Source organism: Pseudomonas sp. D1-1 (assembly GCF_051132225.1).
In the GTDB taxonomy this organism is placed as follows: domain Bacteria; phylum Pseudomonadota; class Gammaproteobacteria; order Pseudomonadales; family Pseudomonadaceae; genus Aquipseudomonas.
This window is the reverse complement of the sequence record NZ_CP071676.1, coordinates 1,812,895-1,867,816: the sequence shown is the minus strand read 5'-3', so window position 1 is coordinate 1,867,816 and position 54,922 is coordinate 1,812,895. Positions and strand designations below refer to the sequence as shown.

General features: G+C 60.1%; 57 protein-coding genes, 1 tRNA gene and 3 pseudogenes (2 of these 61 running past the window's edge). 29 read left to right on the top strand and 32 right to left on the bottom strand.

Features of this window, described 5'->3' with window-relative positions:
* The 4 genes from J3P86_RS08555 to J3P86_RS08540 form a co-directional block, all read right to left on the bottom strand.
* A protein-coding gene (locus J3P86_RS08555) for an aminotransferase class V-fold PLP-dependent enzyme (protein ID WP_434699932.1) crosses the window boundary here: on the bottom strand, positions 1-646 show its 5' portion. 521 nt of this gene lie to the left of the window's left edge; only the first 646 of its 1,167 coding nucleotides appear in the window; it begins with the start codon at positions 644-646; its stop codon lies beyond the left edge, outside the window.
* 162 nt (positions 647-808) lie between these two features.
* Positions 809-1,423 carry a LysE family translocator gene (locus tag J3P86_RS08550; protein ID WP_434569284.1) on the bottom strand — a complete coding sequence of 205 codons (615 nt, stop codon included), beginning with the start codon at positions 1,421-1,423 and terminating at the stop codon, positions 809-811.
* A gap of 96 nt (positions 1,424-1,519) precedes the next feature.
* On the bottom strand, positions 1,520-1,786 hold the full coding sequence (locus J3P86_RS08545) for a hypothetical protein (protein ID WP_434603355.1): 267 nt from the start codon (positions 1,784-1,786) through the stop codon (positions 1,520-1,522).
* A gap of 65 nt (positions 1,787-1,851) precedes the next feature.
* Positions 1,852-2,265, bottom strand: a complete 414-nt coding sequence (locus tag J3P86_RS08540; protein ID WP_434625051.1) for an antibiotic biosynthesis monooxygenase — start codon at positions 2,263-2,265, stop codon at positions 1,852-1,854.
* Positions 2,266-2,357: 92 nt separating this feature from the next.
* On the opposite strand from J3P86_RS08540, the gene soxR reads away from it, so the two are divergent.
* From soxR to J3P86_RS08495, 9 genes are all read left to right on the top strand, one after another.
* Positions 2,358-2,810, top strand: coding sequence for a redox-sensitive transcriptional activator SoxR (soxR, locus tag J3P86_RS08535; RefSeq protein ID WP_434700614.1), 453 nt, complete (start codon positions 2,358-2,360; stop codon positions 2,808-2,810).
* A 281-nt stretch (positions 2,811-3,091) separates the two neighbouring features.
* A complete protein-coding gene (locus J3P86_RS08530) occupies positions 3,092-4,306 on the top strand; it encodes a PepSY-associated TM helix domain-containing protein (RefSeq protein ID WP_434673896.1) in 1,215 nt (404 codons plus the stop codon).
* Positions 4,303-4,845, top strand: a complete 543-nt coding sequence (locus tag J3P86_RS08525) for a thiamine pyrophosphate-binding protein (RefSeq protein WP_434699930.1) — start codon at positions 4,303-4,305, stop codon at positions 4,843-4,845. The genes J3P86_RS08530 and J3P86_RS08525 overlap by 4 nt, the downstream gene beginning before the upstream one ends.
* A complete protein-coding gene (locus J3P86_RS08520) occupies positions 4,842-5,168 on the top strand; it encodes a hypothetical protein (protein ID WP_434569290.1) in 327 nt (108 codons plus the stop codon). Before J3P86_RS08525 ends, J3P86_RS08520 begins: the two co-directional genes overlap by 4 nt.
* Complete coding sequence (locus tag J3P86_RS08515) at positions 5,165-5,740, top strand: DUF6162 family protein (protein ID WP_434699928.1); 576 nt, start codon at positions 5,165-5,167, stop codon at positions 5,738-5,740. The genes J3P86_RS08520 and J3P86_RS08515 overlap by 4 nt, the downstream gene beginning before the upstream one ends.
* Before the next feature lie 35 nt (positions 5,741-5,775).
* A complete protein-coding gene (locus J3P86_RS08510; RefSeq protein WP_434699926.1) occupies positions 5,776-6,705 on the top strand; it encodes a metal ABC transporter solute-binding protein, Zn/Mn family in 930 nt (309 codons plus the stop codon).
* Positions 6,702-7,454: a metal ABC transporter ATP-binding protein gene (locus J3P86_RS08505; protein WP_434699924.1), complete on the top strand. Its 753-nt coding sequence runs from the start codon at positions 6,702-6,704 to the stop codon at positions 7,452-7,454. The genes J3P86_RS08510 and J3P86_RS08505 overlap by 4 nt, the downstream gene beginning before the upstream one ends.
* A complete protein-coding gene (locus J3P86_RS08500; protein WP_434569294.1) occupies positions 7,454-8,353 on the top strand; it encodes a metal ABC transporter permease in 900 nt (299 codons plus the stop codon). Before J3P86_RS08505 ends, J3P86_RS08500 begins: the two co-directional genes overlap by 1 nt.
* Positions 8,354-9,247: a metal ABC transporter solute-binding protein, Zn/Mn family gene (locus J3P86_RS08495; RefSeq protein ID WP_434699923.1), complete on the top strand. Its 894-nt coding sequence runs from the start codon at positions 8,354-8,356 to the stop codon at positions 9,245-9,247.
* 266 nt (positions 9,248-9,513) lie between these two features.
* Here the strand turns inward: J3P86_RS08495 and prpF are convergent, their stop codons facing one another.
* From prpF to J3P86_RS08470, 5 genes are all read right to left on the bottom strand, one after another.
* The gene (gene prpF / locus J3P86_RS08490; RefSeq protein WP_434699922.1) at positions 9,514-10,704 is read right to left on the bottom strand and encodes a 2-methylaconitate cis-trans isomerase PrpF; all 1,191 of its coding nucleotides are present in this window, start codon (positions 10,702-10,704) and stop codon (positions 9,514-9,516) included.
* Between the two features lie 53 nt (positions 10,705-10,757).
* On the bottom strand, positions 10,758-13,349 hold the full coding sequence (gene acnD / locus J3P86_RS08485; RefSeq protein ID WP_434699921.1) for a Fe/S-dependent 2-methylisocitrate dehydratase AcnD: 2,592 nt from the start codon (positions 13,347-13,349) through the stop codon (positions 10,758-10,760).
* A 194-nt stretch (positions 13,350-13,543) separates the two neighbouring features.
* The gene (prpC, locus tag J3P86_RS08480) at positions 13,544-14,671 is read right to left on the bottom strand and encodes a bifunctional 2-methylcitrate synthase/citrate synthase (RefSeq protein ID WP_305495984.1); all 1,128 of its coding nucleotides are present in this window, start codon (positions 14,669-14,671) and stop codon (positions 13,544-13,546) included.
* 41 nt (positions 14,672-14,712) lie between these two features.
* Positions 14,713-15,603, bottom strand: a complete 891-nt coding sequence (gene prpB, locus J3P86_RS08475) for a methylisocitrate lyase (protein ID WP_305495985.1) — start codon at positions 15,601-15,603, stop codon at positions 14,713-14,715.
* Positions 15,600-16,313, bottom strand: a complete 714-nt coding sequence (locus tag J3P86_RS08470) for a GntR family transcriptional regulator (protein WP_434569299.1) — start codon at positions 16,311-16,313, stop codon at positions 15,600-15,602. Before J3P86_RS08470 ends, prpB begins: the two co-directional genes overlap by 4 nt.
* Positions 16,314-16,594: 281 nt before the next feature.
* Between J3P86_RS08470 and J3P86_RS08465 the strand changes: the two genes are divergently transcribed.
* The 4 genes from J3P86_RS08465 to pabB all read left to right on the top strand — a co-directional run bounded on the left by J3P86_RS08465 (position 16,595) and on the right by pabB (position 21,285).
* Positions 16,595-17,131, top strand: a complete 537-nt coding sequence (locus tag J3P86_RS08465) for an ATP-dependent zinc protease family protein (RefSeq protein WP_305495987.1) — start codon at positions 16,595-16,597, stop codon at positions 17,129-17,131.
* Between the two features lie 5 nt (positions 17,132-17,136).
* Positions 17,137-18,669 (top strand): inactive transglutaminase family protein, encoded by a 1,533-nt coding sequence (locus tag J3P86_RS08460; RefSeq protein ID WP_039593717.1) that lies wholly within the window; start codon positions 17,137-17,139, stop codon positions 18,667-18,669.
* Complete coding sequence (locus J3P86_RS08455) at positions 18,669-19,655, top strand: alpha-L-glutamate ligase-like protein (RefSeq protein WP_305495988.1); 987 nt, start codon at positions 18,669-18,671, stop codon at positions 19,653-19,655. The genes J3P86_RS08460 and J3P86_RS08455 overlap by 1 nt, the downstream gene beginning before the upstream one ends.
* Before the next feature lie 286 nt (positions 19,656-19,941).
* Positions 19,942-21,285, top strand: coding sequence for an aminodeoxychorismate synthase component I (gene pabB / locus J3P86_RS08450; RefSeq protein WP_434699918.1), 1,344 nt, complete (start codon positions 19,942-19,944; stop codon positions 21,283-21,285).
* A gap of 128 nt (positions 21,286-21,413) precedes the next feature.
* Here the strand turns inward: pabB and thrH are convergent, their stop codons facing one another.
* Entirely contained in the window at positions 21,414-22,031 is a 618-nt protein-coding gene (gene thrH, locus J3P86_RS08445; RefSeq protein WP_434569301.1) for a bifunctional phosphoserine phosphatase/homoserine phosphotransferase ThrH, read from the bottom strand.
* 172 nt (positions 22,032-22,203) lie between these two features.
* Here thrH and J3P86_RS08440 point away from each other — a divergent pair, with 172 nt between their 5' ends.
* The 3 genes from J3P86_RS08440 (at position 22,204) to J3P86_RS08430 (ending at position 25,715) form a co-directional block, all read left to right on the top strand.
* Positions 22,204-22,947: a phosphoadenylyl-sulfate reductase gene (locus tag J3P86_RS08440; RefSeq protein ID WP_434569302.1), complete on the top strand. Its 744-nt coding sequence runs from the start codon at positions 22,204-22,206 to the stop codon at positions 22,945-22,947.
* A 450-nt stretch (positions 22,948-23,397) separates the two neighbouring features.
* A complete protein-coding gene (locus tag J3P86_RS08435) occupies positions 23,398-24,927 on the top strand; it encodes an NCS1 family nucleobase:cation symporter-1 (protein ID WP_434569303.1) in 1,530 nt (509 codons plus the stop codon).
* 59 nt (positions 24,928-24,986) lie between these two features.
* Complete coding sequence (locus tag J3P86_RS08430) at positions 24,987-25,715, top strand: aspartate/glutamate racemase family protein (protein ID WP_434699917.1); 729 nt, start codon at positions 24,987-24,989, stop codon at positions 25,713-25,715.
* A gap of 155 nt (positions 25,716-25,870) precedes the next feature.
* Here J3P86_RS08430 and J3P86_RS08425 read toward each other — a convergent pair whose 3' ends face one another.
* Positions 25,871-26,794 carry a LysR family transcriptional regulator gene (locus J3P86_RS08425; RefSeq protein WP_434699916.1) on the bottom strand — a complete coding sequence of 308 codons (924 nt, stop codon included), beginning with the start codon at positions 26,792-26,794 and terminating at the stop codon, positions 25,871-25,873.
* A 128-nt stretch (positions 26,795-26,922) separates the two neighbouring features.
* Between J3P86_RS08425 and J3P86_RS08420 the strand changes: the two genes are divergently transcribed.
* The gene (locus J3P86_RS08420) at positions 26,923-27,669 is read left to right on the top strand and encodes a 3-oxoacyl-ACP reductase family protein (RefSeq protein WP_434699915.1); all 747 of its coding nucleotides are present in this window, start codon (positions 26,923-26,925) and stop codon (positions 27,667-27,669) included.
* 66 nt (positions 27,670-27,735) lie between these two features.
* Here the strand turns inward: J3P86_RS08420 and J3P86_RS08415 are convergent, their stop codons facing one another.
* From J3P86_RS08415 to J3P86_RS08370, 10 genes are all read right to left on the bottom strand, one after another.
* Positions 27,736-28,431 carry an HAD-IA family hydrolase gene (locus tag J3P86_RS08415; RefSeq protein ID WP_434699914.1) on the bottom strand — a complete coding sequence of 232 codons (696 nt, stop codon included), beginning with the start codon at positions 28,429-28,431 and terminating at the stop codon, positions 27,736-27,738.
* A gap of 254 nt (positions 28,432-28,685) precedes the next feature.
* Complete coding sequence (locus J3P86_RS08410) at positions 28,686-29,054, bottom strand: hypothetical protein (RefSeq protein ID WP_434699913.1); 369 nt, start codon at positions 29,052-29,054, stop codon at positions 28,686-28,688.
* 87 nt (positions 29,055-29,141) lie between these two features.
* The gene (locus J3P86_RS08405) at positions 29,142-29,345 is read right to left on the bottom strand and encodes a hypothetical protein (protein ID WP_305495998.1); all 204 of its coding nucleotides are present in this window, start codon (positions 29,343-29,345) and stop codon (positions 29,142-29,144) included.
* 36 nt (positions 29,346-29,381) lie between these two features.
* Complete coding sequence (locus tag J3P86_RS08400) at positions 29,382-29,555, bottom strand: hypothetical protein (RefSeq protein ID WP_305495999.1); 174 nt, start codon at positions 29,553-29,555, stop codon at positions 29,382-29,384.
* A gap of 120 nt (positions 29,556-29,675) precedes the next feature.
* Positions 29,676-30,086 carry a glycine zipper domain-containing protein gene (locus tag J3P86_RS08395; protein ID WP_434603324.1) on the bottom strand — a complete coding sequence of 137 codons (411 nt, stop codon included), beginning with the start codon at positions 30,084-30,086 and terminating at the stop codon, positions 29,676-29,678.
* Positions 30,087-30,777: 691 nt separating this feature from the next.
* Positions 30,778-32,967: a response regulator gene (locus tag J3P86_RS08390; RefSeq protein WP_434699911.1), complete on the bottom strand. Its 2,190-nt coding sequence runs from the start codon at positions 32,965-32,967 to the stop codon at positions 30,778-30,780.
* A 156-nt stretch (positions 32,968-33,123) separates the two neighbouring features.
* Entirely contained in the window at positions 33,124-33,465 is a 342-nt protein-coding gene (locus J3P86_RS08385; protein WP_434625090.1) for an antibiotic biosynthesis monooxygenase family protein, read from the bottom strand.
* A gap of 39 nt (positions 33,466-33,504) precedes the next feature.
* Positions 33,505-34,479, bottom strand: a complete 975-nt coding sequence (locus J3P86_RS08380; RefSeq protein WP_434699909.1) for a zinc-dependent alcohol dehydrogenase family protein — start codon at positions 34,477-34,479, stop codon at positions 33,505-33,507.
* A gap of 63 nt (positions 34,480-34,542) precedes the next feature.
* The gene (locus J3P86_RS08375) at positions 34,543-34,845 is read right to left on the bottom strand and encodes an ArsR/SmtB family transcription factor (protein ID WP_305501316.1); all 303 of its coding nucleotides are present in this window, start codon (positions 34,843-34,845) and stop codon (positions 34,543-34,545) included.
* A gap of 72 nt (positions 34,846-34,917) precedes the next feature.
* Positions 34,918-35,733 (bottom strand): suppressor of fused domain protein, encoded by an 816-nt coding sequence (locus tag J3P86_RS08370; RefSeq protein ID WP_434699907.1) that lies wholly within the window; start codon positions 35,731-35,733, stop codon positions 34,918-34,920.
* A gap of 75 nt (positions 35,734-35,808) precedes the next feature.
* On the opposite strand from J3P86_RS08370, the pseudogene J3P86_RS08365 reads away from it, so the two are divergent.
* A pseudogene (locus J3P86_RS08365) lies at positions 35,809-35,955 on the top strand (nucleotidyltransferase family protein); the annotation flags it as partial.
* A gap of 326 nt (positions 35,956-36,281) precedes the next feature.
* On the opposite strand, the gene dapF reads toward J3P86_RS08365, so the two are convergent.
* Positions 36,282-37,097: a diaminopimelate epimerase gene (gene dapF / locus J3P86_RS08360; protein WP_434699906.1), complete on the bottom strand. Its 816-nt coding sequence runs from the start codon at positions 37,095-37,097 to the stop codon at positions 36,282-36,284.
* 19 nt (positions 37,098-37,116) lie between these two features.
* Complete coding sequence (locus J3P86_RS08355; RefSeq protein ID WP_434658270.1) at positions 37,117-37,923, bottom strand: helix-turn-helix domain-containing protein; 807 nt, start codon at positions 37,921-37,923, stop codon at positions 37,117-37,119.
* A 116-nt stretch (positions 37,924-38,039) separates the two neighbouring features.
* Between J3P86_RS08355 and J3P86_RS08350 the strand changes: the two genes are divergently transcribed.
* Together J3P86_RS08350 and J3P86_RS08345 are read left to right on the top strand one after the other, a co-directional pair.
* Positions 38,040-38,381 carry a DUF2834 domain-containing protein gene (locus J3P86_RS08350; protein ID WP_434625098.1) on the top strand — a complete coding sequence of 114 codons (342 nt, stop codon included), beginning with the start codon at positions 38,040-38,042 and terminating at the stop codon, positions 38,379-38,381.
* Positions 38,382-38,586: 205 nt separating this feature from the next.
* Complete coding sequence (locus J3P86_RS08345) at positions 38,587-39,552, top strand: EamA family transporter (RefSeq protein ID WP_434699905.1); 966 nt, start codon at positions 38,587-38,589, stop codon at positions 39,550-39,552.
* 12 nt (positions 39,553-39,564) lie between these two features.
* Here the strand turns inward: J3P86_RS08345 and J3P86_RS08340 are convergent, their stop codons facing one another.
* The 3 genes and pseudogenes from J3P86_RS08340 to J3P86_RS08330 all read right to left on the bottom strand — a co-directional run.
* On the bottom strand, positions 39,565-40,050 hold the full coding sequence (locus J3P86_RS08340; protein ID WP_434699904.1) for a helix-turn-helix domain-containing protein: 486 nt from the start codon (positions 40,048-40,050) through the stop codon (positions 39,565-39,567).
* Positions 40,047-40,379, bottom strand: coding sequence for a type II toxin-antitoxin system HigB family toxin (locus tag J3P86_RS08335; protein WP_434699903.1), 333 nt, complete (start codon positions 40,377-40,379; stop codon positions 40,047-40,049). Before J3P86_RS08335 ends, J3P86_RS08340 begins: the two co-directional genes overlap by 4 nt.
* Before the next feature lie 178 nt (positions 40,380-40,557).
* Positions 40,558-40,893, bottom strand: a pseudogene (locus tag J3P86_RS08330) (NAD(P)-dependent oxidoreductase); the annotation flags it as partial.
* Between J3P86_RS08330 and J3P86_RS08325 the strand changes: the two are divergent.
* From J3P86_RS08325 to J3P86_RS08315, 3 genes and pseudogenes are all read left to right on the top strand, one after another.
* Positions 40,894-41,088: pseudogene (locus J3P86_RS08325) on the top strand (helix-turn-helix transcriptional regulator); the annotation flags it as partial. It abuts the pseudogene before it with no gap.
* A gap of 696 nt (positions 41,089-41,784) precedes the next feature.
* Entirely contained in the window at positions 41,785-42,627 is an 843-nt protein-coding gene (locus J3P86_RS08320) for a hypothetical protein (protein ID WP_434699901.1), read from the top strand.
* A gap of 187 nt (positions 42,628-42,814) precedes the next feature.
* Entirely contained in the window at positions 42,815-43,630 is an 816-nt protein-coding gene (locus J3P86_RS08315; protein ID WP_434625106.1) for a DUF1206 domain-containing protein, read from the top strand.
* A gap of 33 nt (positions 43,631-43,663) precedes the next feature.
* On the opposite strand, the gene J3P86_RS08310 is transcribed toward J3P86_RS08315, so the two are convergent.
* Complete coding sequence (locus J3P86_RS08310) at positions 43,664-44,161, bottom strand: nuclear transport factor 2 family protein (protein ID WP_434625108.1); 498 nt, start codon at positions 44,159-44,161, stop codon at positions 43,664-43,666.
* Between the two features lie 124 nt (positions 44,162-44,285).
* Positions 44,286-45,326 carry a UV DNA damage repair endonuclease UvsE gene (gene uvsE / locus J3P86_RS08305; RefSeq protein WP_434699899.1) on the bottom strand — a complete coding sequence of 347 codons (1,041 nt, stop codon included), beginning with the start codon at positions 45,324-45,326 and terminating at the stop codon, positions 44,286-44,288.
* Positions 45,327-45,643: 317 nt separating this feature from the next.
* On the opposite strand from uvsE, the gene J3P86_RS08300 reads away from it, so the two are divergent.
* Together J3P86_RS08300 and J3P86_RS08295 are read left to right on the top strand one after the other, a co-directional pair.
* Complete coding sequence (locus tag J3P86_RS08300) at positions 45,644-45,826, top strand: hypothetical protein (protein WP_407684018.1); 183 nt, start codon at positions 45,644-45,646, stop codon at positions 45,824-45,826.
* Positions 45,827-45,871: 45 nt separating this feature from the next.
* Positions 45,872-46,021, top strand: a complete 150-nt coding sequence (locus tag J3P86_RS08295; RefSeq protein WP_434699898.1) for a hypothetical protein — start codon at positions 45,872-45,874, stop codon at positions 46,019-46,021.
* 123 nt (positions 46,022-46,144) lie between these two features.
* Here J3P86_RS08295 and J3P86_RS08290 read toward each other — a convergent pair.
* Positions 46,145-46,234: transfer RNA gene (locus tag J3P86_RS08290), tRNA-Ser, on the bottom strand.
* A gap of 308 nt (positions 46,235-46,542) precedes the next feature.
* On the opposite strand from J3P86_RS08290, the gene J3P86_RS08285 reads away from it, so the two are divergent.
* The 3 genes from J3P86_RS08285 (at position 46,543) to J3P86_RS08275 (ending at position 49,380) form a co-directional block, all read left to right on the top strand.
* Entirely contained in the window at positions 46,543-47,232 is a 690-nt protein-coding gene (locus J3P86_RS08285) for a crotonase/enoyl-CoA hydratase family protein (RefSeq protein WP_434699897.1), read from the top strand.
* Positions 47,233-47,550: 318 nt separating this feature from the next.
* Positions 47,551-48,273, top strand: a complete 723-nt coding sequence (locus tag J3P86_RS08280; RefSeq protein WP_434699896.1) for a 1-acylglycerol-3-phosphate O-acyltransferase — start codon at positions 47,551-47,553, stop codon at positions 48,271-48,273.
* Between the two features lie 135 nt (positions 48,274-48,408).
* On the top strand, positions 48,409-49,380 hold the full coding sequence (locus J3P86_RS08275) for a magnesium and cobalt transport protein CorA (protein ID WP_434699894.1): 972 nt from the start codon (positions 48,409-48,411) through the stop codon (positions 49,378-49,380).
* Positions 49,381-49,469: 89 nt separating this feature from the next.
* On the opposite strand, the gene J3P86_RS08270 is transcribed toward J3P86_RS08275, so the two are convergent.
* The 3 genes from J3P86_RS08270 to J3P86_RS08260 form a co-directional block, all read right to left on the bottom strand.
* Positions 49,470-50,204 carry an amidotransferase gene (locus tag J3P86_RS08270; protein WP_434699893.1) on the bottom strand — a complete coding sequence of 245 codons (735 nt, stop codon included), beginning with the start codon at positions 50,202-50,204 and terminating at the stop codon, positions 49,470-49,472.
* Positions 50,205-50,288: 84 nt separating this feature from the next.
* A complete protein-coding gene (locus tag J3P86_RS08265) occupies positions 50,289-52,433 on the bottom strand; it encodes a 3-hydroxyacyl-CoA dehydrogenase NAD-binding domain-containing protein (protein ID WP_434699891.1) in 2,145 nt (714 codons plus the stop codon).
* 26 nt (positions 52,434-52,459) lie between these two features.
* On the bottom strand, positions 52,460-53,665 hold the full coding sequence (locus J3P86_RS08260; protein WP_434699889.1) for an acetyl-CoA C-acetyltransferase: 1,206 nt from the start codon (positions 53,663-53,665) through the stop codon (positions 52,460-52,462).
* A gap of 587 nt (positions 53,666-54,252) precedes the next feature.
* On the opposite strand from J3P86_RS08260, the gene J3P86_RS08255 reads away from it, so the two are divergent.
* On the top strand, positions 54,253-54,922 hold the 5' portion of the coding sequence (locus J3P86_RS08255) for a c-type cytochrome (protein WP_434674519.1). 149 nt of this gene lie beyond the right edge of the window; 670 of the gene's 819 nt are visible here — the first part of the coding sequence; its start codon is at positions 54,253-54,255; its stop codon lies off the right edge, out of view.

Here is a 54,922-nt window from a genome sequence, read left to right as displayed (position 1 = left end):
CGCCGATCCCCTTGGGGCCGTAGATCTTGTGTGCGGAAAACGACATCAAGTCCACCGGCCACCGGGCCAGGTCGATGCTCACTTTTCCCGCACCCTGGGCCGCGTCCATATGAAACAACGCGCCATGCGCTCGAACGATCTCGCCAATGGCGATGGCGTCATTGACCGTGCCCAACTCGTTATTGACCAGCATCAGCGACACCAGGAAAGTGTCTTCGCGGAGCGCCTCGCGAACCGCTTGCGGGTCGATCAGGCCATCAGCGCACGGCGCCAGCCAGGTTACCGCGACGCCACTTTCCTCGAGCTGCCTGACCGTATCGAGAACGGCCTTATGTTCGATCAGGCTGGTAATGACGTGGCCGCCACGCGCTTCACGCGCCTGGGCCACGCCCTTGAGGGCCAGGTTATTGGATTCGGTGGCGCCGGAAGTCCAGACGATTTGTCCGGCCTGAGCACCCACCAACCGAGCCACCTGCTGGCGCGCCAGTTCCACCGAGCGCCGGGCCTCCTGGCCGAAGGCATGAGAGCTGGAGGCCGGGTTACCGAAGTTACCGTCGAAACCCAGGCATTGGACCATGACCTGGATCACCCGCTCGTCCACCGGGGTGGTGGCGGCGTAATCAAAATACAAAGGACGCTTATTCATAAGGAAGCTCGCAGAATCTGTTCCAAGACCAGATGCCCTCGTTGGGTTCGAGACATAGCTTTAACTGATCAAGACCTTAAAAGAAGTCGGACTTCATTTAAAAGTGCGTAGGAACGCTCCTGAAACAGCGAGCTTAGCAGGCATCGCGTTGAAGCTCAGCCCTTAACTCACGCTTTCGAGCAACAACGGATACAGCGACGCGACCAACAGCAGCGCCATGCCCCAGTTGAAGACACGCAGCCACCGGCGATCCTGCAACAAGTTGCGCAGCAGGCTGCCGCAGACTACCCACAGGCTGACGCTAGGCAGGTTGATCAACGCAAACACCGCCGCGATCACCACCACATTGAAAAAGTAACCTTGCAGAGGCGTATAGGTGCTGATGGCGCCGATGGCCATGATCCAGGCCTTTGGGTTGACCCATTGGAACGCTGCTGCGCCCCAGTAGCTGATCGGCTTGTTCTCACCCGCGCCGCCGTCCGAGACAGGACCGGAGTGGGCGATTTTCCAGGCCAGGTATATCAGATATGCCGCACCGACGTAGCGCAGCACGGTGTAGAGCAGCGGATATGTCTGGAACACCGCGCCCAGCCCAAGGCCCACCGCCAGGACCAGGGAAAAGAAGCCGCAAGTGATGCCGAGCATGTGCGGGATGGTCCGGTTGAAGCCGAAATTCACACCCGAGGCCAGCAACATGGTGTTGTTGGGGCCGGGCGTTATCGAGGTCACCAGGGCAAACAGGGCGAAGCCCAGCAGCAGGTCAAGCGAGAGGGTCATGGCAGGTCAATCCGTCGGGGCAGTCAGGAGTTGACCCTACCCCACGTCCCGGCGCAAACCCATGGACAGTTAGGCAAAACTTCTGGCGGTACAGTCTCAGCTCGACCGGCCCGGTGCCTGGACTGTCTGCTCGGCGCTCATCTCGCCGCGCTCGTCGAAGCCGACGTTTTTCTGCGAAGGACCGAGCAATTCGGCTTTCTTCGCATGGTATTCATCAAACGAAAGCCCCCGCCGATTCAAGGCTTCGAGGGCCAGCTCACGGGATTCCTCGGCGGTGTAAGGACGCAGCTCCGGGGACGACGAAGCGCAACCGCTCAATACGGTGACAGTCAACAGCAACAAGACAGCAAGGATACGATTCATGGCGGGTGTCCGATGTTCAGTTGGGCGATGAACAAAGGCTACCCGCCGGCACTTGGCGGCAGAAATCAACGCTTTTGATAATGGGTATCGCCCTCTCGGATCTCCCGTTGCGCTTGGTTGACCAACGGGCAATGCAACGCATCGTCCAGGCTGCGCTCGATGTTGCGCAGCACCTGGAACGAGCCAAACGTCACCGCTTTGGCCCGATGCGCCTGGATGAACTGCCAGAAACTTTCCTCACCATTCTCAACGCTGCGGAACGCCGCTTCACCCGCCTCGCGGGTTTGCCATTGCAGGTAATTAAGCACCCGACGTCCGTCCTCGCTGACCTGGATACTGGCATTGAGGAAACCCGAATGATCACGAGCCAGGCGCTCGGTCTGCGCTGACAGGGCGTTGACCAGCGTCTGCTGCCACTGAGGCTCGATGTCGAACTCGATCAACTGCGTGAAGCTGCGATGACCACTTGGCGATTGCATGAAAAGTCCCCCGTTCAGGTAAGGCGGATCTTGCGATCCAAAGGCCTGCAGGGTAAAACCTCCAGTTAAGTCAAGGTCAAGCGGTGATTCAGGTGACGACGTCGATCAACATTCACAAGGAACTGACCGTCGGCCAGGTGGCCGCCCGCAGCGGCGTGGCGGTCACCGCGCTGCACTTCTATGAAACCAAGGGCCTGATCAAAAGCACGCGCAACCCGGGCAACCAACGTCGTTACCCCCGGGCCGTCCTGCGGCGCGTGGCGCTGATCAAAGTCGCCCAGCGCCTGGGCATACCCCTGGCGGAAATTGGCGAGGCGCTGAAAAACCTGCCGGACAACCGTGCGCCCACGGCGGCCGACTGGAAGACCCTGTCAGCGCAGTGGAGCCGGAACCTGGATGACCGGATCAATCAACTGATCGCATTGCGAGACCGGCTCAACGGTTGTATCGGCTGCGGCTGCCTGTCGATGGAAAATTGCCCGCTGCGCAACCAGGCTGATGTGCTCGGCAAACGCGGGCCAGGGGCGCATTTGCTGGAACCCTGAGACGTTCGTCGGCCTATGAGTCCTGCCGTGGTTGCGTGGAAGGTGCTTGGGGCCGCTGCGCAACCCAGCGGGAGCGAGCTCCCTCGCCACCAGAAGACCGAGCGCCTGTTCGAGAACGCGAAACATTTTCTTTCATCTTCCCTTTCAGGATTCCGGCTGCTCGTTCGTCTTAATTAGATACAGCAGGCCGCGTCGGCAAAAGCCACGGCCGGCTTTTCCAGGTTTCATGGTGTTGCGAAGCCCGCGACACGGAACCTTTCATCGAATCAAGACGCTCAATCATGTCGAAGAAGTCCCGCTCCAAACTCTGGTTCCTGGTTCACAGCTGGCTGGCGTTGCCCATCTGGTTTTTCGTTCTGATCGTTTGCGTCACCGGTACGCTGGCGGTGGTCAGCCAGGAGATCGTCTGGCTGGTCAATCCGGAAATGCGCGCCAGCAAGCCCGCCGATGATGCGCCGTTGCTCAGCTACGACCAGGTCGTTGCCGCCATCAAGCAAGCCCAGCCCCTGACTCAGGTGCAAAACATTGTGCGTCCGGACGAGTCGCACTTCGCCCTGGAGGTCAAGGTCACCTACCCCGACGGTCGCCCCGACACTGTTTACGTCAACCCCTACAGCGGCGTCATCCAGGGCTCGGCACCGGCCTTCAACTTCAGGGGGTTCACCCGTGCATTGCATGGCTGGTGGCTGGTGCCGTTCACCAACGGCTACAGTTGGGGCTGGTACCTGGTGTCCTTCCTCGGCCTGCCGATGCTCGCGTCGCTGGTGACCGGGCTGGTTGTATATAAACGTTTCTGGAAAGGTTTTTTCAGCCCGACCCTGCGTATTCGCCACGGGGCCCGCATTTTCTGGGGCGATTTCCATCGGCTCAGCGGCATCTGGTCGATTTGGTTCATTGCCGTCATTTCCATCACCGGCACCTGGTTCCTGATCGAGGCCACGCTGGCCGATAACGGCATTTCCATCTCCAGTGCTCCGGTCGTCCCCGTGGTGGCCCGGGAAAACGTTCCGCTGTCGACGGGTGGTACGCCTCCGCCGCAACTGAACCTGGACCGCGCCATTGAAATTGCCCAGCAGCGGATCCCGGGCCTGGAAGCGAGTTTCGTCAGCCTGCCCGGCAATGCCTACAGCCATCTGGAAGTCGGCGGACGCGGCTGGTATCCGCTGATGTACCAGACGGCGACCATCAATCCCTACAACGGTGATGTCGACGCTTCCCGATTGTTGTCGGACCGCACGGCGCTGGAGTTCGTGACCGAATCCATGCGCCCGCTGCACACCGGGGATTTCGGTGGCCTCTGGATCAAGCTCATCTGGTGTTTCTTCGGCCTGGTGCTAAGCATGATGGTCCTCAGCGGCCTGCTGATCTGGACCAAACGCACGGCGCTGGCGACCGCCAACGCCCTCAAGCGCAACCAGAAACCTGTGCGGCCAGCCCAAACCACGCCGCAACTGCAGCCTTCCATGCACCGTGACTCACCGGAGGGCAGCCTGTGAACCCGTCCACTACGACAACATCACCGTCACGCCTGGGCCAGTTCTGGCATAAATGGCGCTTCCATATCAACGTCCTGTTGCTGCTGATTCCCCTGGGTTTCATGCCCAAGTACTTGTCGGAGGCCGCGTTGTTCCGAGGCGACGGCGGGCTTGGCGAGCGGGAAGTCGGCGAAGTCCAGGTGGGCCCCTGGAGCTTGCGCCTGGCGGAGTTTCGCGACGAAGCGCCACGCACCCAGGGCCCCGCCGGGCCGATGAAACACTTCAACGCCGCCCTGTGCCAGCGCTGCATCAGCGAGGTTAAAGCCACCTATCTGCGCATCGGCAAGCCCCGCAGCCTGCGGGCCGCCGGGGTGATTTTCTTCGGCTCGCCCTATCGCATGGGTGCCTTGTTGCCGGTGCCGAAAAAGACCCAGCCAGACGCCGAACTGTGGATCACCCTCGAAGGCTGGGACGGCTCGATGCATCAAGCTTCCATCCCCCTGAGCCAGGCCTCCCCGGCCACCGTCGCCTGGTTGCAATCCCAAGGAGCCCGACCATGAACCTCCGCGCCTCTTTCAACAGCCTGGCGCTGCTGCTCTGCGCAGGCTTGAGCACCAGCGCCCTGGCCCACAATCCGATGTGCGAATGCAAGGCTATCGACGCTGAACAGATTCAGTGTACTGGCGGTTTTTCCGATGGCAGCGGCGCCCCCGGAGTGACGCTGGACGTGATCGGCTACGACGAAACCATCCTGGTCCCCGGCAAGCTCGGCGCCGACTCGACGTTGACCTTCAAGAAACCCAACGCCGAGTTCTACGTACTTTTTGACGCCGGCCCCGGCCACGTCGTGGAAATCGACCAAGCCGACATCGAGGCCCCATGAGCGCACCCACCACCCAGGTCATCCGCCCCGCCGGTGCCGGCCACGAAACCCTGTATGTATTGTTGCTGTGCCTGATTATCCTGCTGGGCGCCGGTTCGGTCGTGGCCTGGCATGGGGAAACCCGGGATGTTGCCCACCTGGACGCCCATCAATTGGACGCACGCCGCGACCTCAGCGCCGCCGAGCAAGGCATTTATGCCGACCTGCGGGTGACACTGGATGAGATCCGGATCCTGCGCGAGAGCGAGCAAGCCCTCCCCGGTCCGCAAGTCCTGGCCGATGAAGGCTTCGCCCCGTTCGCCCAAGACGCCAGTTCCGTCAGCCGCGGCGGCCACGCCTGGCAATTGCTGGCAGACCGAGCCTACTTCGGCGCGAGCGCCAATTCGTCCGTCGCAGGCTCCTTTCTGATGCGCATCAGCGAAGTGCCCGATGCGTCCCCGGACATCTGGCTCAACCGCGGCAATCCTCCAACCACCCCTACCACGTTGGACGACGCCGCTTTGTCCGCCGCCGGCTGGCAACAGATCGTCGCGCAATTCGACGCTGGCGTAACCCGCCAGCATCGGCATTGACCCCACGCCTTCACTCCAGAGAAGACCGCTTGCCCATGTCTATTGCACCTTCACGCCGCCCCTTGCTGCGCCTGCTGCTGATTGGCCTGCTCGCCTGCCTGTTCACTCCCATGGCCAGCGCCGAAACGGCCAAGCGCCTGCGCATCGGCATCACCCTGCACCCTTATTACAGCTACGTGGCCAACATCGTCGGCGACAAGGCCGAGGTGGTGCCGTTGATCCCAGCCGGCTTCAACCCTCACGCCTATGAACCCCGCGCCGAGGACATCAAGCGCATCGGCGGGCTCGATGTGATCGTGCTCAACGGTGTGGGTCACGACGATTTCGCCGACCGCATGATCGCCGCCAGCGAAACCCCGGACGTGAAGGTGATCGAGGCCAACGAGAACGTCCCCTTGCTCGCCGCCACCGGCACCGCGGCGCGGGGCGCGGGCAAAGTCGTCAATCCGCATACGTTCCTGTCCATCAGCGCCTCCATTGCCCAGGTCAACAACATCGCCCGGGAACTGGGCAAGCTCGACCCGGACAACGCCAAGACCTACACGCAGAACGCCCGGGCCTACGGCAAGCGCCTGCGGCAGATGCGCGCCGCCGCCCTGGCCAAGCTGACACAGGCGCCGAACGCCGAGCTGCGGGTCGCCACGGTACATGCCGCCTACGATTACCTGCTGCGCGAATTCGGCCTGGAAGTGACTGCCGTGGTCGAACCGGCCCATGGCATCGAGCCAAGCCCCAGCCAGTTGAAAAAGACTATCGACCAGCTGCGTGAGCTGGACGTGAAGGTGATCTTCTCGGAGATGGATTTTCCATCCACCTACGTCGACACCATCCAGCGTGAATCGGGAGTGAAGCTGTACCCGCTGTCGCACATTTCCTACGGCGACTACAGCGCCGAGAAATACGAAAAGGAAATGACCGGCAACCTCGACACCGTGGTCCGGGCGATCGAGGAGTCCGGCGCATGACGGCTCAGGAACCCCTCATCCAGCAACATGTCGGCCCGATGATCGAGTTCGCCGACATCAGCCTGAATCTTGGGCGCACCGCGATTCTCGACAATGTGGCCTTTCAGGTACAAGCCGGCAGCATCCATGCACTGGTCGGCCCCAACGGCGGCGGCAAGAGTTCGCTGATCAAGACCTTGCTTGGACAGATGCCGCACCAGGGGCGCTTGAGCCTGCAATGGCCGGGCGAACCCGGCGTCATCGGCTACGTGCCCCAGGCGCTGGAATTCGACCGGGGCCTGCCCATGACGGTGGACGACTTCATGGCGGCCATGTGTCAGCGGCGCCCGGCCTTCCTCGGTTTGAGCAAGCATTATGCTGGCGCCATCGGTCAGGCCCTCGAGCGGGTCGGCCTGCAGGACAAGCGCAAGCGACGCATGGGCGCGCTGTCCGGTGGCGAGCGTCAGCGGGTATTGCTGGCCCAGGGATTGATCCCGCCGCCGCAACTGCTGGTACTGGATGAACCCATGTCGGCTTTGGACGAGGCCGGCATCCAGGTATTTGAACGCTTGCTGCAGGACTGGCGCCAGGCCGGCATTACCGTGCTCTGGATCGAGCACGACCTGGAAGCCGTCGGACGCCTGGCCGATCACGTCACCGGGCTGAATCGACGGGTGTTGTTCGACGGCCCGCCGCGCCAGACCCTGACCCCGGAACGGCTGCTGACGCTGTTTTCGACCCATCCACGTGCCAACGGGAGCGCCGCCTGATGAGTTATGAAGCCTTCCGCCTGATGGTCCAGGGTTGGGCCTCCTCCGGTTACCTGCCCGAGGCGCTGGCCTATGGTTTTGTGGTCAACGCCTTGCTGGCCGGGCTGTTGATCGGCCCGGTGCTGGGCGGCCTCGGCACGCTGGTGGTGGTCAAGCGCTTTGCGTTTTTCTCCGAAGCGGTGGGCCATGCGGCGCTGACCGGCGTGGCCGTCGGCATCCTGCTCGGCGAACCCTACACCGGGCCCTACGGCAGCCTGTTCGGCTACTGCCTGCTGTTCGGCATCCTGCTCAATTACCTGCGCAACCGCACCGGCCTGGCCCCGGATACGTTGATCGGCGTCTTCCTCTCGGTGTCCCTGGCCCTGGGCGCGAGCCTGCTGCTGATCCTGGCGGGCAAGATCAATGTGCACATCCTGGAAAACGTGCTGTTCGGCTCAGTGCTGACGGTCAACGGCAATGATCTCGCGGTGCTGGCGGTGGTCGGTTCGCTGGTGATGGCGCTGGCGCTGCCGCTGTACAACCGGATCATGCTCGCCAGCTTCAACCCGCAGCTGGCGGCGGTACGCGGGGTGGCGGTCAAGACGCTGGACTATCTGTTCGTGGTCCTGGTGACGCTGATCACTGTGGCGGCGGTGAAAGTCATCGGCGCGATCCTGGTGGGTGCGTTGCTGGTGATTCCGGCCGCGGCCGCGCGTTTGCTCAGCCAATCGTTGAAAGGTTTTTTCTGGTGTTCGGTGCTTATCGCAACCGTCAGTACTTTATGCGGGATCCTGGCGCCGATCGTTTTCGACCTGCCGATCCCGTCCGGTGCCGCGATTATTCTTGTGGCCGGCATCGCCTTCGCCCTGAGCGCCATCGCCCGTGGCGTCGTCCCCCATCTGAAAGGGAATCTTGGATAAATGGTTTTTTCATTACGACAATTGGTCTGGGCTCTAGCCCTCGGCGGCGCAGTGATCACCTCGTCGATGGCCGCCGAAAAGACCCAACTGCTGGCCTCGCTGCCCGTCACCTACGGGTTGGGCGAGGCCTTGCTCAAGGGCACCGACGTCAGCCTGGCCCGGGCCGCTCCGGACAATCTTCCCGGCACCCGGCAAAGCGCCTATTTCAGTGGCCGTGGCGCCCCGGCCCTGAGCAAGCTGGCCGGCGAGGCCGACGCGGTGATCGGGCTGCGTTCGCTCTGGCCGGACGATCCGCTGTACCCCATGGCCCGCCGCAGCAATATCCGTATCGTTGAAATCGACGCTGCTCGTCCGGTGGACGGCGCCCTGCCCGGCATCGCCATACAGCCGGGCATGACCGACGGCCTGGCGAGCCAGCCGTGGATGGCCAGCCACAATCTGGGGCGGATGGCCGACGTGATCGCTGCTGATCTGGTGCGCCTCGTCCCGGCGGACAAACCGAAAATCGATGCCAACCTGGCGGCACTCAAGCAGCGCCTGCTCAAGCTCAGCGCCGACAGTGAAAAGCGCCTCGCCAGCGCTGACAACCTGAGCGTGGTCAGCCTGAGCGAGCACTTCGGTTACTTGATCAGTGGCTTGAACCTGGATGGCATCAACACCGATGCCCGCCCCGACGCCGAATGGACAGCCGAAGCCCTGAAGCAGCTGACAGCCACGCTCAAGGAGAACGATGTCGCACTGGTGCTGCATCACCGACAGCCGCCGGAAGCTGTGAAAGCGGCCATCGCCGAAGGCGGTAGCCAACTGCTGGTGCTGAGCACCGACGGTGCCGATCCGGTGGCGGAACTGGAAAACAACGTGGAGCTGGTCGTCACCGCACTGACGAAAGGCTGACAGCCATCCCCTGTGGGAGCGAGCCTGCTCGCGAAGGCGTCGACACATCCAACATCGATGCCAGCTGACACACCGCTTTCGCGAGCAGGCTCGCTCCCACATTTTTGATCGAGGGCGGACCTGGATTCCGGGCCCACTGGGCATCCCCTGTGGGAGCGAGCCTGCTCGCGAAGGCGTCGACACATCCAATATCGATGCCAGCTGACACACCGCTTTCGCGAGCAGGCTCGCTCCCACAGGTTTTGTGTTATTTCTCAAGCAACGAGTTAGAAAACATCCCCCGGCACCCGCACAAACCCTTCCATCAACACCCGCGCGCTGCGGCTCATCATGGCTTTTTTCACGGTCCATTCGCCATTGACTACGCTCGCCTCGGCGCCAACGCGCAAGGTGCCGGACGGGTGGCCGAAGCGCACCGCGTTGCGTTCGACGCCACCGGCCGCGAGGTTGACCAGGGTGCCGGAAATCGCCGCGGCGGTGCCGATGGCGACAGCGGCGGTGCCCATCATGGCGTGGTGCAGCTTGCCCATGGACAACGCCCGAACCAGCAAGTCGACGTCACCCGCCGCCACGGTTTTACCGCTGGATGAAAGGTAATCCGCCGGCGGCGCGACAAACGCCACTTTCGGCGTGTGCTGGCGCTGGGCAGCTTCGTCCAGGTGCTTGATCAGGCCCATGCGCAAAGCGCCATGGGCACGAATCGTTTCAAACATCGCCAGCGCCTTGGGATTGCCGTTGATGGCGCCCTGCAATTCGGTGCCGGTGTAACCGACATCCCGGGCGTTGATGAATATCGTCGGAATGCCTGCGTTGATCAGCGTCGCCTTGAGCTTGCCGACACCGGGCACTTCCAGGTCGTCCACCAGGTTGCCGGTAGGAAACATCGAACCACCGCCGCCCTCCTCCTCGGCCGCCGGGTCCATGAACTCCAGCTGCACTTCAGCGGCCGGAAAGGTCACGCCGTCGAGTTCGAAGTCACCGGTTTCCTGCACCGCGCCGTCGGTGATCGGTATATGGGCGATGATCGTCTTGCCGATGTTCGCCTGCCAGATCCGCACCACGGCCATACCGTCCTGCGGGATACGGCTGGCATCCACCAGACCGCTACCGATGGCAAACGCCCCCACCGCCGCCGACAGGTTGCCGCAGTTGCCGCTCCAATCCACGAACGGCTTGTCGATGGACACCTGGCCGAACAGGTAATCGACGTCGTGATCGGCCCGGGTGCTCTTGGACAGGATCACGGTCTTGCTGGTGCTGGACGTCGCACCGCCCATGCCATCGATCTGCTTTTCGTACGGATCGGGGCTACCGATCACCCGCAGCAGCAGCGCATCCCGGGCCGGGCCGGGAACGCGCGCTGCTTCGGGCAGGTCTTGCAGGCTGAAGAACACGCCTTTGCTGGTGCCGCCACGCATATAGGTCGCGGGGATCTTGATTTGAGGCGAGTGAGCCATGTGCTCCAACTCCTGAAAAAAAGGGTGGCCAGAAAACCGGCCACCCGAGCGTTTTAAACGGCAATCGCCGATTCAAGGAAATCCTGGGCGAAGCGTTGCAGCACGCCCCCGGCTTCGTAGATCGACACTTCCTCGGCGGTATCGAGGCGGCAGGTCACCGGCACTTCGACGCGTTCAGCATTTTTGCGCGTGATGACCAGGGTCAGCGTCGCCCGCGGGGTGCGCTCGCCGATCACGTCATAGACTTCGCTGCCGTCGATGCCAAGCGTCTTGCGATCCGTGCCGGGTTTGAACTCCAGCGGCAACACGCCCATACCCACCAGGTTGGTGCGGTGGATGCGCTCGAAACCTTCGGCGACGATCGCCTCGACACCGGCCAGGCGCACGCCCTTGGCCGCCCAGTCCCGGGACGAACCCTGGCCGTAGTCGGCGCCGGCGATGATGATCAACGGCTGCTTGCGTTCCATGTAGGTTTCGATGGCTTCCCACATGCGCATGACCTTGCCTTCCGGTTCGACCCGAGCCAGGGAGCCCTGCTTGACCTTGCCGTCCTCAACGACCATTTCGTTGAACAGTTTCGGGTTGGCAAAGGTGGCCCGTTGCGCGGTCAGGTGATCGCCGCGGTGGGTCGCGTAGGAGTTGAAGTCTTCTTCCGGCAGGCCCATTTTCGCCAGGTATTCACCCGCGGCACTGTCGAGCATGATGGCGTTGGACGGCGACAGGTGATCGGTGGTGATGTTGTCCGGCAGCACCGCCAGCGGACGCATGCCCTTGAGCGGCCGCGCACCGGCCAATGCGCCTTCCCAATAGGGCGGACGACGGATATAGGTGCTTTGCGGGCGCCAGTCGTACAGCGGGGTCACTTTCGGCCCGGTGTCTTCCTGGATGGCGAACATCGGGATGTACACCTGGCGGAACTGCTCGGGTTTCACCGAAGCCTTGACCACCGCGTCGATTTCCTCGTCGCTCGGCCAGATGTCCTTGAGGCGTATTTCCTGACCGTCCACCACACCCAACACATCCTTCTCGATGTCGAAACGGATGGTCCCGGCGATGGCATAAGCCACCACCAATGGCGGCGACGCCAGGAACGCCTGCTTGGCGTACGGGTGAATCCGCCCGTCGAAGTTGCGGTTACCCGACAAGACGGCGGTGGCGTACAGGTCACGGTCGATGATTTCCTGCTGGATCACCGGGTCCAGCGCGCCGGACATGCCGTTGCAGGTAGTACAGGCGAACGCGACCACGCCAAAACCCAGTTGCTCAAGTTCAGACGTCAGGCCCGCTTCATCCAGGTACAACGCGACGGTTTTCGAGCCCGGTGCGAGGGATGACTTGACCCACGGCTTGCGCGCCAGGCCCAGGCGATTGGCGTTGCGCGCCAGCAAACCGGCGGCGATCACGTTGCGCGGGTTGCTGGTGTTGGTGCAACTGGTGATCGCCGCGATGATCACCGCGCCGTCGGGCATTTGCCCGGGCACATCGTCCCACTGGCCAGAAATGCCTTTGGCAGCCAGATCGGACACCGCGACACGGGCGTGCGGGTTGCTCGGACCGGCCATGTTACGCACCACCGAGGACAGGTCGAAGGTCAGACCGCGCTCATATACCGCGCCTTCCAGGCTGTCAGCCCAGAGGCCGGTGGTCTTGGCGTAATGTTCGACCAACTGCACTTGCTGGTCTTCGCGGCCGGTGAGCTTCAGGTAATCGATCGTTTGCTGATCGATATGGAACATCGCTGCCGTGGCGCCGTATTCCGGGGCCATGTTGGAGATCGTCGCGCGATCCCCCAGGGTCAGGGCGCGGGCGCCTTCGCCGAAGAACTCCAGCCAGGCCCCGACGACTTTCTGCTTGCGCAGGAATTCGGTCAGCGCCAGCACCATGTCGGTGGCAGTGATGCCCGGTTGCAACTTGCCGGTCAGCTCGACGCCGATGATTTCCGGCAGGCGCATCCACGAGGCGCGACCGAGCATGACGCTTTCGGCTTCCAGGCCACCGACACCGATCGCGATCACACCCAGGGCATCGACGTGAGGCGTGTGGCTGTCGGTGCCTACGCAAGTGTCGGGGAACGCCACGCCGTCACGCTGCTGGATGACGGGAGACATTTTCTCCAGGTTGATCTGGTGCATGATCCCATTGCCCGGCGGGATCACGTCGACGTTCTTGAAGGCCTTCTTGGTCCAGTTGATGAAGTGGAAGCGGTCTTCGTTGCGGCGGTCTTCGATGGCGCGGTTCTTGGCGAACGCCTGCGGATCAAAACCGGCGCTCTCTACCGCCAACGAGTGGTCGACGATCAGTTGGGTCGGCACCACCGGATTGACCTGCGCCGGGTCGCCGCCTTGCAGGGCGATGGCGTCGCGCAGGCCGGCCAGGTCGACCAATGCGGTCTGGCCGAGGATGTCATGGCAGACCACGCGCGCCGGGAACCAGGGGAAATCCAGGTCGCGCTTGCGCTCGATCAGTTGCAGCAGCGATTCGCGCAGCGTCGCCGGATCGCAGCGGCGCACGAGGTTTTCCGCCAGCACGCGGGAGGTGTACGGCAGGCTATCGTAGGCGCCAGGCCGAATGCCATCCACGGCCGCGCGAACGTCGAAATAATCCAGCGATGTGCCGGGCAGCGGTTTGCGAAATTCTGTGTTCATCGTCAGGACTCGGGTCACGGTGGTTTCAGGAGGGTGGCGCAGCCATTGAACTCAACACATCCCTGTGGGAGCGAGCCTGCTCGCGAATGCGGTGTAGCAGTCGACATTGATGTTGGATGTCAGTCCGTATTCGCGAGCAGGCTCGCTCCCACAGGGTTTCGGGGTGATCCAGTGCCTGCGGCTAACCCTCCAGCTCAGCGTTGTTCGATTGGCACGAACTTGCGCTGTTCGACGCCGGTGTATTCGGCGCTCGGTCGGATGATGCGGTTGTTGGCACGTTGTTCGAACACATGGGCGGCCCAGCCGGTCAGGCGCGAGCAGACGAAGATCGGCGTGAACAGCTTGGTCGGGATGCCCATGAAGTGGTACGCCGAGGCATGGTAGAAATCGGCGTTGGGGAACAGTTTCTTCTGCTCCCACATGGTCTTGTCGATAGCTTCGGAAACCGGGAACAGCACCGTGTCGCCGACTTCATCGGCGAGCTTTTTCGACCAGCCCTTGATCACCTCGTTGCGCGGGTCGTTGTCCTTGTAGATGGCATGGCCGAAGCCCATGATCTTGTCCTTGCGCGCGAGCATGCCGAGGGTGCCCTCGATGGCTTCTTGCGGCGAGCTGAAACGCTCGATCATTTCCATCGCCGCCTCGTTGGCGCCGCCGTGCAACGGGCCACGCAGGGAGCCGATGGCAGCGGTGATGCAGGAGAACAGGTCGGACAATGTCGAAGCACAAACCCGCGCGGTAAAGGTCGAGGCGTTGAATTCGTGCTCGGCGTAAAGGATCAGCGACACGTTCATCACCTTGACGTGCAACTCGCTCGGCTTTTTGCCGTGCAGCAGATGCAGGAAGTGGCCGCCAATGGAGACTTCGTCGGTTACGCATTCGATGCGCTGGCCTTCGTGGCTGAAGCGATACCAGTAGCACATGATCGCCGGGAACGCGGCCAGCAGACGATCGGTCTTGTCGTGCTGCTGGGAGAAATCCTGCTCGGGCTCCAGGTTGCCGAGGAACGAGCAGCCCGTGCGCATCACATCCATCGGATGGGCGTCGGCGGGAATGCGTTCCAGCACTTCTTTCAAGGCTTGGGGCAGGTCGCGCAACTGGCGCAGTTTGCCCGTGTAGGCGTCCAGCTGTGCCTGGGTCGGCAGCTCGCCGTACAGCAGCAGGTAGGCCACCTCTTCGAATTGCGCGTCAGCCGCCAGGTCGCGAACGTCGTAGCCGCGATAGGTCAGCCCGGCGCCTGACTGGCCCACGGTGGACAAGGCGGTTTGTCCGGCCACCTGGCCACGGAGCCCGGCGCCACTGAGTACTTTTGCTTCGGCCATGTTGCTGTCTCCATTTTCTTGAATTTGTAGGGAGTCGCGCCTTACTTTTTCGCGGCGAACAACGCGTCGAGCTTCTGCTCGAAGGTGTGGTAGTCGATGCGATCGTAAAGCTCCATGCGGGTCTGCATGGTGTCGATGACGTTCTGCTGCGTACCATCGCGACGGATGGCGGTGTAGACATTTTCGGCGGCCTTGTTCATCGCACGGAACGCCGACAGCGGGTACAGCACCAGGGACACGTCGGCCCCGGCGAGTTGTTCGGTGGTGTAGAGCGGGGTCGCGCCGAATTCGGTAATGTTGGCCAGGATCGGCGCTTTCACACGGCTGGCGAACAGCTTGTACATTTCGAGTTCAGTGATCGCTTCCGGGAAAATCATGTCGGCACCGGCCTCGATGCAAGCGGCGGCGCGGTCCAGGGCCGACTCCAGGCCTTCCACTGCCAACGCATCGGTACGCGCCATGATCACAAAACTGTCATCGGTACGGGCGTCGACGGCAGCCTTGATGCGATCGACCATCTCTTGTTGCGAAACGATTTCCTTGTTCGGACGATGGCCGCAACGCTTGGCGCCGACCTGGTCCTCGATGTGAATCGCCGCCGCGCCGAACTTGCTCATCGACTTGACCGTGCGCGCCACGTTGAACGCCGAGGAGCCGAAGCCGGTGTCCACGTCCACCAACAACGGCAGGTCGCACACGTCGGTGATGCGGCGCACATCGGTGAGCACGTCATCCAGGCCGGTGATGCCCAGGTCCGGCACGCCGAGGGAACCGGCCGCCACGCCGCCACCCGACAGGTAGATCGCCTTGAAGCCGGCGCGCTTGGCCAGCAGCGCATGGTTGGCGTTGATGGTGCCGACCACTTGTAATGGATGCTCGGCGGCGACCGCATCGCGAAAACGCTGGCCTGGCGTGCTCTTGCTGGAACTCATGACTCACCTCGTTGAGTGGCGGCGCTGTCCTGGAAATGACGCGCAATGTTGCGTTTGGAGGCGCCGATGTGCCGGCGCATCAATAATTCGGCCAGTTCGCCGTCACGGTCGGCGATGGCGTCGAGAATCCGGTGGTGCTCGGCAAAAGCCTGGCGCGGACGGTTCGGCGTGGTGGAAAACTGGATGCGGTACATGCGCACCAGTTGATACAGCTCGCCGCAGAGCATTTGGGTGAGGGTGCGATTGCCGCTGCCCTGGATGATCCGGTAGTGGAAGTCGAAATCGCCTTCCTGCTGGTAATAACCGACGCCGGCCTGGAACGCCGCATCGCGCTCGTGGGTTTCCAGCACTCGACGCAGTTCGTCGATTTCTTCCTGGGTCATACGCTCCGCCGCAAGGCGACAGGCCATGCCCTCCAGGGATTCACGAATTTCGTAGAGTTCCAGCAGCTCGGCATGGCTCAGCGAGACCACCCGCGCGCCAACATGGGGAATGCGCACCAGCAGCCGCTGGCCTTCCAGGCGATGGATCGCCTCGCGCAGCGGCCCGCGACTGATGCCGTAGGTACGGGCCAGCTCGGGCTCGGAGATCTTGCTGCCGGGGGCAATTTCACCCTTGACGATGGCGGCCTGGATACGCCGGAAGACGTTCTCGGACAGCGTCTCGGCATCTTCCTGGACGAGGACCGGCGTTTCGAGCTGATCGAGCATATTGTCGACACCTTTAAAATCAATACGGCAAAAACTACCCTCTGACACCCTTAACGTCAAAACAAAAAATATGGATTGTCGACAATCGTCTAACAACGGTCCCAGACATAACCCCTAGTTTCGAAGTGTCGTAGCCTCCGGCCAGCGGTGGCGTCAGAAAACCACCGTGCTAGAATGCCGCCGCAATTGCCGCTCTCCCTATATAGAGAAGGCAACCTAGGGAGCTTGTGCAGTAATGCCAGGGCCTGAACCGAAAAACGGAACGCTGCGCACCAGGATCTATGACACTCAAGCCCTTATCTGCTGCCCTATGCTTTATCTGCCTGCCAGGGATTGCCGCGGCGGGTGAAAAAACCGTGTACGGCCTCAACGAATATGCAGCCCTGCAGGGCATTGACCTGGAGGTCGCGGCCAAGCTCGACACCGGTGCCAAGACCGCCTCCCTCAGCGCCCGTGACATCAAGCGCTTCAAGCGCAACGGCGAATCCTGGGTGCGTTTCTACCTGGCCATCGACGCGGCCCATTCGCACCCCATCGAACGCCCGCTGGCCCGGGTCAGCAAGATCAAGCGCCGCGCCGGTGACTACGACCCGGAAGAAGGCAAGAAATACACGGCCCGGCCGGTCATCGAACTGGATATCTGCATGGGCTCGGCCCTGCGCAGCATCGAAGTGAACCTGACCGACCGTAGCGCCTTCCAATACCCGTTGCTGATCGGCTCCGAAGCGCTCAAGCGTTTCGACGCGCTGGTCGATCCCAGTCTCAAATACGCTGCCGGCAAACCCGCCTGCGCCAATGCCGCTCATACCGCAGAGTAATTCCAATGCGCTCCCTTACCCTCCATCTGAAAATGCTGATCGCCATCTTGGTGGTGCTGGGCCTGTCAGTGACGGCCTATCAGATTTTCGTGCTCGGCATCCCGGTGACCGAAGACGCCACCGATGACCTGTGGAATATCGATGCCAAGGTCGAGTTCGTGCCCAACGCCAAGGATCCGGTGAAGATCCAGATGTTCGTGCCGCCCCTGAGCCGCGATTACGTCAGCCTCAACGAGAGCTTCATCTCCAACAACTACGGCGTAGCGGTGAACCGCGTCGACGGCAACCGCAAGGTGACGTGGTCGGCCCGGCGCGCCAAGGGCAACCAGACCCTTTATTACCGCCTGGTGCTGACCAAGCGCTACAGCGCCGAGAAAACCAAGGTCAAGGGCCCGACCTTCCGCGACAGCATCGCCGTCGAAGGGCCGGAAAAACTCGCCGCCGAAGCGCTGTTGGCACCGATTCGCCAGCATTCGGCCGACGTCGAAACGTTCATCAGCGAAGCCATCAAGCGGGTCAACAACCTCAACGACGACAACGTCAAGCTGTTGCTGGCCGGCGACCCGTCTTCGAGCAACAAGGCCAGAATCGTCGAACTGGTACTGTCCATTGCCCACGTGCCGGTCGAGAAGGTCCACACCATCCGCCTGGTGGCCGACCAGCCTCAGACGCCCGAGCTGTGGCTGCGCAGCTTCAACGGCACCGACTGGCTGTACTTCAACCCCGACACCGGCGAGCAAGGCCTGCCCACCGATCGCCTGCTGTGGTGGACCGGCGATGAAAACCTGATCACCGTCGATGGCGGCAAGAAAGCCACCGTCACGTTCAGCATGAACAACAGCGAAATGAACGCCATTCGCCTGGCCAAGCTGACGGACGAGAACACCGACGCCAACTTCCTCGAATACTCGCTCTACGGCCTGCCGCTGCAAACCCAGCAGACCTTCATGATCATGGTGATGATCCCGATCGGCGTGCTGGTGATCCTGGTGTTGCGCAACCTGATCGGCCTGCAGACCCTCGGGACGTTCACCCCGGTGCTGATCGCCCTGGCCTTCCGCGAAACCCAACTGGGCTTCGGCATCATCCTGTTCACGGTGATCACTACCCTGGGCCTGTCGCTGCGTTCCTACCTGGAACATCTCAAGCTGCAAATGCTGCCGAGGCTTTCGGTGGTGCTGACGTTCGTAGTGGTGCTGATCGCCGCCATCAGCCTGTTCAGCCATAAGCTGGGCCTGGAGCGTGGCCTGTCGGTGGCATTGTTCCCGATGGTGATCCTGACCATGACCATCGAACGCCTGTCCATCACCTGGGAAGAGCGCGGCGCCGGCCATGCGATGAAAGTCGCCATCGGCACCCTGTTCGCCGCGTCCCTGGCGCACCTGATCATGAGCGTCCCGGAGCTGGTGTACTTCGTGTTCACGTTCCCGGCGATCCTGCTGATCCTGGTGGGTTTCATGCTGGCCATGGGTCGTTATCGCGGCTACCGCCTGACCGAGCTGGTGCGGTTCAAGGCTTTCGTCAAGGCTGACTCCTGATGTTCGGCCTCTGGAAGACCTGGAAGGCCCTGGAAGCCCGGGGCATCATGGGCATCAACCGGCGTAATGCCGACTACGTGCTCAAGTACAACAAGCGCAGCCTTTACCCGATTGTCGATGACAAGATCATCACCAAGGAACGGGCCATCGCCGCCGGCATTCACGTGCCGGAGCTGTACGGGGTGATCTCCACCGAGAAGGAAATCGACAAGCTCGACGGGATCATCGGCGGACGCACCGACTTCGTCATCAAGCCGGCCCAGGGCGCCGGCGGTGACGGCATCATCGTTATTGCCGACCGCTTCGAGGGCCGCTATCGAACCGTGTCCGGGAAGATCATCAGCCACGAGGAAATTGAGCATCACATCTCCAGCATCCTCACCGGCCTGTACTCCCTCGGCGGGCACCGTGACCGGGCGCTGATCGAGTACCGCGTGACGCCGGACCAGATCTTCAAGAGCATCAGCTACGAAGGCGTACCGGATATCCGCATCATCGTGCTGATGGGCTATCCGGTGATGGCCATGCTGCGCTTGCCGACCCGCCAGTCCGGCGGCAAGGCCAACCTGCACCAGGGCGCCATCGGCGTCGGCGTCGACCTCGCCACCGGCCTGACCTTGCGCGGTACCTGGCTGAACAACATCATCACCAAGCACCCCGACACCACCAACGCGGTGGATGGCGTGCAACTGCCCTATTGGGACGGCTTCATGAAACTGGCCGCCGGTTGCTATGAACTGTGCGGGCTGGGCTACATCGGCGTCGACATGGTGCTGGACCAGGAAAAAGGCCCGTTGATCCTGGAACTGAACGCCCGCCCAGGGCTGAACATCCAGATCGCCAACGACTGCGGCCTGACCCTGCGCACCCACGCCGTGGAGGCACGCCTGGAAGAACTCAAGGCCAGGGGCGTCACCGAAACCGTGGAAGAGCGCGTGGCGTTTGCCCAGGAATTGTTCGGGCATATTCCGCCGGTTGAGGGCTAGCCCCGTCAATCTGGATATGACCACCTTGTGGCGAGGGGATTTATCCCCGCTGGGTTGCGAAGCAGCCCCCTCACAGTTGAACTCAATCTTTCTGATACACCGAGGTGCTAGGCTTCTTGGGGCTGCTCCGCAGCCCAGCGGGGATAAATCCCCTCGCCACAATTGAAGCTTCGCCAGAGATTGCCTCGATAACCACAGAAGTGTTCAATACCGACATCCCCCTAGGAGCAAATCCTACAGGGGATTACAATCGCCACCCCGCCTGAACGGCCGACCCGCCCCGCCCATGCCAACCTGCTTCGTACACCCTCTGCCCTACCGCGCCAACCCCGCCGAGTATTTCGCGGCGATCCGTCATGCCCCAGGCAGCGTGCTGCTCGACAGTGGCCGGCCGAGCGCCGAGCGCGGGCGTTATGACTTGCTCAGCGCCTGGCCGCTGAAGCAACTGGCGGTATTGCCGGAAGAGAGTGGCAGCGATTTCCTGCAACGTCTTCGGATACAGCTGACGCAACTGGGCCACGCCGAATTACCAGCCGCCGTGCAATTGCCCTTCGCCGGTGGCCTGATCGGTTATTTGAGTTACGACTTCGGCCGACGCCTCGAAGCCCTGCCGTCCTGCGCCAAGGACGATCTGCAACTGCCGGACGCGCGTTTTGGCGTGTACGACTGGGCACTGGTCACCGATCACCAGACTCGCACAAGCCAATTGGTCTTCCATCCCCATTGCGGCGAAAACCAACGCCAACGCTTGATCGAGCTGTTCCGTCAGCTAACCTCGGTGCCTCTCTCCTCGTTCAGTCTGGACGGCCCGATGGCGCCCGATCTCGACGCTGAAGCCTATCGACAGGCATTCGAGCGTATCCAGGCGTATATCCAGGCCGGCGACTGTTATCAGGTCAACTTTGCCCAACGCTTTCGCGCGCCGTGCCAGGGCGATGCGTGGGCCGCTTACCAGGCGCTGCGGGCGGCTTGCCCGACGCCGTTTTCCGGTTTCCAGAGCCTGCCGGAGGGCGGTGCGGTGCTGAGCCTGTCGCCCGAACGCTTCGTCCAGGTCAGTGAAGGTCACGTCGAAACCCGTCCGATCAAGGGCACCCGCCCTCGCGGCACGACGCCCGAAGACGACGCGGCTCACGCCGCCGAGCTGCTGGCCAGCCCCAAGGACCGTGCCGAGAACCTGATGATCGTCGACTTGCTGCGCAACGACCTGGGCCGCACCTGCCGCATCGGCTCGGTGCGGGTGCCGGAATTGTTCAGCCTGGAAAGCTACCCGAACGTCCATCATCTGGTCAGCAGCGTGACTGGCGAACTGGCGGACGACAAGGACGCCCTGGACCTGATCGCCGACAGCTTTCCCGGCGGCTCGATCACCGGCGCGCCGAAGATCCGTGCCATGCAGATCATCGACGAGCTCGAACCGACCCGACGCGGTCTGTATTGCGGCTCGTTGTTGTACCTCGATGTGCGCGGGGAGATGGACAGCTCCATCGCCATCCGCAGCTTGCTGGTCAAGGACGGGCAGGTATGTTGCTGGGGTGGCGGCGGGATCGTCGCGGATTCGGATTGGCAGGCGGAGTATCAGGAGTCGATGACCAAGGTGAGGGTCTTGCTGGAAACCTTGCAGAACCTCTGAATAAGGTCCAAGACCTGATACAGGACCTTGTGGGAGCGAGCTTGCTCGCGATTGCAATGGGTCAGCCACTTTTGAGCAAACTGATCCACCGCTATCGCGAGCAAGCTCGCTCCCACAGGGGGTTTGGTTTACAAGTTGAGATTGCGGTTCGAGGCCTTGATGAACTCCTGCTTCAACTCGGCAAACGTATGCACCGCCGGAAACTGCGGGAACTCACGGATCACGTTTTCCGGCGCGTGGAACAGAATCCCGGCATCGGCTTCGCCCAGCATCGTCGTGTCGTTGTAAGAATCCCCGGCGGCAATTACTCGGTAGTACAAACTCTTGAAGGCCAGGACCGACTGGCGCTTCGGATCTTTCTGACGCAATTGATAGCCGGTCACCCGTCCGCTGTCGTCGGTAACCAGACGATGGCAGAGCAGCGTCGGGAAGCCCAGCTGACGCATCAGCGGCTGGGAAAATTCGTAGAACGTGTCGGAAAGAATCACCACCTGGAAGCGCTCGCGCAGCCAGTCGACGAACTCGATGGCGCCGTCCAGCGGCTTGAGCGTAGCGATGACTTCCTGGATGTCGGAGAGCTTCAGGCCATGCTCATCCAGGATGCGCAACCGTTGCTTCATCAGCACGTCGTAATCGGGAATGTCCCGAGTGGTTGCCCTGAGGGAGTCAATCCCGGTTTTTTCAGCGAAGGCGATCCAGATCTCCGGGACCAGCACACCTTCCAGGTCGAGACAGGCAATTTCCACAAGACACTCCCATTTTTTGATGTTTATCGGTTGAGCGAACAAAAGGACTGCCGACTCTAGCCATTCGCCGAAGCCCGCGCAACGCACAGGAGCGCGCCAGCCCCGGCAGCTTTTGTTACCATCAGCCCCATATAGAGCGCCCAGCGCCACCGACCTGTAGGAAACCGCCCTGATGAGCCCATCGTTTGATGTCGTGGAACTCGCCACGACCTATGCCAACAAGTCCCCGCAGGACATCCTCAAGCTGGCCTTCGCCGAATTCGGCGACGACCTGTGGATATCCTTCAGTGGCGCTGAAGACGTCGTGCTGGTGGACATGGCCTGGAAGCTGAACAAGAACGTCAAGGTGTTCAGCCTCGACACCGGTCGCCTGCACCCGGAAACCTATCGTTTCATTGAACAAGTGCGCGAGCATTACAAGATCGATATCGAACTGATCTCGCCCGACCATACGAAACTGGACCCTTTCGTGAAGGAAAAAGGCCTGTTCAGCTTCTACAAGGACGGTCACGGTGAATGCTGTGGCATCCGCAAGATCGAGCCGCTGCGCCGCAAACTGACCGATGTCCGCGCTTGGGCTACCGGTCAGCGCCGCGACCAGAGCCCGGGCACCCGCAGCCAGGTGGCCGTGCTGGAAATCGACACGGCGTTCTCCACGCCGGAGCGCACGCTGTACAAATTCAACCCGTTGTCGCAGATGACCAGCGAGGAAGTCTGGGGTTATATCCGCATGCTGGAGTTGCCTTATAACAGCCTGCATGAGCGCGGTTTCATCAGCATCGGCTGTGAGCCCTGCACCCGCCCTGTCCTGCCGAACCAGCACGAGCGCGAAGGCCGCTGGTGGTGGGAAGAAGCCACGCAAAAAGAATGCGGGCTGCACGCTGGCAATATCATCGCCAAATCCAAGACCGTCTGATCCCGCCGCAGCCATGTACACAAAAATGTCACCTCAGGTGGCATTTTTGTGTGCACCTCTGGTTTTAATGCCCCTAAAAGTTACAGGCACCCTTGCGCGCTGCCTGCTTTCCTTCCCGTTGGCGCTCGACCTCTAAAATAAATACCTGTTCGAACGGTCAGTTTTAACTTCCAGCATTTCAGTGATTTATCCGTCAAACATAACAAAACGAAATTAACGACGCCAAAGCTAGACTCGTAAGTGGCATACATCTGGCTTAACTCGACAAGTGTTTTGTATACAACAATACAAAAACATACACACACTTTTCGATCCGCAAGCCTGAAGCGCCCTATCCCGTACAGGCTGCAGATGCCCCGTAACCAATGATGCTCACCGCCGCGACGAAGATCTGCCGAGCCTCGCGCTCAAGCACAGTCATCGTGGCCTGAGAGTCAGGAGCCTGCCGGAATGCGTACAAGTCTTTCCAATAACATCGCGCTGGATCTGCCCTCCCCAACCGCTGCCCTGGATGAACAACCCGCAGCCCCTCTCACCTTGAGTCCAAGGCTGCATAACAAGGACCTCGCGCCCACCAAAGCCGAAGGGCGACGCTGGGGCCGCTACAGCATCTTCGCCCTGTGGACCAACGACGTGCATAACATTGCCAATTATTCATTCGCCATCGGCCTGTATGCCTTGGGACTGGGCGGTTGGCAGATTCTACTGTCGCTGGGGATCGGCGCGGCGCTGGTGTACGGCTTCATGAATCTGTCCGGCTATATGGGGCAGAAGACCGGCGTGCCGTTTCCGGTCATCAGCCGGATCAGTTTTGGCATACACGGTGCGCAGATTCCCGCACTGATCAGGGCCGTCATCGCAATTGCCTGGTTTGGTATCCAGACTTACCTGGCGTCCGTGGTGTTTCGGGTCCTGCTGGTGGCGATTCATCCGGGCTTTGCCGATTATGATCAGAACTCGATCCTCGGGCTGTCGAGCCTGGGCTGGGTATGCTTCGTCGCCATCTGGTTCGTGCAACTGATGATCCTGGCCTATGGCATGGAAACCGTGCGGCGCTATGAAGGCTTCGCCGGCCCGGTCATCCTGGTGACCGTCGCGGCGTTGGCCGGTTGGATGTACTTTCAGGCCGGTGCGACGATTGCCTGGTCGATCCGCGAGCCGCTGGCCGGCGGTGAGATGTGGCGCAACATATTCGCCGGTGGTGCGCTGTGGCTGGCGATCTATGGCACGTTGATCCTCAACTTCTGCGATTTCGCTCGCTCTTCGCCGTGCCGGCGGACAATCGTCGTCGGAAATTTCTGGGGCCTGCCGGTGAATATTCTGGTATTTGCCGCCATCACCATCCTGTTGTGCGGTGCGCAGTTCCAGATCAATGGCCAGGTCATCGAGAGCCCGACCCAGGTCATCGCCTCGATTCCCAACACGTTTTTCCTGGTGCTTGGTTGCCTGGCGTTCCTGATCGTCACCGTGGCGGTGAATATCATGGCCAACTTTGTCGCCCCGGCCTTCGTCCTCAGCAACCTGGCGCCCAGGTACCTGAACTTCCGTCGTGCCGGACTGATCAGCGCCGCCATTGCCGTGCTGATCCTGCCGTGGAACCTCTACAACAGCCCGCTGGTGATCGTGTATTTCCTCTCCGGTCTCGGCGCCCTGCTCGGGCCGCTGTACGGCGTGATCATGGTCGACTACTGGTTGCTGCGAAAAGGCCGCATCAACGTGCCGCAACTCTACAGCGAGGACCCAAATGGTGCGTATTTCTACAGCAACGGGGTCAACCTGCGGGCGGTAGCGGCGTTCATTCCAGCGGCGCTGATCGCGATTGTCCTGGCGCTGGTGCCCGGTTTCGACAGTATTTCTCCGTTTTCCTGGCTGATTGGCGCTTCGATTGCAGGGTTGCTGTACCTGATCGTTGCCAAGCGCGAGGTGCATTACGAGGACGTCAGCGGTGAGTCCATTGCCGTGGATAACGTCAGCCATTGATTGTTCGAAAGGCCCGGGGATTCGGGCCATCTACCGTTACGCTGCAAAAAGGACTACTCATGCGAATTCTCATCGTCAACGTCAACACCACCGAGTCCATCACTCAGTCCATCGCGCGCCAGGCCCAGGCCGTTGCCGCGCCGGGAACCGAGATCGTCGGGCTGACGCCGCATTTCGGGGCAGACTCGATCGAAGGCAATTTTGAAAGCTACCTGGCCGCCATCGCCGTAATGGACCGGGTGATGTCCTACGACCAGCCGTTCGACGCGGTGATCCAGGCGGGCTACGGCGAACACGGTCGGGAAGGACTGCAGGAACTGCTCAACGTGCCAGTGGTGGACATCACCGACGCCGGCGCCAGCACGGCCATGTTTCTTGGTCATGCCTACTCGGTCGTCACCACCCTGGACCGCACGGTGCCGCTGATCGAGGACCGGCTCAAGCTTTCCGGCCTGTTCGACCGCTGCGCCTCAGTCCGGGCCAGTGGCCTGGCGGTGCTGGAACTTGAGCAAGACCCGCAGCGGGCGGTTGAAGCCATCATCCATCAGGCGGAACTCGCCGTCAGCCAGGACAAGGCCGAAGTGATCTGCCTGGGTTGCGGCGGCATGGCCGGGCTGGATGAGCAGATTCGTCAACGCACCGGAGTGCCTGTGGTCGATGGCGTGACGGCGGCGGTGACGATTGCCGAGTCGCTGGTGCGGCTGGGGTTGTCCACGTCGAAAGTGCGCACTTATGCGACGCCGCGACCGAAGACCATCATTGGCTGGCCGGGGCGGTTTGGGCGGTGAGTTTGCGGCTTTAGGCTTTAGACTGCGTTGCCCCGTTCGCGAGCAGGCTCGCTCCCACAGTGGATTTTTGCGGGGCACAAAAGGTGCGGTCACCGCCAAACCAATGTGGGAGCGAGCCTGCTCGCGAATGAGGGCGACTCGACTCCCAGCCAGGCTCAAACAGCACTGAACCGCTGCGCCAGCCCCTGCTCGGCAAACTGCTCGATGATGAAATCCACGAACGCCCGGGTCTTGCCCGGCAGCAGTTTATGCTCGGCGTAGTAGATCGAGATATTGCCGTCGTCGACGTACCAGTCCGGCAGCACCCGTTGCAGTGCGCCGCTGCTCAGGAACGGCACGGCAAACGGCATGCTCACCAGGGCAATGCCCAGCCCTTGGGCTGCGGTGATGCAGGCGGCTTCCGAGTCACTCATGGTCATTTGCGCCTTGAGTGTCAGCGGGCTGTGTTCGCGGTTACGGCTGGTCAGTTGCCAGGAACGGATACGCCCTGTCTGCGGTGAGCGGATCAGGATTCCCTGATGTTGCCCCAGATCCTGCGGCTCAACGACGGCGGCATGGTTTTGCAGGTACTGTCCGGACGCAACCAGCACCCGATGGGCCACCGTCAATTTGCGCGCCACGACGCCCTGGGGCAGCTCGAAGCCGCCGCCGATGGCGGCATCGAAACCCTGGCCGATCAGGTCCACCTGACGGTTATCGAAATGCCAGTCCGGGTTGATTGCCGGGTATCGGCGCAAAAACTCACCCAACAACGGCACGATATACAACCGGCCGAACGCCGTTCCCATGCTCACCTTCAGCGTGCCGGCTGGCTGCCCGCCGGCGCTGGCCAGGTTGGCGACGGCGTTCTGGATGGTATTAAAACTGCTGCCCACTTCCCGCAGGAACAGTTGGCCGGCCTCGGTCAAGGCCAGGCTGCGGGTGCTGCGCTGGAACAGCCGAACGCCCAGGCGCGCTTCAAGCTTGGCGACGCTTTTGCCTACCGCCGCCGGGGTCAGGCTCAAGCGGCGTGCGGCCTCGGCGAAGCTGCCGACCTCGGCACTGCGGACAAAACATTCGATACTGCTGAAAGTCTCCATGGCGCCCACTATAAACTTTTGGTTTACACAGACTATATCAATGAAGGTCTACACAGCCGATCGGCTGGTCTTGATACTCACCCCATCAACCGCGGCATCTCGCCCCGGCACCTTTGGAGAACACCCGCATGAGCACGCAAACACTGAGTGGCAAAGTCGCCTTGGTCCAAGGCGGTTCCCGTGGCATCGGCGCCGCCATTGTCAAACGCCTTGCCGCAGAAGGCGCGGCCGTGGCCTTCACCTATGTCAGCTCCGGCGCCAAGTCTGAAGAACTGCAGAACAGCATCACCGCCGCCGGCGGCAAGGCCCTGGCGATCAAGGCCGACAGCGCCGATGCCGACGCCATCCGCCATGCCGTCCAGGCCACCGTCGACGCCTTTGGCCGATTGGACATCCTGGTCAACAACGCGGGCATCCTGGCGTTGGCGCCGCTGGATGAATTCAAGCTGGAAGATTTTGACCAGACCCTCGCCATCAACGTGCGCAGCGTATTTGTCGCCACTCAGGCAGCCGCACGGCATATGAGCGAAGGGGGCCGGGTCATCAATATCGGCAGCACCAATGCCGACCGCATGCCCTTCGCTGGCGGCGCCACCTACGCCATGAGCAAATCCGCGCTGGTGGGCCTGACCAAAGGCCTGGCTCGCGACCTGGGCCCACGCGGCATTACCGTCAACAATGTTCAGCCCGGCCCGGTGGACACTGACATGAACCCGGCGGATAGCGATTTCGCCTCCAGCCTGATGGAACTCATGGCGGTAGGCCGTTATGGCACGGTGGAAGAAATCGCCAGCTTCGTCGCCTACCTCGCGGGTCCGGAAGCGGCCTATATCACCGGGGCCAGCCTGACAATCGACGGTGGTTTCGGCGCCTGACCCACGTCGCGCGGGAGCCTGCTCCCGCTGGGCTGCTTCGACGCTTTCGGGCGCAGCAGCCCTTTTTCAGGCCCATTCCAGTTCCGGCAAACCGCACAGGCCTGGCTGGAACAGCTTGAGCGAACGGATAATGGCGTCGGCATGGCTGTACTTTTCGTCGGCCATGGCCGAGTCGGGAATCGCAATAGCCGTCATGCCTGCCGCCTTCGCCGCCGTCACACCAAACGGGGAATCCTCGAAGACCAGGCAATCCGCCGGCGCGACACCCAGGCGCCGGGCGGCGGTGAGGAAGATATCCGGGGCCGGTTTCGCCGCGCCCACTTCCGGGTCATCGGCGGTGACGATGAAGTCGAACAGCGCGAACCAATCCCGGTGCAAAGTGGTTTTCAGCTCGAACGACTGACGCGACGAACTGGTTCCCACCGCTATCGGCACGTGGTGGGCTTTGAGATGCCGCACCAATTCCTCCGCGCCGGGCATCGCCAGGGCGTGGGGGAAACGTTCACGCATGAGCGGTTCACGAATCACCAGAAATTCCTCCGGGGTGATCGGCAGCTCCAGCGCCTGCACCACGTAGCGCGCCAGGTCCCCGGCGCCGCGCCCGATGATGTTCTGCTTGACGCTCCAGTCGAACGTGCGCCCGTAGCGCTCGGCGATGATGGAGGTGACCTCGGTGTAGATACCTTCGGTATCCAGCAGCAGGCCATCCATATCGAAAATCACAGCCTTGATCGGTCCAAACTTTTTCAGCGGTGCATTCATCGCATCTGATCCGTTATCAACACAACATTCCAGGGATGGCTCAGGTGCGGCCAGCGCAGCGTGTTCGCCTTAAAGGATTCAGCAGAATAACGAGCCGTGCTTGGCGCAGGCAATGGGAAATTTTCAAGGGGTGGCGAGGGATCGGCCGCGCCTTGGCCGGGCGGCAGTTGACTACGTTTCAGGGGCGCCTGGCGCCCAGCGGGAACAAGCTCCCTCGCCACGAACAGATTGGATGATCAGCAGAGGGTCATGCATTAGCCGCCGGAGCCGCCTGAGCCGGAGCCTGATCCGCCGCCGCTGGAGCTGCCACCGCTACTGCTGCTACCGGTTCCACTACTTGAGCCGGAAGAACCGCCGCCCATCGTACTGCCACCGCTGGTGGAGCCACTCCCGGTTCCCGGGCTGGTGCTGCTGCCGCTGGCGTCGCCGCCATTGCCTCCTCCCACGGAACCGGGTGGCAGAGCGTTACCGGCTTTCTCGGTGGTGGAGCCGGCGTCCATCTGGGTAGAGGGCGGCATGCCTCCCTTGTCCACGGGCGCGCTGTCGGATTGGGCGAAAGCCGCCAACGAGCTGGCCGACAGAATCCCGGCCAACGCCAGCGCGGTCATGTTTGGCTTCATCATGATAAGTCTCCTTTTCAGATAGCTACCTGATGTGTGGCAACCATCATTGACTGATGGTGCCGACAACCGGACGGACGGAACTGCTCTTCAGCTTGGCTTGCCGGAAGCATCATCACCGGCAATATCGGGATCGTCCGGCGCCGCCTCGACGTCTTCATCTTCGCTTGGCACCTGCTCAACTCCAGCATCGTCATCAGGTGGACGCTGATCGCGGCTCAATGAGTCGGTGGGCGAAGGCAACGGATATTCCGGGGTTTCATCGTCGTCGGGAACAGGCGAGTCGGCAGTCATAACAATCTCCTGGTCGTGCAGTTTGGGCTGGAAGGCTCAATCGTAGGATTCATCCTCAACTTCGGTTTCTTCATCCTCGATCAAGGGCACCTGGGCGTCATCCATCAGGGAACCGGGATCTTCGTTGCCCGGGTCGTTGACGCCTGGATCATTGATGAACGGGACGCCCGAGGGGCCTTTTTCTTCCTTGCCTTCGGTTTCCGGGGTCATGGCATACCTCACAATGCAAGTGGGTGTATCAATTCGAGGCGATAGCGAGGTAAACGTTCCGGGAAATAGCAATATGAAAAAACCCGGCACGGGGCCGGGTTTTTTTATTCATGCATTCGCTCAGCGATGCTTTCTCTTGTGCTTGTGCTTCTTGCTTTTTGAATGTCCGTCGTTATCGTTGGACAGGTTGCTGCCCAATGCGCCGCCTGCCGCCCCACCGACGCCCGCGCCGATGGTCGAGCCCGTGGACCCGCCCAGGCGATTGCCAACAATCGAACCACCGGCCGATCCCAGACCACCACCGATGGCCGCTTCCGTACGGCTGCCCTTGCGAGCCCCGACCGCACTGCCGGCTGCACCGCCGACACCGGCGCCAATCGCCGCGCCTGTGCTGCCGCCCATCTGCTGGCCGACCACGTTCCCCAGAACACCGCCCAAGCCACCGCCAACCGCAGCGGTACCGTCGCCAGCGGCCATCGCGCCCTGAGCGAACACAAGCCCAAGCACCAAGGTGGACAAAGTCAAACGCATGATAAAAACCTCAAGAATGCCGCATCGGGGAGAGATGGCCGGTGCGCGCTGGCGCGAGTGTACGCCAAACCGTGTCAGCCATGACGGTTCGACAACAAACGCAGGGGTAGTTTTATGACAGGCAAAAAAAAGCCCGCTGGGGAAACGGGCAGGTACTGCTTTCTAACGGATGAGCTCAGACTACGCGCCTGCTTGTGAAAGAAACGTGAAAGAAAACGTCAGTCGAAAAAAGATAAAAAAATATTTATACAAACGCTGGAATTCCCCGTGGCGAGGGAGCTTGCTCCCGCTGGATTGCACCGCAATCCCATCGCGCCCGAGCGCGGACATGCCCCCTGGCCACGGCGGTTATTTGCTGAGCGGGACCCTGGGCAAGAATTTGGCCTTCTCACCCCGCGGCACCTTGGCCACCCTGGTCCGGATTGACTTGATTGGCTCGTCACCAAAATCCGACCGATAGGCCGATTGCCCACACTGCAACCCTTCATTGATCGGATACGCGGCTCCGTTCTCCTCGCTGTACGGTGCTCCCATCGCATTTTTCCCCTCTCATCTAGGCCAATACCGGCAACAACTAATTGCCTGGAAATACCGACCTTCGAATTGAGACTAGCCGGTCATCAACAGACCAACGATTCAAGAGACCGCCTCGCCGACGAACGGGTAAGCGTTGTTTCAAAACCGAAACAACTCAGTCCGAGCCCAACAGCGTCTGGTTTAAAACCCGGGAAACCTGATCGGCCGAGTAAGGCTTGGACAAAAACGCGAAACCTTCATGCCCGCTGTGGGCCAGCTCCTCGCTGTAGCCGGAGGTCAGCACCACCGGCAGATCCTTGCGGCGTTGGCGCAGTTGCCTGGCCAGGGCAATGCCACTGATGCCCGGCATGACCACGTCGGAAAATATCGCGTCGAACGCCATCGCATCCGGGCCGACCATTTCCAGCGCCTGTTCGGCATTGGTCGCCCAGGCCGTTTCGTATCCGAGGTCTTGCAGGATCTGGTTGGCAAAGCGCCCTACTTCCAGGTTGTCTTCCACTACCAATACCCGGTGCCGGCCTTTTTCCAGCACCAGCAGAGAGTTTTCCTCTCCCTCGGGTTCATGCTGCTCCTCGGGCTCCACTTCCGGGAGATACAAAGTAAACACGCTGCCCTTTCCGACCACGGTAGAGACATCGACATTGCCGCCAGACTGCTTGGCAAAACCGAACACCTGGGACAATCCCAACCCCGTTCCCTTGCCCACCTCCTTGGTGGTGAAGAACGGTTCGAAGATGTGTTCAAGTGCCTCCGGGGCAATACCCGTGCCGGTGTCTTCCAGGGCAATCGCGGCAAATGCCTGCCCTGCCCCGGAATGGCCGCGGATCGGCGGCATGCCTGCACCGCAATTGAGCCGTAGCCACAGCGTTCCCTGGCCGTTCATCGCATCCCGGGCGTTCAGGGCCATGTTGATCAACGCCGTTTCGAACTGGCTCAGGTCGGCGCGGATGTAACAAGGCTGCTCGCACAGTTCGACCTTGACGTGAATACGCGCCCCGGTCACGGTCTCCAGCATGTCGCCGAGGCTCTGTACCTGCTTGCGCACGTCGATGATTTCCGGCGTCAACGGCTGGCGCCGGGCAAACGCCAGCAGTTGGCTGGTCAGCTTCGAAGCACGTTCCACCGTCTCGGAAACGGCGGTCATGTAGCGTTGCCGGCGCTCGTCGGACAGGTTGGGCATGCGCAGGAAATCGACAGAGGAGCGGATGATCGTCAGCAGGTTGTTGAAATCGTGGGCCACGCCGCCGGTGAGCTGGCCGATGGCTTCGAGTTTCTGCGACTGGTGCAGCGCCGCTTCGGTCTGCCTCAATCGTGTAGTGCGCTCCTCGACCCGTTGCTCCAGCGTTGCGTTCAGTTCGGCCAGGGCGGCGAGGCCTTCGCGCACGGCCGCGTCCGCCCGAGCACGTTCGATGTGCGCCCAGGATCGCTCGGTGACTTCCAGCAGCAGCGCCAGATCGTTGGACGACCAGATCCGGGGCGTTTTGTCGTGGATGGCCATCAGGGCGGTCAACCGTCCATTCTTGATCAACGGAACACAAATAGTCGCCGCAATACCGATCGACTGGAACGCTGCCGCCTCCTCCGGTGCCAACTCCGCGAGGTTGTCATTGATCACCAGCGGCTTGCCGGCGCCCAGGTTGGCGACCGCCAGCCGACCGAAATCCGCCAGTCGGTAGTGCCCGACGATACTCGGCGACCCGGCCCGGGCCCAATCGCCGCGAATCGTAAAGCCGTCCTCGTCTTCGTCCATGTCTGCGTATGCGCAGTTGGACAGGTTGAGGTGCGCCGCCAGGATCCGGGCGGTGGCCGCCATGATCGCCTGTGGATCGGTGGCATTCGCCACGGCGCTGCCGATTGCATCGAGCACCGCCAGGCGCTGGGTCATGAATACAGTCGCAGTGGTCTCGGTGACCGTGTCGAGCATGCCCACCACTTTGCCGAACTGGTCGCGGATAGGGCTGTAGCAGAAGGTGAAATAGGCCTGTTCAGGACCACCACCGCGCTCGATCACCAGGGGAAAGTTCTCGATAAACGTCGCCTGTCCATCGAAAGCCGCCCCCACGATAGGGCCGATCTCGCTCCAGGCCTCCCGCCAGACCTCATTGAACGGCCGCCCCAGCGCCTCGGGTTTGCTGCCGAGAATGGGCATGAACGCATCGTTGTATAACGTGATCAAGTCCGGTCCCCAGACGATGGCCTGAGGGAAATGCGAAGCCAGGCTCAGCGCCACGGTCGTCTTCAGCACATCGGGCCATTGTGCGGGCGGCCCGAGTGGCGTGCTGTCCCAGTCATGGCGGCGGACCCGTTCAGCCATTTCTCCGTAGCTCTGGAGCCAATCTGTCATTGCCTTCGATCCTTGCTCAACCGCCAATCCCAACGAGGGGGGAAACGCTTGTGACCCCAAGCTGAGCCGTATTATCCCGCGTCACGTGAGAATGCGCGATTGGATTGTCGGATGGGCCGGGCTGAAGGACCGGACACTCGGAGAATGGGGATCGGCTTAGATTCCCCGGCTGACGGCGCCGCCTGGATCAGCACCTTCACCGATAAAAAAAGCCGCCCCCTCAATGTGGTAGACCCTCGGCTCTTGCGAAAAGTATTCCTCCAAGCCCAGCATGAACAGCCGGTGGTCTTCACTCTCTTCGAAACCCGGTGTGTGATGCTCAAGCGATTGCCATCGCACGATCAGGTTGAATTGCTCGGGGGTTTCAATCCCTTGCGCCAGCAAATGGCCGCCGTAGCCCTTTGCTCGGGTGAGCAAAGGGGCGACCTCGGCAAATGCTCGTCTGAACATTTCAATGCGTTCTTTGTGAACCGGGAGCAGAGCGATCTCGTAAATCATGGCGTACCTCGAAATGATTCAAGCGGTTGAAAAAGCGCATTACGCGATGAGCGACGGCTCGACTGCGATCGCGATTTTTCCTCGAATGCCATTGTTTGGACTTTCCAGCCGGGCATGGGCGAGCCCGATGTCGGCCAGCGAATAGACGGCGCCGACATGTGGCCGCAGCAGACCTCGCGCTACCAATGCGCTCAACTCATCGAGTTTGCCGCGGTTCTGTCTGGTGAAAACGAAGTGATAACTCGCGTTCTTGCCCCAGGCCTGAACGACGTTCTGTGGCTGTGAAATGTCGACGATCGTGACGACGCGGCCAAGTTGTGCGAGCACGTCAGGGCTGCGTGACAATGTGTTGCCGCCGATGGTGTCGAACACGACATCCACACCGCGGCCACCCGTTTCTCGCATGACGGCTTCAACATAATCCTGTTTTTCGTAGTCGATGATCACATCGGCGCCCATGCTGCGTGCGAACTCGGCGTTTGCCTCGCGCACGGTGGTGAATACCTGTGCTCCCATGGCTTTTGCCAACTGGATCGCCACATGGCCGACGCCTCCCGCGCCGCCGTGTATCAGAATGCTTTCTCCCACTCTGAGCGCCGCACGCACGATCAATGCTTCCCATACCGTCCCGCCAACCAGGGTCAGGCTCGCCGCCTCAAGATGGCTCAGCGAGGCTGGCTTCTTCCCGACGATGCTCTCGGCAGCGACGTGGTACTCGGCATAACTTCCTGGCCCGTCGAATATTTGCGGGGTGTACCAGACTTCATCGCCCGGAGCGAAGTTGGTCACTCCCGGCCCAACTTCTTCGACAACGCCCGATACATCGTGGCCGGTAATGGCCGGCAGTTGCACCAGGTCGGGATAGTCGCCGCGTCGAACCTGGTAATCCAACGGATTGATGGAGGTTGCATGTACCCGGACCAGGACTTGTCCTGCCTGCGGCACAGGCTTGGGCACATCATGAAGCTCGAACGAACCCGACCCGCCAAATGACTTGAGTACCATCGCTTTCATTGCAAAATCCTCGTATCGATAAAAAGGGATATCGAGATATCTCGATATGTTGCGGCAAAAAAATTACAGTTCTGTCCCTATGATCTCCGCAAGCGCGCTGATGGCTGCTTCATTGCGCTTGTAGTAAGTCCACTGACCGATGCGCCTGACTTCGACCAACCCCACTCGTTGCAACGTCGCAAGATAACCGGACACCGTCGACTGCGACAGTCCGATACCTTCTTGAATACTGCTGACGCAGACTCCCACCGTATGAACGTCACCTTCATCCTGCGGAGGGAAGTTCTTTGCGGGATCCTTCAGACCTTTCAGGATCTGAAGGCGTGTAGGGTTCGAGAGCGCTTTGAATATTTCGATCAATTCCATGACGCCGAGGATATCGAGATTTTCAGATATGTCAATACGCAACTTCAAGCTTTTCGTCCGAGCCCATCCGACTCACACCACACTCGCCCGATGCAGGCTGCTCATATGTCCGATGCCTGCCTCCTGCAAACGGCTCACCAGATCCTCCCGCGCCGCTCGCCCACCGGAACGCACGTACTCCAGCTCCGCCGCGGTGATCAACACCACCGGCACCAATCTGACCGGTGACAGGGGCATATCCTCCACTCGGGTAGAGAAGTCCGGCTCGGGGGCTCCCAGCAGGACCCCGGTGCAATCATCATCCGTTACGAAGAGCTTGGGCAGTTGCTCGCTCATAGGGTGCGATTGACTGAACCCGGGAATCTCCAGGGACAGCGCCCCGTACTGATCAAGCTGGTGCGTGATGCCGCCCGCGTCGGCGACCGTCCTGGCAACATGCTCCACAAGTTCGAACGCCCAGCTGCGCTTGAAAGGATCGACCTCACCCACGGGGCCATAGGCGTGCTCGGGTATATCCGCAGTTTCGACGAACAGCTCCATTTCGAAACCGTTGCCCATTCCTTCCGTATCATCGAACGGATCCGACAGGCCTTCCGTGGCGAGAATGATCGTGTCGCCACGGCGAACCACGCGGTAGGCCTGGCGGGTGGAGGGCCAGTAAGGGCCACCGGAAAAGGTTGGACTGATCATATAGGCAAGGACATCCCGCTCGACGGTGCCGACAGCGCGCCAATGACGATCCAGGCACGCTTCACCCGCTTCCCGGATGGCCAGATTGGCTGCTTCTGCCTCGGTCAGGTCGCCGAGCTCGTGGACCTGCGGCGTTGGCTGCGCGTCCTGGGTTTCAGGGGCTTTTGATGAACCGAAGAGCTTCTTGAAGAAATTCATGGGTGTTCCTGTTTGAAACTTGCAGTTGCGGTAAGGTCAGGCGCCAGCCTGGATCGATTTTCCAAAGGGATACCTATAACGCTGACGGTCGAAAGCCTGGTCAGGATAGCAATGACCAACCCCATCAACGCGCAAATCACCGCGCGCCTGCCTTCGCTCGGCCTGGATCAATGCATGCTTACCGCTGGGTGCCTGTTCCAGGCCGTCTGGAATCATCAAACGCAGCAAGGGCCCCCAGCCGGATTTGTTCGTCGAGAAAGCGAGAAGTTATCAGGTCCGCTGGCCGTGGCTCAGGATCATGGAGACATGATGCAAATCTCCATGGTCCTGGTGGCGAGGGCGCTTGCTCCCGCTGGGGGGCAAAGCCGCCCCAAACGTTCTTCCAGACGAACTGCATCCACCGGTCTACGACGGCTACGCCGCCGAGCGGGAGCAAGCTCCCTCGCCACGAAGCGTGTACCTGGAAGATTATGTACGGAAGTTGCTGCCGCCTTCGCGAGCAGGCTCGCTGCCACAGAAATCGGCTCGGGGTTCAAGCACCTGCCCATTCAAGCTTGACTCATTGTCCCTGAGAAGCTTGCCTCCACCGGCCCGATCAGAAAGACCGAACCCACGCCGTCCCATTGCACCGTCACGTTTCCGCCATCACATTCAACTTCGACGGTACTGTCCAGCAGTCCACGACGGATTCCGTTGACAACCGCGCCGCACGAGCAAGAACCTGAACCCAGCGCAATGCCCGCCCCGCGCTCCCAGATGCGCAATCGGATATGCGTGCGATCAACGACCTGGACGAAATGAACATTGGTCTTGAGTGGAAATAGCGGGTGGGTTTCGATGGCTGGTCCGATAGTGGCGATATCAACGTCAGCCAGATCGTCGACAAAATATGTGCAATGCGGGTTGCCCATGCTGCACGCGGCTGGACTACCGGCAAGGGGCAAAACGGTGGAGTCCAGTTCCTGCGACAGGGGAATGTCCGACCAGCCGCAAAGTGGCACGCCCATGTCGACGCAAATGTCGCCGTTTGGCGTTCGCTCGCAGATCAACAGACCGCGGTTGGTGCGTAGCGCTACCGAAGCAACATTGGCTTCGCGCATGAGCAGGTCCGCCGCCCCGCGCGTCGCGCTGCCACACACATCCAGCGCGGAGCCATCTGCGTTCCAGAACACCACCCGCGCATCGGCATCTTCACAATCGAGCAGCACCGCGAGTTGATTGAAGCCCACGCCGCGGTTCCGATCCCCCATCCGCCGGGCTATCGCACTGGTCACCGGACTGGGCGAGTTTCGCGAATCGACGATGACAAAATCGTCGCCATTGGCGTGCATTCTTTGGAAGTTGAGATTGAGTGTCGGTTGCATGTTTTCTTCCCTGAAATCGTTAGCGTTGCGTCTGCTCGTACGCCTTGGTCATGACCTTCCAGGTCTTGGCGTCGGCAGGAATGAGATGCTCGATACGCAACGAGCTCATCGTGATGTCGAGCGGCATGCCAAAAGTGGTGAATGTTGACATGAACGTCAGCTCGCCATGGGGCGACTCGACCTGCGTCAATAACAACGGAGGCAGATCGTCAGCCAGCGCCGAAGCGCTGTGTGGAGTCGGCAGACTCTTCAGAATCCCAGCCAATGCGGGATTGTTCAAGGCTTCCCGAGATGCCCGTTGCCAGGCCACTAATCTTATTTCCTCGGCGTTGCTCAGATGGTCGCCCAAGCCGCCGGGTTGCAGCAGTGTCACCAAGAGATTGAGTCCATCCGCGGCATCCCTGGCAAGACCCACCAGATCGAACAGGACACCCGCGCTGGCGTTGGCTGCAAGGATGTCCCATTGAGCGCCCAGAACAATCGCCGGCGCGGGATTATTGGCATTAAGGATATGATCAATGGCATCACGTACCACTTCCATTGACGACGACGTGAGCGGTGTCGTTTCGTAGCGAGGGGCGTAGCCGCTGGCGAGAAAGATGCCGTTGCATTGCTCCAAAGGTACATCCAAGGCAGTCAGTAAGTTATGCAGAGTGCCAGGGCTTGGCGTGGCGCGCCCCGTCTCGATGCAGCTTAGGTGACGCTGAGATATCCCTGTTATCAGTGCGCAATCCAACTGACTCAGTCTGGCCTGTTGGCGCAAGTGACGCAGTTGCGCACCGGCTGAAGTTGGCGGCGTTGCTCGGGACATGGGTCGATTGGTCATCCATTGACTCTGGCATTGCAGGTGGGCGGCGTCGATGACCTCGGAGGTCATTGAAACCATGATGGTCAAATCACTAGCCTACCTCCCTGATCAACGAACCTGTCCCGGGAGGCAAAGTGAAGAAGCCTTATATCGCACTTGTTACGCTGCTGTTTTTTACCGTTTACACGGCGTGTACGTTGTTGCTCGCCGAGCAATCGCTCTTGGCGTTCGGCGTCAGACTCATGTCCAGCGCAGACACCGCGCAAGTAGTCATCGACCTTTATCTGCTCGCCTGCATGGCGTGCATCTGGATGTACCGGGACATACGCGCAAGAGGCAAATCGCTCGTATCGTTGCTACCTTACATCCTGATCACGGCCATCTTCGTATCAATCGGTCCGTTGCTGTACATCGTTGTTAACGGATTTGGACGTCAATCGCCGGTGACGGTTGCACCTGCTCATCCGCCGTCTTGAACCACGCTTCAGGCATTATTACCCAAACTTCCTTGCGTATTTCCTCCAGAACCCCGCTGCTGTCAAACATCCAGGGCCCAACGACGGTCGAGAAGAACGCGATGTCTACGCAGGATTTTATCGAAGGTACTCGGATTCGTTGCTATGGTTGTACTGAACCAAGGCAGTTGTTGGTCAATGGGCAGTATGTCGGAGGGCACGACTGATGATGCGGGTCCGCTCGAACCTCATCGTCGGATTGGCCCTCGCGGTAGTCGCGACGCTGAGCTGGGCGCTGAACTTCATTGCGCCCTACGTCACCGGGGCCTACACAATCTATGATTTGATGATCGTACGATTCCTGATCGCCGGAGCGCTGGGCCTGGGTGTCGTGCTGCTCTACCGGGCCCGACTTCGGCTCCTGCGCCTCGATCAGGTGCTCCTGGCCGCTGGCCTGGGTGTGATCGGCTATCTCGGCTATAGCGCATGCATCGCCGCCGGTATCATTTTTGGTGGGCCGGTGCTGACCCCGGCCTTTATTGGCATGGTGCCGGTCTTGCTGGCACTGCTGGGCAACGCCACGACCAAAACTCTCCAGTGGAGCAAACTGGCGATCCCACTGGTTTTCCTGACCGTGGGCCTGCTGCTGTCCAATCTCGGCGCTGTCCATCAACCCGTTGCAGGCCAGGGTTCCTGGCTGATGGGTTTGCTGTTTTCTATCGGTGCCGTGATCTTGTGGCTCGCGTTCAGTTGGTTGAATCAACGCGCCTTGCTGAAGCTATCGCCCAACGCCTCGGGCGTATGGACAGGCCTCATGATGGCGGGTGCGGGAATCGGCACCGTGTGCCTGTTACCGGCGATACAAGCGTTCGACCTGCTCGAACTGCCGCGCGTGGGTTTCAGTTTTTCCGTTGCAGGGCACTTGTACCTCTGGAGTTTCGTTATTGCGCTGATGTCATCCTTCGTCGGTGCCTGGGCCTGGAACGCCGCGTCCCGGCGCCTGCCCATGGTGCTTTCCGGGCAGTTGATCGCCCTGGAATCGCTGTTCGCGACACTGCTTGGCTTGTGGTTTCATGGCCGGCTGCCGACGCTACTGGAGATGTCGGGGCTTGCTGCCGTGCTTGTCGGGGTGATCATGGCGGTGCGTATCATTCTGGTTTCGCGTGGATCGACAGTGGCCCGTGTCCCTTGATCAGCGTCATTGCTACCTCTTATCCGGCTCCTTTGCAGGACCAGCCGACAAGAAAGCGCTCGGTTCCATCGCAAACCGCTCAGCCAGCGCATAAGCCATCTTGTGACTGATGGGGCGATCGCCATTGAGCACCTTGGACACCGCGGTTTTATCACCGATTTCAGGAAGGTCTGAGCCAGTGAGCCCGAGCGTCTCCATAAGGTCCTTGATCAGTTGCACCGGGGTGCAGGTTGCCTCAAAAGCAGCGTTCGATTCGCGAAACTGGTCGGAATCACGCTGGTACGCCAGGATTTCCTCTTCAAGCTCAGCGAGAATCCTTTCCTCGGTCTTGCTCAGCCCACGCCCATCGGTGAGCTCATCGAGCAAATCGGTCGCGCGCTCGTAGTCGGCCGGGGTCTTGATGCCGTGCACAAACTCACCCCGCAGGCGATCCAGTATCGCGTAAAGCTCGCCAAGCGTTGCGATCACCGTTTGAAAGTCGTTCCGGGCTGCGCTCATCGTTTTGTCCCTTTGTTTCTTGCATACCAGACGTTGGCGACGTCGTAATCGGCATGCGTGTAGACGTGTTTGACGTAGAACTTCTGCCGCGCGTAGTTAACGCCGCCTATCACCCTGAGATTATTGCCGCCTACATCAATCACAACCCAATTCATTGCGGCTCTTGGCTTGAACAAGTCGACACCGTGCGTACCGAAAAGCTTTTGCAGGTCTGCGAATTCCTTGGGGCGCGCCATTCTCAAAATGCGCAGGCAGCGCTCAAGCCCAGCCCTCTCGTTCGGGTACAGAATCGCAGCGTCGTCAAAGCGGGATGGCGTGAGTATATCCATGGGCGTCCTTGTCTTTGAGCCGATGGTACTCTGGTTGTGTTTTTTAACAACTTTTGTTTGTTGGCAAATGTAAGCTCCATTGTGGGAACCCCGCGATTCCATTCGCCAAGCGTTCCCACCTGGATACGCCTGACGCAAGCGCATCTTCCACTAATGCCTTTCTGATGCGCCCCGCTCGTCAACCCGTCACGCACCCCTGAGGGACTTTTCCAGCAAAACTGTCCACCAGGCTCGCCACCACCATTTCGCCCATTCGCGTGCGGGTCTGCAGCGTCGCGCTCGCCCTGTGCGGTTGCAGCACCACTTGCTCATTACCAAACAACGCTTCAGGCACGTTCGGCTCATCGATAAACACATCCAGCGCGGCACCGGCAATGTCACCGGTGGCAAGGGCGGCTACCAGGTCCGGCTCGTTGACCAGTTTGCCTCGGGCCACGTTGATTAGGTAACCGCCCTTGCCCAAGGCACGTAGCACCTCGGCATTAATGATCGCTTCACCTTTGTCGGCGGCGGCGAACGCAGAATGCATGCCGCACGCGATTATTTGCTCAACGGCACCCGTCCGGTGGGTGAAGTGGCGAGGTTGTGCGGCTTTGCCGATGAGGCTTATTTTTCCAGGCGCTTTCGCCAGATTCATGGACAGCCACCGGGTCAGTTCCGGCGGCAGCAACTCAACCCGGACACCCCGAAATCACCGCTGAATACCTGAGAAATCAAAGAGCGGGATAGGTGCCCCAGACGCAAGCGCTGTTTAACGGCGCGGCGAAAAGTGGGCAATCAATTTATCAGAAATAAATATCGATAAAGTTAAACGCCGGGCCGCCGACAACTTTTCAAGTCCGAGGCTTATACCGCGGATGGATATCTGTAGTACAACTCCTACATGTACACAGAGATAGGAAAACACAACAAGGATAGGTTCTAGCAAGGAATCCAAGCACGTGAAAAAATTGATCCAAGTGTCTGCCGGTATCGTCGCAGTGGCCCTGAGCCAAACTTCTTTTGGTGCAACATCCAACTGGACACAAACCCGCTTGGCGCCTAGCGTGTACGGCCCGAGCTCCGAGAATTCTAACTTTTTCTCGACTCCGCTCGATATCCCCTTGGGAGCTACGATAACATCCGTATCCTGGAATATCGGGCTCTACAAACACGGAGCCACGACTCAGCTATATAAGGTCTGCTATGCGGCCCGCTACTCTACTGTCTACGACAAGTGCACGGACTCCGTACCGATTCTTGCCAACGCAACCGAATTTTTTTATGGACTGGATGCCAAGGGAAAATTCAAGATAACAGGAATTCTGTTTGGCGGGACCTACCCTGCTTATCCGTCCCATAGCAACTCAATCACCGCACACTATCGAAGCCCACGATAAGGGATATCCTTCTCAAGGAGAGAACCATGACGACTATAAATACGTCAAATGCTACTCAGGTAACAACCGTCACCCTCAAACCCAACTCCATCAAAAGTGACGCGGACACGGCCAGCTCCGCGGCGCCGTTACCGGCGATCGAGAGCAAACCCTTCCTTTCAGACCAGGCAAAAATACTCTCGTCCTTATACACCTCTGCAAGCGATTATTTGAAGACCGAACACATGGAGCCTTTCCCCGGAATAGTGAAAGGCTACATCGCTCCTTCCGGCTATATAAACGTTGAAAAATACAACGCCTATCTGTTCGACAAGGCTGCGACCACTATGGTCGCAGCGGCCATGGATAAAGGCATCCCCTTGGACAAGGAAGAAGTCCTGGCCCAGTTGAAAGGTGATCATTCTGATATAGCCGCTATAACACTTGACGACCCGCATCGAAAAGCCAAGCTGGGGGAAAACAGTGTTTTCACCGACTTGACGCTTTCCGATCTGGGCAACATGACTGACGTCTACATCACAGCTAAAGAGAATGGGCTGGACCTTGAGGAAGTAGGAGGGCTTGCTCTGGACAGAGCGATCCAAAACCACTACGGAGAAACCTTGCAAGAAAGTGATATCTACCCTAGCGGCTGGGATTTTACAGAAACAGACCCGGATAAAATCGCTGCCGCCGTCAATTGGCTACCGGAATCATTCACCAGCGGGGCCGACGAGATAAGAAACAAGATCCAAGGTGATTTGGGGTTGGGCAGTGATTTCATAGACTTCCTGCTAAACCCCAGACTTGGACTTAGGGGAGCCACCGACGCTTCTCTTGATTTCTTATCGAAGCTGGTCGATATATACAACAAACAGAAGCAAGCTTAAATTACGTATTGAAGGGTGATTGCTAAAAAACCCTGAAGACCGGAGCCCAACTGATCCGCGAGACCGACACGGAATGCGGTGGGTCAGTTGGCCTTGAATCGGGCCAATGGGTCAGCGCCCCATCTTCAATCGAACCCCTTCCGACGCCATGGGTCTGTTTTTGTATCACTGTCGCGGAATCGATCCCATGTCCCCACACCAGAGCCTGGTGCTACTTGCCCGAGGCGGTTATGCCGCTCGTGGCGTTATTTATCTCATCGTCGGCATTCTTGCCTTGCTCGCGGCCCAGGACTCCACCAAACCGAAGGACAGTCACAAAAGCCTTGAAATGCTGCTGAGCCAGCCCTTCGGCCATGCCTTGGTCGGCCTGGTAGTAGCGGGCCTGCTTGCCTTCGCCGGCTGGCGCATCTTGCAAGCCACGCGCGACGTTGATCATCACGGTACGCAGTTCAAGGGCCTGGTGATTCGCGCCGGGTTGCTGGCGAGCGGCCTGGTCAATGGCGCGCTGGCATTCTTTGCCTTGGGCCTGCTGATCAGCGGCTTGAAAAGCTCCGGGAATTCCGGCGGTGGGCAAACCCAGGACCTGCTGGCGCGCGTCCTGTCCTGGGACCATTCGAACCTGTTAGTTTACCTCGTCGCGCTGGTGCCACTGGGCGTCGGCATTGCCCACATCATCAAAGGCTGGAAGGCCTCGTTCGAAAAATATTTCGAGGCTGACGAAGAAGTGATGCGTTATGTGCGGCCGGTATCGCGCTTCGGCCTGATCGCCCGCGGGGTGGTGTTTATCGAGATCGCCGTGCTGCTGATCATCAGCGGCTCGACCTATAAAGCCGTGGACCCGCCCGGAATGAAAGATGCCCTCGATGCGTTGCAGAATCTGCCGGCCGGAGGCTTGGTGTTGATGGTGATGGCCCTGGGGCTGATTGCCTTTTCGGTCTACAGCTTTTCCGAGGCGGCATGGCGCAAGATCAATATGGATGTGCCAGGAGTGGTGCACACATAGGTCAACTTGCGCCGTTGTTATGTCAGCTGCCCTCTACTGCGCAGGCGTTACCCGGCGCATGAGCTCATTCAACGCGTAGGTGTCGAGGAAGGCCATTGCCTGAGTGATCCGGCCATCCTTGAAGGTCAGTTGCCACAGGTAGGTATTGTTGTAGGGTTTTTGATCGAGGGCTGTCGCAGTGCCGTTCCACAGGACAACGACAATGTCGTCCTGGGCGACGATGCTCTGTAACATGGGGGAAATTGGCGTCGCCAGTCGGGCGCTGATCGGCCGCACGGCCTGTTCGATCAGCTCGGTCTTGCCGTAATACACGCCGGAAACCGGGCTCGATCCCGCGACTGTCCAGACCGCATCGGGCGCCAGCAGGTCGAAGACCGTGCCTTTGCCCTGCTGCCAGTTCGCGAATGCCTGGCGGACCAGATTCGTATTGGCCTCTTGAGTGTTTCCCGAAGCCCAGGAGGTGTTCGTGGAAAGCATTAACGCCAAGACAACAACCTGGGCACGCCAGGCCAAACTTTTCCATGTAGTCATGATGTTTACCTCACGGCAATGCAGTTGATAAAAGTTCTTTCTGAGAACCTTAACGGCATGCGCCTTGAAGCTTTTGCTCGATACTGCTGTGGGGTTGCCTGATGCTGTTCGCAGGTCGTTTGATCTATACGCAGGGATGAAGATAAGGCCGAGCGACATCTTCATAAAATGCCTGCGCAGCCAGATTCTTGTCTTTCGCCTCCAACATGATGTCGAAACGGTCCAGAAACTTGAGCGCGTATGAGTTGGTCCAGCGATTCCACATCTGGTCACTGTGACCGTACAAGTCACGTTTGGACACCACCTTCAATAACGCATCCATCTCAAGCTTTTTGCCTGCATCGAAACCCAATTCCTGCAATCGCTCCGGCGGCTGTGAATAATGCATGGTTGGCCGAACTCCACGCCAACTTTCGATGATGCGATCGACTCGCGGGGAGTCCGGTGCGATGTAATCGTTCTCGTTGATCCAACAGTGGTGGATATCCAGCACGACGGGGGCAAGGTCAGCCAGTTGCAGACAATCATCGACGCCGTAGGTCTTCTCCTCGTTTTCGAAGGTGATGCAATTGCGCGCCACCTCCGACAATCGCGGCCAGATCGAACGGATCCCCTCGCCCCCGAGGCGCCCGGCGATGTGCACGTTGCATTTGAAGTCCTGGAAGCGCCGACCGTAGCCCATCATCCGGATCATGTCGGCGTGGTACTCGAACTCGGCGATGCTGTTCTCCACCACACCCGGTTTATCCGAGCCCAACACACAATACTGGCCAGGGTGGAAGGACAGCCGGATATCCGCCGAACGCGCGAGGTTGCCAATCACAGCGAAGCGTTCTTCCAGCTGGCTTTGAATGACCGGGTCCTGATAGAAAGCACTCACCTTCGGATGACTGTAGAACGGCAACAGATCACTGCTCAGTCGGAGCATGCGCAGGGTCGGCGCAAGCTCGGCAACGTAGGCGATGAGGCGCAGTTGTGCGTCGAGATTGTGCGCCACGACTTCAAGCAGCTTGTCGCGGGCGACCTGGAGAGGGACGCCATCCATCCAGCGTAACGTCGTGGTGCGGGGGTTGTATGGCGCTTCGATGGTCTTTAATGCACTCGCTGCGAGGCCGCGATCAGGGTGCCGGTATTGGCAGGCGAAGCCGATTCGTGGGTGAGTCATGGGAGGTCCTGGCCGTCATCCGTGTTGGCGGTAGACATTCTGGAGGCTGAGTTGTCCTTTTTGATTGGCTCGATGAAAACTGTTTTCGGCGATATGTTGACCACGCTTGGCGCCGCCAAGAAAAACCGATTGCGATGCGCTCGGCATACCTTGAAACCCAAGTACATGCTGATCGGCAAGCCGCGATGAATTCAAATGGCTATACTCGGGGCAGGAAAAAACTCGCAGCCGTACCTTAAAGGCACGATATGGATCTCAGGGCAGCGCACAAAGCGCGACCCATGACCCGACAGGACGCACACATGCGGGAATTCGGTATGAGCGGCGCAGAATTGGAAAAGGTCCATGTCGAAATTGCTAAATTGATGGCTGAGACCAAAAAGCTCAACGCCGAAGCGGGCAAGATGACCCGCGAAACGTTCTGGTACCCAGTCGCGGTTGCCACCGGCCTGATCGGTACAGTGGCCACCGTCACCACGCTGCTAATCAAATTCGTCTAACCTGACAGGCCCTGCAAACGCGGGGCCTTCTTACCTTGAGCGCACATGAAAACCATAGAGCGGTACAGTCCGCCCTCCGCGGACGCATTGGCGCGCCTGAAAATCAATCTCGGCTATACCAGCCAGCAAACGGCCGAACTGGTAGGGCTGGCTCAGGGTGGGCAATGGGGCAAGTACACGGGTGGCGCGAGCTGAAGGGCAAATGCGGCAGAAAAAGCCAATGTTCCAAGATGTTCCCATGTCGCCCTTTTTTAAGGACCAAAAACCACAAACCCCCGATTTTCTCTAGGAAAATCAGGGGTTTGTGTTTGCAGAATATGGCGGTGAAGGAGAGATTCGAACTCTCGATACAGTTTCCTGTATACACACTTTCCAGGCGTGCTCCTTAAGCCACTCGGACACTTCACCGTGTCTCGGCAAACTGTTCAGTCTGTCGAGGCGCGCTAATGTAGTCGAAAGCCTTTCCGATGGCAAAGGTTTTTTTCAGAATTTTCATGCGGTTAAGGCCGGTCGGGTATTTCGGACGCGGCGAGGCAGGGCAAACCGGCCAAACTCCAGCTTCGGCTATGGGCGGCTCCACGAGGGCAAGCGCTGGCTGTTGGGCGCCTCGCGAGATTTGGGCGGGGCGGCGCTGACCGGTGAGTCAGTCACGGCGCTTTACCTGGCCTGCGGCGGTGGGTAACGTCTGCTTCACTTCTCTTACAAGGAATAGCGTCATGAGCGACCTGATTGCCTACCATCTCGAAGACGGTATCGCGACCCTGACCTTGAACAATGGCAAGGTCAATGCCATTTCGCCTGATGTGATCGTCGCATTCAACGCTGCGCTGGACCAGGCAGTGTCTGATCGCGCGGTGGTGATCATTACCGGGCAACCGGGGATTCTGTCGGGCGGTTACGATTTGAAGGTGATGACCGCCGGCCCCAAGGAGGCAGTCAGTCTGGTCGCGTCTGGCTCGACCCTAGCCCGTCGTTTGTTGTCGCACCCCTTCCCCGTCGTTGTCGCCTGCCCTGGGCATGCGGTGGCCAAGGGTGCGTTCCTGCTGCTGTCGGCGGACTACCGCATTGGTGTGGAGGGGCCGTTTACCATCGGGCTGAACGAGGTGCAGATCGGCATGACCATGCACCACGCCGGTATCGAGCTGGCCCGTGATCGCTTGCGCAAGTCTGCGTTCCACCGCTCGGTGATCAATGGCGAGATGTTCAATCCGCAGAGCGCCGTGGACGCTGGTTTCCTCGACAAGGTGGTCGCGGCTGACGAGTTGCAAGCTGCAGCACTGGAGGCAGCGCGTCAGTTGAAGAAGATCAACATGACCGCCCACAAGAATACCAAGCTCAAGGTTCGCAAGGCCTTGCTGCATGCATTGGACAGCGCGATTCTGCTGGATCAGGAATACACGGGCTGAACGTTGGCTAAAGACAATATCGCTCACCTAGAAAAATAACGTACCCGTGGCGAGGGAGCTTGCTCCCGCTGGACTGCGTAGCAGGCCCATTTTCATGAGTGCTTCGCACTCAAGCGGGAGCAAGCTGCCTCGCCACGGGACCGGTGAAGTTTCCCATGCAAGTTACTGAGGAATCGGTAACCGCTCTATCCCGCTTCTTACGCGTCGTTTAGAAACATACGCTTAAACATCGCCTATCTCCTCCCTATACAGGCGCAATTGCCGAAAACAGTGCACATCCGTACACTGCGCCACCTTTTGTCCCGATGGGGCCTGTTGATGTTGTTTGCACTGCGTATGTGTTTGATGGGCCTGCATTTTATTTTGGCGGGTGTGCTGGGCGTGATCCTGGGTCTGTGCCGGCCGTTCAATCCTGACAACAGTCGTATATGCGCCAGGTTATACGCGCTGCCTGCGATGTGGTTTCTACGCCTGCGGGTCAAGGCAGAGGTCGACACGCTGATCAACAAGACTCACGGCTGCGTGATCATCGCCAATCATCAGTCCAACTACGATCTTTTCGTGTTCGGCAACGTGGTGCCGCGTCGTACCGTGTGCATTGGCAAGAAGAGCCTGAAGTGGGTGCCGTTGTTCGGCCAACTCTTCTGGCTGGCGGGCAACGTGTTGATTGATCGCGGCAATGCGATCAAGGCGCGCAAATCGATGCTGACCACCACCCATACATTGCAGCATGAAAACACGTCCATCTGGGTGTTCCCGGAAGGGACGCGCAATTTGGGGGAAGACCTGTTGCCCTTCAAGAAAGGCGCGTTCCAGATGGCGATTGCCGCCGGGGTGCCGATTATCCCGGTGTGCGTCAGCACTTATATCAAGCATATGCGCCTGGATCGCTGGCACGCCGGTGACATTCTCATTCGTTCGCTGCCAGCCATTCCTACCGCTGGCCTGAGCATGGATGACATGCCCCGCCTCATCGCCCAATGCCGCGAACAGATGCGTGAATGCATCGAGACGATGGACCGGCAACTGCGCGTCGCGTAAACAAGAAACCCGCCTTCACGGCGGGTTTTCTTTTGCACCGAACTCGGCGCATTTTGCTGACTCTCAAAGACCATGGCGCGCTAAGCTGCACGTTGCCTGCCACTGCCAATTTCCAAGAAGAAGCGAACCATCATCATGGGTAGAGTCGTTGCTGCTGCGGTTTACAGCGCCGGTAAGAAAGTCACCAATATCACCCTCGACGAAGGCAGCGCCTGGGCTGCAAAACCAGGACATTTTGTCTGGATCGGCCTCGAAGAGCCCAGCGCGCTGGAACTGACCAACCTGCAACGCCAGTTCAACCTGCATGAACTGGCAATTGAAGACGCCATGGAGAAACATAGCCGTCCCAAGCTGGAGACGTTTGGCGATGCGCTGTTCATCGTCACTTATTCACCGGTACGCGAGAACGGCAAGCTGCAATTCATCGAGACCCATATCTTCGCCGGCAAGGGCTATATCATCACCGCTCGCAACGGCCACTCGGCGTCCTACGCACATGTCCGGCAGCGCTGTGAGGCGCGTCCCATCTTGCTGGAGCATGGGGAGGATTTTGTCCTCTACGCCATCCTCGATTTCGTCATCGAGAACTACCAGCCCGTCGGCGAAGCCATCCACACCGAGATCGATGAACTGGAGCGCAACGTACTGTGCAGCGCCTTGAACGAGCGCGATATCCAGAACCTGCACAGTCTGCGCCGCGACGTGCTACGCCTGCGTCGTTATGCGGCACCTATGGTGGAGATCAGCGAAGAGCTGCAGCGCCTGGACTTTCCGTTCATCGACAAGAACATGAGTCCATATTTCCGCGATGTGCAGATTCATGTCACCCGGCAGATGGAAGACCTGGCGACGCTGGCGGACATTGCCAGCCAGACTATCGAGATCGGCGTGTTGCTGGAAGCCTCGCGCCAGAGCGTGGTGCAGCGCAAGTTCGCAGCGTGGGCGGCGATCCTGGCGTTTCCAACGGCGGTGGCCGGGATCTACGGGATGAACTTTGAAAACATGCCGGAGTTGACCTGGCACTACGGGTATTTCCTGGTGCTCGGGTTTATCGGGGTGGGGTGTACGTCGTTGTGGGCGAGTTTCAAGCGATCGGGATGGTTGTAGGATTTGCCGGTGGGATTAGCGTGGCCGTCTTCGCGAGCAGGCTCGCCCCCACATTTGATCTGCTGATCAAGTGTGGGATGCCCGGATAATCAGCCTTGGGCGGCTTCAGCTTGGGGTTTGTGGGCGACGAAACGCATCATCCACTCCGCTACCGTCGTGCCGTGATGCTCCTGTTCAAGGCTCGCCACGCCCTGGCTGTAGATCTGCTCGCCGAGGTGTTGCTGGCGAATCTCCAGCAAGGCCCGGGAATAATCATGGATGAATTCCGGGTGGCCCTGGAAGCACAGGACCTGATCATTGATGTGATAGGCCGCGAATGGGCAGAAATCGCTTGAGGCGATGACCGTGGCATTTTCCGGCAGCTCGGTAACCTGGTCCTGATGACTGATCAACAAAGTCAGTTCCTCCATCACCGGGCTCATCCAGGGCGCCTTTGCCGCGAGTTTGTAACGATGGGTGCCAACCCCCCATCCCTGGCTGGCGCGCTCGGTCTTGCCGCCCAGCAACAAGGCCAGCAACTGATGACCAAAGCAGACGCCCAGCAGTTTGTCGCCACGCTGGTAGCGGTCCATCAGATAGGTCTTGAGGGTCTGGATCCAAGGGTCGCTGCCGAAGGAGTCGGCCTTGCTGCCGGTCACCAGATAGGCGTCGAATTGCTCGTCATCGCTGGGGTATTGCCCTTCCACCACGTTGTACACGACAAAGTCGGCCGCAATAGGCTGTTGCGAAAACAGGCGCTGGAACATCTGCCCGTAACCCTGATATTGCTCGACCAGTTCCGGACGCAGGATATCGGTTTCCAGAATGCAGATGCGTAACGACATAAAAAATACCTGACACGATGATGGGAATATTGCACACCCCAGAGCCTGCCTTGAAACACCGCTCCAAGGCAAGCCCCCTCCCCGTCAGAACGTCGCCCGGCTGGCGGCTTTTTCCAGCAACAGGGCCGGCGGTGAGAAACGTTCGCCATATTGCTCGGCCAGGTACTGGGCACGAGCGATAAATGCCGGCAAACCGTACTGGTTGATGAACTGCAACGTCCCACCTGTCCAGGCCGCGAAACCGATGCCGAATACCGAGCCGACATTGGCATCCGGCGTCGAAGTGACGACGCCTTCCTCTACGCAGCGAACAGTTTCCAAGGCCTGGATGAACAGCAGGCGATCGCGGATATCCTGCGCGGGGATTTGCCCATCGGCTTTCTCGAAACGGCTCTTGAGCTCCGGCCAGAGATGCTTCTGCCCTTGGGCTGGATAGTCATAAAAACCGGCTCCGGCCGCTTTGCCTGGTCGTTTGTACTCATCAAGCAGCAGGTCGATCACGGCGAATGCAGGATGCTCTGTCGGCGCTTTCCCTTCTGCGTGCAGGTCTTTGGCGGTTTGAGCGCGGATATGGCTCATCAAACCGAGGGAAACTTCGTCCGAAACAGCCAGGGGCCCGACCGGCATCCCGGCTTTGCGCGCTTCGGTTTCGATCATCGGCGCACTCACGCCCTCGCCGAGCATCGCAATGCCTTCGTTGATGAAGGTGCCAAACACCCGCGAAGTGAAAAAACCCCGGCTGTCGTTGACCACGATGGGCGTCTTGTCGATCTGCCGGACAAAATCGAAAGCCCGGGCCAGGGTTTCATCACTGGTCCCGACCCCCTTGATGATTTCCACCAGCGGCATTTTTTCCACCGGACTGAAGAAGTGCAGCCCGATGAATCTGCTCGCGTCCGACACCGCCTCGGCCAGGCCGGTGATGGGCAGGGTCGAGGTGTTGGAAGCGATCACCGCCTCAGGCCCCGCTGCCGCCTGGGCTGCTGACGATACCTTGGCTTTCAGGGAACGGTCTTCAAAGACGGCCTCGATGATCAGGTCGCAACCGGCCAGCTCGGCATCGTTGTCGGTAGGGTGAATCCGCGCCAGCGTGGCGTCGCGTTGTTCCTCGGTGAGTTGGCCGCGCGCGACTTTTTTGTCCAGCAACGCCGCCGAGCGTGCCTTGCCCTTCTGTGCGGCGGCCAGGTCGATGTCCTTGAGCACCACGTCGATGCCGGCCACCGCGCTGACGCAGGCGATACCGGCGCCCATCATGCCTGCACCGAGCACGCCGACTTTTTTTGTCAGATAAGGCACAACACCCTGTGGGCGGGATCTGCCGGCCTTGATTTCGTTGAGTTGAAACCAGAAGGTGCCGATCAGGTTCTTCGCCACTTGTCCCGTGGCGAGTTCGGTGAAATAGCGCGTCTCGATCAGATGCGCCGCGTCAAACGCCACCTGCGCGCCCTCTACCGCAGCGCAGAGAATCTTTTCCGGGGCCGGCAGGCAGCCCTGGGTCTTGTTGCGCAGGATCGAAGGCGCGATCGCCAGCATCTGGGCGACCTTCGGGTCGGACGGGGTCCCGCCTGGAAGCCGATACCCCTTCACATCCCAAGGTTGGATTGCATCTGGATGGGCGAGAATCCAGGCTCGGGACTTGGCCAGCAGCTCGTCGCGATCCGCCGCCAGCTCGTCGATCAAGCCGGCCTGCAACGCCTGCTGCGGGCCAAGTCGCTTGCCCTCGAGCAGATACGGCAAAGCCTTTTCCAAACCCAGCACCCGCACCATCCGCACCACACCGCCACCGCCCGGCAGCAAGCCGAGGGTGACCTCCGGCAAGCCGATCTGCACCGATGGATGGTCCAGCGCTACGCGATGATGACACGCCAGGCAGATTTCCCAGCCGCCGCCCAAGGCCGCACCATTGATCGCCGCGACGACGGGTACACCGAGGGTTTCGAGGGCGCGCAGTTGCGCTTTCAGCCCCAGGACCATCTGATAGAACGCCTGGGCCTCGGATGGGTCTATCCTGACCAGCTCGTTCAAGTCGCCACCGGCAAAAAAGGTTTTTTTGGCCGAGGTGATGATCACCCCGGCGATCGAATCTTTTTCGGCCAACAGACGCGCCACGCAGGCGGCCATCGCCTCGCGATAGGTCGCGTTCATGGTATTGCTGATCTGGCCCGGCATGTCCAGGGTCAGGAGAACGATCCGGTCCTGGCCGGTTTCGTAACGAATGGCTTCGGTCATGAAAAGTGTTCCTTGGTGTCGAGGGCTCAGAGGCGTTCGATGATGGTGGCGATGCCCATTCCGCCGCCGACACACAGCGTCGCCAGGCCGTAACGCAGGCGACGCGCCTCCAGCTCATCGAGCAAAGTGCCAAGAATTGCGCACCCGGTGGCACCCAGTGGGTGCCCCATGGCGATAGAACCGCCGTTGACATTCACCTTTGCGGGATCGATGGCCATGTCCTTGATGAATTTGAGCACCACCGAGGCGAAGGCTTCGTTGACCTCGAACAGATCGATGTCTTCCACCCGCAACCCGGCTTTCGCCAAGGCCTTGCGGGTGGCCGGGGCCGGGCCAGTGAGCATGATGGTCGGCTCGGTGCTGGTGACCGCAGTGGCGACGATTCGCGCCCGGGGCTCCAGGCCCAGCTCGCGGCCCTTTGCCTCGGTGCCGATCAGCATCAGCGCCGCGCCGTCGACGATGCCCGAGCTGTTGCCCGGGGTGTGCACATGATTGATTCGTTCGACATGGCTATAGACACGCAACGCCGTCGCGTCGAAACCCATCTGGCCCATCGCCTCGAAACTCGGCCGAAGCTTGCCCAGCCCTTCAAGGGTCGAGTCGCCACGGATGAATTCGTCGTGTTCCAGCAGCACGATGCCATTCTGTTCCCGCACCGCCACCAGGGATTTAGCAAACGATCCGTCGTCCCGAGCCCGAGCGGCCTTGCGCTGGGATTGCAGCGCGAAGGTATCGACCTCTTCGCGATTGAAGCCTTCCAGGGTAGCGATCAGGTCCGCGCCAATGCCCTGGGGGACAAAATGCCCCTGCAGGTTCGATTGTGGGTCCAGCGCCCACGCGCCTCCATCGCTGCCCATCGGTACCCGCGACATCGACTCCACGCCGCCGGCCACCACCAGGTCCTCGAAGCCGGAGCGCACTTTCATCGCCGCCAGGTTCACCGCTTCAAGGCCCGAGGCGCAGAAACGGTTGAGTTGCACGCCCGCCACGCTGACGTCCCAGCCCGCCACCAGGGCCGCCGTCTTGGCAATGTCGGCGCCTTGGTCGCCTACCGGAGTCACGCAGCCGAGCACGATGTCATCGACGTGACGGGTGTCCAGGTCCATGCGCTGGCGCAACGCGTCGAGCAGGCCGGCGACCAGGTTCACCGGCTTGACGGTATACAGGGCGCCATCGGCCTTGCCCTTGCCGCGGGGCGTGCGTAATGCATCGAAAATCAAAGCTTGGGTCATGACATCCTCGAACCATCATCGACGTAATGCGAACACCTCCAACCTTAAGCCCAGCGGCGCCGGATTCAATGACCCCAGCGCTCAACGGCATTGACAGCCACGCTCAGACGAACGGTAGCGTGCTATCGGGTTAACCGTTTCAGGTGAGCAAGCTGTCTAGCAAGAGGGCCGGCAAGTAGCTGGCAATAGGCCTCATGCCTGTTTAATAGCTATCAGCTTAAAACTCATACGAATTGGATCTAAGCCAACGCGGCTGCGGCCCCTAATGTAAACCCTGTACAAGAGAGTCGTCGGGTTTTGCCGAGGCGCTTGTCAGCTAGTTTCAAACAGGAAGTGCAACGCCAGCCGCCATGGAGCTACGCAGGCTGGCCTCAGGAAATAACAAAAAAGGCGGGTCAGCCATGTTCAAACATTCGAAAGTTCGTCAAGCCGGACTCATTCTCTTTGCCACTACGCTGCTGTTGATTTTGCCGAACATTACCAAGGTCATCGGCTGAATCCGGGGCGTAGTGCCATCGCCAGCAAATGCACGAGAGTCGTTGTTCAAGCGACGGTGGCTGTGCCACCCTTTGCGCTTCCCTCTCGACATGGAAGGCGATTCATTGAAAGCTCTCATTGCGATCGGGGCGCTGCTGCTCAGCACGCCTCTATTTGCCGCGCAACTCGTGCTTGAACTGGGCACGCAGGCACGCACCTGGCAAACCGAGGAACTGCTCAAGCATCCTGAAGCTCGGACGGTTCGGATCAATGAAGATGTTTCCTACAAGAAACCCATGAGCTATCGCGCCGTACCCCTCACGGCGTTGTTGACTGGCGTCCAGCCGGATGACCACTTGCAGGCCGTGGCGCTGGATGGCTTTGCCGCGGAAATGCCCGCTGCACCGTTGCTCAACCAGAGTGGCGCCCGTGCGTGGCTGGCGATCGAAGACCCCGCAGCCCCCTGGCCGTCGCTGGGCGAGGGCAAGCGCAGTGCCGGGCCCTTTTACTTGGTCTGGACCGATCCCCAGGCGGGACATATCAGCCCCGAACAGTGGCCATACGCGCTGGCGAGCATCAAGCGCCTGTCCGCGGTGGCCGAGCGCTTCCCTGCCCTGCTGCCCGCCCCGGGCCTGGCCAAGGACGACCCGATCAATCAGGGTTTTGCGCTGTTCCAGAAAAACTGCCTGGCCTGCCACCGCCTCAACGGTGCAGGCGATGCCCAGTTCGGCCCGGACCTGAACATTCCCTTCAATCCAACCGAGTACTTCTCGGGGGATT

What these genes read in the sequence shown, in the direction of transcription:
- J3P86_RS08550 (WP_434569284.1), bottom strand. Translation starts at nt 1,423, where the DNA reads ATGACCCTCTCGCTTGACCTGCTGCTGGGCTTCGCCCTGTTTGCCCTG.
- J3P86_RS08545 (WP_434603355.1), bottom strand. Translation starts at nt 1,786, where the DNA reads ATGAATCGTATCCTTGCTGTCTTGTTGCTGTTGACTGTCACCGTATTG.
- J3P86_RS08540 (WP_434625051.1), bottom strand. Translation starts at nt 2,265, where the DNA reads ATGCAATCGCCAAGTGGTCATCGCAGCTTCACGCAGTTGATCGAGTTC.
- J3P86_RS08530 (WP_434673896.1), top strand. Translation starts at nt 3,092, where the DNA reads ATGTCGAAGAAGTCCCGCTCCAAACTCTGGTTCCTGGTTCACAGCTGG.
- J3P86_RS08520 (WP_434569290.1), top strand. Translation starts at nt 4,842, where the DNA reads ATGAACCTCCGCGCCTCTTTCAACAGCCTGGCGCTGCTGCTCTGCGCA.
- J3P86_RS08515 (WP_434699928.1), top strand. Translation starts at nt 5,165, where the DNA reads ATGAGCGCACCCACCACCCAGGTCATCCGCCCCGCCGGTGCCGGCCAC.
- J3P86_RS08510 (WP_434699926.1), top strand. Translation starts at nt 5,776, where the DNA reads ATGTCTATTGCACCTTCACGCCGCCCCTTGCTGCGCCTGCTGCTGATT.
- J3P86_RS08505 (WP_434699924.1), top strand. Translation starts at nt 6,702, where the DNA reads ATGACGGCTCAGGAACCCCTCATCCAGCAACATGTCGGCCCGATGATC.
- J3P86_RS08500 (WP_434569294.1), top strand. Translation starts at nt 7,454, where the DNA reads ATGAGTTATGAAGCCTTCCGCCTGATGGTCCAGGGTTGGGCCTCCTCC.
- J3P86_RS08495 (WP_434699923.1), top strand. Translation starts at nt 8,354, where the DNA reads ATGGTTTTTTCATTACGACAATTGGTCTGGGCTCTAGCCCTCGGCGGC.
- prpF (WP_434699922.1), bottom strand. Translation starts at nt 10,704, where the DNA reads ATGGCTCACTCGCCTCAAATCAAGATCCCCGCGACCTATATGCGTGGC.
- acnD (WP_434699921.1), bottom strand. Translation starts at nt 13,349, where the DNA reads ATGAACACAGAATTTCGCAAACCGCTGCCCGGCACATCGCTGGATTAT.
- prpC (WP_305495984.1), bottom strand. Translation starts at nt 14,671, where the DNA reads ATGGCCGAAGCAAAAGTACTCAGTGGCGCCGGGCTCCGTGGCCAGGTG.
- prpB (WP_305495985.1), bottom strand. Translation starts at nt 15,603, where the DNA reads ATGAGTTCCAGCAAGAGCACGCCAGGCCAGCGTTTTCGCGATGCGGTC.
- J3P86_RS08470 (WP_434569299.1), bottom strand. Translation starts at nt 16,313, where the DNA reads ATGCTCGATCAGCTCGAAACGCCGGTCCTCGTCCAGGAAGATGCCGAG.
- J3P86_RS08465 (WP_305495987.1), top strand. Translation starts at nt 16,595, where the DNA reads ATGACACTCAAGCCCTTATCTGCTGCCCTATGCTTTATCTGCCTGCCA.
- J3P86_RS08460 (WP_039593717.1), top strand. Translation starts at nt 17,137, where the DNA reads ATGCGCTCCCTTACCCTCCATCTGAAAATGCTGATCGCCATCTTGGTG.
- J3P86_RS08455 (WP_305495988.1), top strand. Translation starts at nt 18,669, where the DNA reads ATGTTCGGCCTCTGGAAGACCTGGAAGGCCCTGGAAGCCCGGGGCATC.
- pabB (WP_434699918.1), top strand. Translation starts at nt 19,942, where the DNA reads ATGCCAACCTGCTTCGTACACCCTCTGCCCTACCGCGCCAACCCCGCC.
- J3P86_RS08440 (WP_434569302.1), top strand. Translation starts at nt 22,204, where the DNA reads ATGAGCCCATCGTTTGATGTCGTGGAACTCGCCACGACCTATGCCAAC.
- J3P86_RS08435 (WP_434569303.1), top strand. Translation starts at nt 23,398, where the DNA reads ATGCGTACAAGTCTTTCCAATAACATCGCGCTGGATCTGCCCTCCCCA.
- J3P86_RS08430 (WP_434699917.1), top strand. Translation starts at nt 24,987, where the DNA reads ATGCGAATTCTCATCGTCAACGTCAACACCACCGAGTCCATCACTCAG.
- J3P86_RS08425 (WP_434699916.1), bottom strand. Translation starts at nt 26,794, where the DNA reads ATGGAGACTTTCAGCAGTATCGAATGTTTTGTCCGCAGTGCCGAGGTC.
- J3P86_RS08420 (WP_434699915.1), top strand. Translation starts at nt 26,923, where the DNA reads ATGAGCACGCAAACACTGAGTGGCAAAGTCGCCTTGGTCCAAGGCGGT.
- J3P86_RS08415 (WP_434699914.1), bottom strand. Translation starts at nt 28,431, where the DNA reads ATGAATGCACCGCTGAAAAAGTTTGGACCGATCAAGGCTGTGATTTTC.
- J3P86_RS08410 (WP_434699913.1), bottom strand. Translation starts at nt 29,054, where the DNA reads ATGATGAAGCCAAACATGACCGCGCTGGCGTTGGCCGGGATTCTGTCG.
- J3P86_RS08405 (WP_305495998.1), bottom strand. Translation starts at nt 29,345, where the DNA reads ATGACTGCCGACTCGCCTGTTCCCGACGACGATGAAACCCCGGAATAT.
- J3P86_RS08400 (WP_305495999.1), bottom strand. Translation starts at nt 29,555, where the DNA reads ATGACCCCGGAAACCGAAGGCAAGGAAGAAAAAGGCCCCTCGGGCGTC.
- J3P86_RS08395 (WP_434603324.1), bottom strand. Translation starts at nt 30,086, where the DNA reads ATGCGTTTGACTTTGTCCACCTTGGTGCTTGGGCTTGTGTTCGCTCAG.
- J3P86_RS08390 (WP_434699911.1), bottom strand. Translation starts at nt 32,967, where the DNA reads ATGACAGATTGGCTCCAGAGCTACGGAGAAATGGCTGAACGGGTCCGC.
- J3P86_RS08385 (WP_434625090.1), bottom strand. Translation starts at nt 33,465, where the DNA reads ATGATTTACGAGATCGCTCTGCTCCCGGTTCACAAAGAACGCATTGAA.
- J3P86_RS08380 (WP_434699909.1), bottom strand. Translation starts at nt 34,479, where the DNA reads ATGAAAGCGATGGTACTCAAGTCATTTGGCGGGTCGGGTTCGTTCGAG.
- J3P86_RS08375 (WP_305501316.1), bottom strand. Translation starts at nt 34,845, where the DNA reads ATGGAATTGATCGAAATATTCAAAGCGCTCTCGAACCCTACACGCCTT.
- J3P86_RS08370 (WP_434699907.1), bottom strand. Translation starts at nt 35,733, where the DNA reads ATGAATTTCTTCAAGAAGCTCTTCGGTTCATCAAAAGCCCCTGAAACC.
- dapF (WP_434699906.1), bottom strand. Translation starts at nt 37,097, where the DNA reads ATGCAACCGACACTCAATCTCAACTTCCAAAGAATGCACGCCAATGGC.
- J3P86_RS08355 (WP_434658270.1), bottom strand. Translation starts at nt 37,923, where the DNA reads ATGACCAATCGACCCATGTCCCGAGCAACGCCGCCAACTTCAGCCGGT.
- J3P86_RS08345 (WP_434699905.1), top strand. Translation starts at nt 38,587, where the DNA reads ATGATGCGGGTCCGCTCGAACCTCATCGTCGGATTGGCCCTCGCGGTA.
- J3P86_RS08340 (WP_434699904.1), bottom strand. Translation starts at nt 40,050, where the DNA reads ATGAGCGCAGCCCGGAACGACTTTCAAACGGTGATCGCAACGCTTGGC.
- J3P86_RS08335 (WP_434699903.1), bottom strand. Translation starts at nt 40,379, where the DNA reads ATGGATATACTCACGCCATCCCGCTTTGACGACGCTGCGATTCTGTAC.
- J3P86_RS08320 (WP_434699901.1), top strand. Translation starts at nt 41,785, where the DNA reads ATGACGACTATAAATACGTCAAATGCTACTCAGGTAACAACCGTCACC.
- J3P86_RS08315 (WP_434625106.1), top strand. Translation starts at nt 42,815, where the DNA reads ATGTCCCCACACCAGAGCCTGGTGCTACTTGCCCGAGGCGGTTATGCC.
- J3P86_RS08310 (WP_434625108.1), bottom strand. Translation starts at nt 44,161, where the DNA reads ATGACTACATGGAAAAGTTTGGCCTGGCGTGCCCAGGTTGTTGTCTTG.
- uvsE (WP_434699899.1), bottom strand. Translation starts at nt 45,326, where the DNA reads ATGACTCACCCACGAATCGGCTTCGCCTGCCAATACCGGCACCCTGAT.
- J3P86_RS08300 (WP_407684018.1), top strand. Translation starts at nt 45,644, where the DNA reads ATGAGCGGCGCAGAATTGGAAAAGGTCCATGTCGAAATTGCTAAATTG.
- J3P86_RS08295 (WP_434699898.1), top strand. Translation starts at nt 45,872, where the DNA reads ATGAAAACCATAGAGCGGTACAGTCCGCCCTCCGCGGACGCATTGGCG.
- J3P86_RS08285 (WP_434699897.1), top strand. Translation starts at nt 46,543, where the DNA reads ATGAGCGACCTGATTGCCTACCATCTCGAAGACGGTATCGCGACCCTG.
- J3P86_RS08280 (WP_434699896.1), top strand. Translation starts at nt 47,551, where the DNA reads ATGTTGTTTGCACTGCGTATGTGTTTGATGGGCCTGCATTTTATTTTG.
- J3P86_RS08275 (WP_434699894.1), top strand. Translation starts at nt 48,409, where the DNA reads ATGGGTAGAGTCGTTGCTGCTGCGGTTTACAGCGCCGGTAAGAAAGTC.
- J3P86_RS08270 (WP_434699893.1), bottom strand. Translation starts at nt 50,204, where the DNA reads ATGTCGTTACGCATCTGCATTCTGGAAACCGATATCCTGCGTCCGGAA.
- J3P86_RS08265 (WP_434699891.1), bottom strand. Translation starts at nt 52,433, where the DNA reads ATGACCGAAGCCATTCGTTACGAAACCGGCCAGGACCGGATCGTTCTC.
- J3P86_RS08260 (WP_434699889.1), bottom strand. Translation starts at nt 53,665, where the DNA reads ATGACCCAAGCTTTGATTTTCGATGCATTACGCACGCCCCGCGGCAAG.